This window comes from Streptomyces sp. NRRL B-24484, from assembly GCF_000717715.1.
In the GTDB taxonomy this organism is placed as follows: domain Bacteria; phylum Actinomycetota; class Actinomycetes; order Streptomycetales; family Streptomycetaceae; genus Kitasatospora.
On sequence record NZ_JOAI01000035.1, the window covers coordinates 1 to 56,548 of the forward strand.

Here is a 56,548-nt window from a genome sequence, read left to right on the forward strand (position 1 = left end):
CCGTCCGTCCGGTGGTGGCGGTGGCGGTGGCTACCGTGGCCGTGACGACCGTCCGTCGTACGGTGACCGTCCGCGTCGTGACGACCGTCCGTCGTACGGTGACCGTGAGCGTCGGGACGACCGTCCGCGTGGCGAGTTCCGGCGTGACGACCGCCCCTCCTCCGGTGACCGTGAGCGTCGGGACGACCGCCCCTCCTACGGTGACCGTCCGCGTGGCGAGTTCCGTCGGGACGACCGTCCGTCCTATGGCGACCGCCCGCGTCGGGACGACCGCCCGTCGTACGGCGACCGTCCGTCCGGTGGTGGCGGTGGCTACCGCGGCCGTGACGACCGCGACCGGGGTGGCCGCGGTGGCAGCCGGCCGTACGGTGACCGTGGGGACCGCGGCGGGCGTTTCGAGGGCCGCCGTGACGACCGTCGGGACTACGACGACCGCCGTGGCTCGCAGGAGCCCGTCCAGCGGCTGCCGATCCCGGAGGACGTCACCGGGTTCGAGATCGACGCCGATGTGCGCCAGGACCTGAAGAGCCTGCCGAAGACCCTGGCCGACGACGTGGCGCGCAACCTGGTGATGGTCGCCCGCCTGCTCGACGGCGAGCCGGAGGAGGCCTACAAGTACTCCCGCGTCGCGCTGCGGCTGGCCTCGCGCGTCGCGAGCGTCCGTGAGGCGGCCGGTTTCGCCTCCTACATGACGCAGCGTTACTCGGAGGCGCTGACCGAGTTCCGCGCCGCCCGCCGGATGACCGGCCGTGCCGACCTGTGGCCGGTGATGGCGGACTGCGAGCGCGGTCTGGGCCGCCCGGAGCGCGCGCTGGCGATGGCCGGCGAGCCCGAGGTGAAGCAGCTGGACAAGGCCGGCCAGGTCGAGATGCGCCTGGTCGCGGCGGGTGCCCGCAGCGACATGGAGCAGTTCGACGCCGCCGTGGTGACGCTGCAGAGCCCCGAGCTCGCGTCCAGCTCCGTCCAGCCGTGGACCGCCCGTCTGCGGTACGCCTACGCGGAGGCGCTGATCGCCGCCGGGCGCGGCGAGGAGGCCCGCGACTGGTTCGCGAAGGCCGCCGAGGCCGACACCGACGGCTCCACCAACGCCTCGGAGCGGCTGGCCGAGATCGACGGCCTGGAGTTCGTCGACGCGCTGGACGATGAGGCTGCGGAGGAGGAGGCCGAGCAGGCCGAGGCCCCCGCCCGCAGGATCGCGCACGACGAGATCGGCGACGACCGCGTCATCTACGAGGACGAGGAAGACGTCGAGGAGTACTACGACGAGGACGACCTCGAGATCGACGAGGCCGACGAGGACGGGGCGTCCGAGGCGAAGGACGGCGGCGAGGACGCGCACCGGCGCGACTGATCCGGCGTCCCCCGGGACCGGAGTGACGGAGGGCCCCACCGCAGCCGCGGTGGGGCCCTCCGTCGTTGTGTGCCGTGTGCGGTGTTCCGTGTGCCGTGCGGCCGGTGTCAGCCGAGGGCGAGCGAGCGCAGGACCAGTCCGGTCGCCGGCTTGGGGCCGAAGGAGGTCGACTTGCGGGGCATGGTGACGCCCTGCTCGGCCAGCCGCCGGACGACCCGCTCCTCGACCGGGTGGAGCAGGACGGCCGTGCCGCCGCTGCGGGCGGCCTCCTGCTCGGCGGCGCGGGCGGTGTGCAGGTAGCCGATGTGGTCGGGCGCGTCCGGGACCTGCCAGGTGTGGTCCAGCAGCGTCTCGTGCAGGACGGTGGCGTCCAGCCGCCGCCACTCCTCGGGCCGGTCGGTGCGGACGGTGGCGGCGATCCGCTCCTCGTCCGGCTCGCCGACCAGTCGGTACACGCCGTCGCCACCGGTCAGCAGGAAGGCGTTGCCGCCCTGCTCCTTGGCCTCGGCGAGGGCCTGCAGGGCCGCGTCCAGCGGTCCGGGCACCTCCTTGACCTGCCAGTGCGGGGCGAGCGCGGCGACCGCGGCGGCGACCGGCAGGCGGTAGAGGACCCGGTGGATGGCCCGCACGTTGAGCGGGTAGCGGGCGGTGTCGACGAGCAGCACCAGGCCGCGGTCCCAGGGGCTGCGCGGCAGGTGGCGGTGCTCGCGCTGGAGCCGCAGGTACATCTCCCAGCGGTGGTGGCCGTCGGCGATCAGGGCCCGGCAGGTGGCGAGGTCGCGGGTGACCTCGGCGAAGTCGGCGGGGTCGGTGACCGCCCAGAGGCGGTGGTCGGTGCCGTCGCTGGTCGTGGTGGCGAGCAGCGGTTCGCGGCGGGCCGCGCGCTCGATCACGCCGGCGGCGCCGCCGCTGCCGCGGTAGGTGAGCAGCAGCGGTTCGAGGTTGGCGCGGGTGGTGCGCATCAGGCCGACCCGGTCGGCCACCGGCCGCGGCATGACGTCCTCGTGCGGCAGGACGACACCGGCCTCGCGGCCGCTGACGGCGAGGGCGCCGATCAGGCCGCGCTGCAGGGTGTCGCCGCCGGGCTCGTGGGTGCGCTGCTCGTAGACGTAGAGCGCGGGCACCGGGTCGGCGGCGAGGACGCCCTGCTGCTGCCACTCGGCGAGGAGCCGGGCGGCGTGCCGGTAGCGGGTGTCGCGGTCCGGGCGGTCCCCGGCGTCCTCCGGCTCGGGCCGGGGGAGGATCAGCCGGACCACGTTGTGCGGGTCGGCGGTCTCCAGGTCCTGCCGGCGGCCGGGGTCGACCACGTCGTACGGCGGCGACGTGACCGCGGCGAGCGTACCGACCCGGTCGGGGACGTACCGCAGGCCGCGGAAGGGGGACAGGGACAGCCCTGCGGTCGCGACGTGCCCGGGGTCGCCGGGGCCGCCCGCCGGAGCCGCAGCTCCGCTGTCCGCACTGGGTGCACTCATCGAATCTCCTCGCGTGGAAACCCCTGCCTCCGATCGGGAGGGCCGGTGTTCACGTACAGGATCGCAGCAGGGGCGGCGGCGTCCCTCCGTATCGGTATCAGTGCACGCAGGGCGGGGCACCCCGGGGACGTGATCACGGGTGCGGATCGGGGCATGTTCACCGGGCGGGGAGTGTTGCCAGATCGGTGGAGAGGCCAGGGCGCCCGGTGACGGGGCCGGGCAGGGACCGGGAGCGAGGGACGGCATGAGCGGAGGCCAGGAGCGGGTGGGCGGCACCGAGGGGACGGGCGCGCCCGGGGGTGACGTGTACGACTGGTTCCGGCGCGGGGTGCAGCTGTTGGACCAGCGGCATCCGGCGGCGGCCGTGCAGCTGCTGGCGCGGGCGGCGGAGGCGGAGCCCGACTCCCGGTCGATCCGGGAGGCGCTGGCCCGCGCCCAGTTCGACACCGGCTCGTACGCGGCGGCGTTGGAGAGCTTCCGGGCCGTTGCACTGGCCGATCCGTCCGACGACTACGCTCAGTTCGGGTGGGGCGTGTCGGCGGCCCGGCTGGGCGACTTCGAGTCGTCCGCCGAGCACCTGGCGCTGGCGGTGGCCATGCGGCCGGAGAACGCCCACTACCGGGCTGCACTGAGGCAGACCAGGGCGACGCTCGCCGCACGGGCCGGGGCCTTCGGGCCGCTGCTGCCCGGGGCACCGGGCCGGCTGGCGCCGCCCGAGGAGTCCGACGGCGGGCAGTGAGGTGCGGCAACGGCGCCGCGTCCCCGAGCGACGCCGCCCGACGTCCGGCACGCGACGACGGACGACGACGCATGCCGCACGAAGACAGATGGCGCATGACGCGTGACGCGTGACGCGTGACGTGTGACGTACGACGAGGGAACGAGGACGAGCAGACGATGACGGACACCGCGAGCAGCCGGACCACTGCGGAGACGGACACCGGGGAGGCGGCGACCGCCGCGGCGGGCCGGGGGCGGACGGCCCCGGGCGGGTCCGACCGGCCGCTCGTCGAGGCGTACGACACCGCGCTGCTGGACCTGGACGGGGTCGTCTACGCGGGGCCGCACGCGATCGAGCACGCCGTGGAGTCGCTGGCGGCCGCCCGGGACGCCGGGATGCGGCTGGCCTACGTCACCAACAACGCCTCCCGGCCGCCGCGGGTGGTCGCCGAGCACCTGACCGAGCTCGGGGTGCCGGCCGAGGCCGGGGACGTGATCAACTCGGCGCAGGCGGCGGCCCGGTTGGTGGCGGCGAAGGTGCCGGCCGGCTCGAAGGTACTGGTGTGCGGTGGCGCCGGCCTGGTCGAGGCGCTGGCCGAGCACGGCCTGGTCGCCGTCCGGTCGATGGACGAGCAGCCGGTCGCGGTGGTGCAGGGCTTCGACCCGTCGCTGGGCTGGAAGGACCTCGCGGAGGCTTCGTACGCGGTCGCCGCGGGGCTGCCCTGGATCGCCTCCAACACGGACCTCACGGTGCCGACCGGGCGCGGCATCGCGCCGGGGAACGGGATGCTGGTCGCGGCCGTGCGGGCGGCGACCGGCGAGGAGCCCGAGGTGGCGGGCAAGCCGCTGCCGCCGATGCACCGCGAGACGGTGATCCGCACCGGAGCGAAGCGGCCGCTGGTGGTCGGCGACCGCCTGGACACCGACATCGAGGGCGCGTTCAACGGCGGGGTCGACAGCCTGCTGGTGTTCACCGGCATCGCCACGCCCGCCCAACTGCTCGCCGCACCGGCCGAGCACCGGCCGACGTACCTGGCCGCCGATCTGCGCGGCCTGCTGGCGCCCCAGCCGGAGGTCTCCGCGGTCGACGGCGGGTACGCGTGCGGCGGTTGGACGGCGCGGGCGGTGGACGGTGCGTTGGTGCTCGGGGGTTCCGGCGACCGTTGGGACGGTCTGCGGGCCGTGTGTGCGGCGGCCTGGACGGCGCTGGACGCGGACGGCGGTCCCGTGGACGGGCGCAAGGCGCTGGCCGAACTCGGTTTCTGAGACCTGGCCGCCGGGGTGCTCCGCCGTGCGGCCGGAGCGGCGGTCGGATCGCGGTCAGAGCAGGGTGCGCAGCCGCAGGAGGTCGCGGAAGCCGGCCTCCAGCCGGACCCGGCCGGCGGCCCAGGCGGACGCGAAGTTGAGTCGGCCGCCGACGAGGGCCACCAGGTCGTCGCCGCTCATCGTGAGCCGGATGTCGGCCTTGGTGGCGGGCCTGCCGGGGGCCTCGGTCACGTCCGTGATCCGCCCGTCGCGCAGGCGGCCGGTGAAGGTCAGGCCGAGGTCGGTGAGGTGGCAGGTCAGTGAGCGGTCCATGGCGGCGGCCTTGCGGACGTCGCCCTCGGAGCCGGCCAGGTTGCGGCTGAGCTGTTCCAGTGCCGCGCGGCACTCCTCGATGCTGGCCATCGCCGTCCCGCTCCCGTCGACCGCGGTCGGAGGGCCGGGCGGCCGTCCGATCGCCCCCACGCTAACCCAGCGGGGGAACCCGGCCGGTCGTGCGGTGCAGCGGCGCAGGGGCGGTACGGGGTAGCGTCGGAGCGGACCCGGGCAAGCGGAGGAGGCGTTCGGATGCTGCGTGATGCGGTGCGGGGCGTGGTGGTGGTCGCGGCGGGGATCGCGGAGGAGGCGGGCCGCCGAGTGGTGGGGGCGGCGTCCGACCTGCTGGAGCGCAGCGGGGTCGACGTCGCCGCGGTGGAGAAGAGGGTCACAGAGCAGCTGCCGCCCTCGGTGCGGTCGCTGCAGATATTGGCGACCGAGGCGGTGACGGTCGGCCGGGCCGGTGTCGACCTCGCGGTCGGGGTGGCCCGCGGTGAGGTGGAGCGGGCCTTCGAGCGGGTCGGCGACCAGATGGTGAAGGTCGGCGTCGTGCTGAGCTACCTGGAGGGCAGGCTCCGGGCGGTGGACGAGGACGAGGACGCGGTGTCGGCGCCGCGGGCGGCCGCGAAGCCCGCGAACCGGGCGGACGGCCTGTTCGACGCCGGGTGGGACGACGAGGAGCCCGAGCCGGTGGTGGCCGAGCCGGCCCGCACCGAGCCCGCCCGTCCGGAGCCTGCTGCGGAGTCCGCGGCCGGGGCGGAGGCCGGGACCACGGCCGGGACCGGGGCCGCCCCGGACACGGCGAAGCCCGCCGCCGCGCCGTCCGCCGCCGCGAAGAAGTCGCCCGCGAAGCGTGCACCGGTGAAGCGGACCGCCGCGCAGCCGGCCGCAGCCGACGACGCCGCGGCGAAGGAGGCCGCCGCGAAGAAGACCGCGGACGCGAAGAGCACGGCGAAGAAGACGACGGCCGAGAAGAGCACGGCGAAGAAGACGACCACCAAGCGGACGACCACCCGCAAGGCGACCGCGAAGCGCACCGCGGCCCAGCCCGCCGCGGTGAAGAAGGCGGCGGTGAAGAAGACCGTCGTCAAGAAGACCGTGACCCGCCGCGCGGCCCCGGAGAAGGGGGACGGCGGTGCCTGAGTCCGCCCGCACCGGTCACCCGCCGGTGGACGACGCACTGGACCGGCTGGCGGCGCTGGACGGGGCGGAGACCGAGGCGCACCCCGCGGTGTACGAAGATGTTCACCAGCGGCTGACCGACATCCTGGCCGCGCTCGACGACGAATGACCGCCCGCCCCGGCCGTGCCGGCCGGAGGGGCGCGTAGGAGATGGAACAGCAGTGGCAGTGGCACGACGCCGACTCGACGCGGAGCTGGTGCGCCGCAAGCTGGCCCGGTCGCGGGAGCACGCGAGCGAACTGATCGCAGCCGGCCGGGTGACGGTCGGCGGTGCGACCGCGACCAAGCCGGCGACCCAGGTGGAGACCTCGGCCGCGGTCGTGGTGGCGAAGGACGACAGCGACCCGGACTACGTGTCCCGCGGCGGCCACAAGCTGGCGGGGGCGTTCGCCGCGTTCGTGCCGCAGGGCCTGGTGGTCGAGGGGCGGCGGGCACTGGACGCCGGTGCGTCGACCGGCGGCTTCACCGACGTGCTGCTGCGGGCCGGGGCGGCGCACGTGCTGGCGGTCGACGTGGGCTACGGACAGCTGGCCTGGTCGCTGCAGAGCGACGAGCGGGTCACCGTGATGGACCGCACCAACGTGCGGGAGCTGACCGTGGAGGGGATCGGCGGGACACCGGTCGACCTGGTGGTGGGCGACCTCTCGTTCATCTCGCTCGGCCTGGTGCTGCCGGCGCTGGCGGCCTGCAGCGCGCCGGATGCAGACCTGGTGCTGATGGTCAAGCCACAGTTCGAGATCGGCAAGGAACGGCTCGGCAGCGGCGGTGTGGTGCGCAGCCCGGAACTCAGGGCCGAGACGATCCGTCAGGTAGCTGGAGAGGCTCGGCAGCTCGGCCTGGGAGTGCGGGCGGTCACAGCCAGCCCGTTGCCGGGGCCGTCCGGCAACGTCGAGTACTTCCTGTGGCTGCGGCGTGACGCGCCGCAGCTGGACCCGGCCGAGGCGGACCGGGCCGTCGCGGAGGGCCCCCGATAGGGTGCTCGACGGACGTCCTGCCCCCGCCGCAGCGCGGTGGAGGCCGTGCGGGTCGACGACGATCCGGCAGACGTTAGGGAGAGGGCAGCGGGCATGAGCGATGAACGTACGGTCTTCCTGATCGCGCACACCGGCCGCGAGGCGGCGCTGCGCAGTGTGGAAGGGCTGGTGCACGGCCTGCTGAAGGCGGGGATCAGAATCCGGCTGCTGGCGTCCGAGGCGGTCGGCCTCGACCTGCCGGAGGGTGTCGAGCGGGTGCCCGGCGGGCACGGGGCGGCGGACGGCTGCGAGCTGATCCTCGTCGCGGGCGGCGACGGCACCCTGCTGCGGGGGGCGGAGCTGGCCCGCGAGTCGGGGCTGCCGATGCTCGGGATCAACCTGGGGCGGGTGGGCTTCCTCGCGGAGGCCGAGCGGGACGACCTGGCGGTGGTGGTCGAGCGGGTGGTCGACGCCGACTACGAGGTCGAGGAGCGGATGACGATCGACGTCCTGGTGCGCACCAACGGTGACGTCATCCACGAGGACTGGGCGCTGAACGAGGCGTCGATCGAGAAGGCGGCCCGGGAGCGGATGCTGGAGGTGGTCACCGAGGTCGACGGCCGGCCGGTGTCCAACTTCGGCTGCGACGGGGTGGTCTGTGCGACGCCGACCGGCTCGACGGCCTACGCGTTCTCGGGCGGCGGCCCGGTGGTGTGGCCGGAGGTGGAGGCGCTGCTGATGGTGCCGATCAGTGCGCACGCGCTGTTCGCGCGGCCGCTGGTGACCTCGCCCGAGTCGGTGCTGGCGGTCGAGGTGCAGCAGAAGACCCCGCACGGGGTGCTCTGGCTGGACGGCCGCCGTTCGGTCGAACTCCCCGCCGGTGCACGGGTGGAGGTGCGCCGGGGCAAGACTCCGGTGCGGCTCGCCAGGCTGCACCGGGCGCCGTTCACCGACCGGCTGGTGGCCAAGTTCGCGCTGCCGGTGACGGGTTGGCGCGGCCGGGCGGGCAACCACCACTGACCGACCTTCGGCCGCCGGGCCGATCCCCCTCCGCCGACCGGTCGGTGACGGCCGGTCGGCCGGAGGTGGCAGTGACGGGTGGTCAGACCGCGAGCGGCTGGGGATCTCCGGCCGCCGACGGCCGGTTGCTGCCGCGGGCGGCCCGGGCGGCGGCCTCGGCGAGCCGTTCCACGGCGGCCGGTACGGCCGCTGGAGGCACGGTGAGGGGGATGCGCAGGTAGTCCTCGAAGGCGCCGTCCACACCGAAGCGGGCGCCCGCGGCGAGCCGGACGCCGATCCGCTCGCCCGCCCGGGCGAGTGCCGTCCCGGAGGTGCCGGCGGTGCCGAGCCAGAGGGCGAGGCCGCCCGGCGGCAGGGTGAACTCCCAGTGGGGGAGCCGCAGTCGCAGTTCCGCGGCGAAGGCGTCGGCGCTCGCCCGCAGCCGCTGCAGCTGGTGCGCGCGGACCTCGTCGAGCTGTTCGGCGATCATCTCGGCGGCGATCAGCTGGTCGAGGACGGGCGTGCCGACGTCGCCGAACACCCGGTCCGAAGCCAACTGCCGTACCAGGGCGGGTGCGGCGCGCAGCCAGCCGATCCGCAGACCGCCCCAGAGCAGCTTGCTGGCCGAGCCGACGGTGATCACCTGGGCGGTGCGGTCGAGGGCCGCGGTGGGCCGGGGCAGGGCGCCGTCGTCGGTGCCCCAGCCGAGCTCGGCGGTGGTCTCGTCGACGAGCAGCACCGTGCCGGACGTGCGGGCCGCGGCCAGCAGGGCGCGGCGCTGCTCCTCCGGGACGAGCGCGCCGGTCGGGTTGTGGAAGTCCGGGACGACGTACGCCACCTTGGGCGCGGAGTCGCGCAGGGCGCGGCGCCAGGCGGCGAGGTCCCACTGGGGTGCCGGGCCGGTCGGCCGGGCGAGCGGGACGGGAACGAGACGGGCGCCGGCCCGGCGCAGCAGCTGCAGGCTGTGGGCGTAGCTGGGCGCCTCGACGGCGACCCGGTCGCCGCGGCCGAGCAGCGCCCGCCGGGCGAGCTGCAGTGCGCCCATCGCGCCGGTGGTGACGAGGATCTGGTCGGGGGAGGTCGGCAGGCCGCGGGCGGTGAAGCGGCGGGCGATCGCCTCGCGGAGCACGGGGACGCCGGTCGGGTAGTGGCCGTGCCCGGCGGCGTACGCGGGCAGCTGTTCCAGGGCGCGGGCGGCGGCCCGGCCGAGGTGGGGCTGCGGGGCGGGCAGGGCGGCGACGCCCAGGTCGATCACGGTGTCGCGCTGGTCCGGGGGGACGGGCTGCAGGGCGTCGGCGGGCGGCCGGGTGCCCTCGGGGAGGACCGTCCAGCTGCCGGCGCCGCGGCGGCTTCGCAGGTAGCCGTCGGTGCGCAGGGCCTCGTAGGCGGTGGCGACGGTGGTACGGCTGAGGGCCAGTTCGGCGGCGAGTTCGCGTTCGGCGGGCAGCCGGGTGCCGACCGGGAGGCGGCCGTCGGCGAGGAGCGTCCGGACCTGTCCGGCGAGCGTGCGGTACGCGGAGCGGCGGCCGTCGCCGTCGGGTGCGCGGGCCGTCCGCAATAGCCGGGCGAAGGCGGGCGGGGTGATGGTGGTGTGCCACTCGGACATCGGATTTTCCAGTCCACCTGATTCGAATTGGACCTGGATGGCGGTCGTGCGGACCGCCCATGATGGCGCCAGTCCGCGCATCACCGCAAGGGAGACCCCATGGCCGCCGCGCCCACCGCCGGGACCGTTCCACCGACCGCCGAGCCCACCACCGGGGCCGCCGTGACCGCCATCGTGACCGCCGCCGACGCGGCTGCCGACGCCGCCGAGAAGACCGCCGACGCCCCTCGCCCGCCGTCCCGGCTGGGCCGCCGGGTGCCCCAGCTCGCCGCCGGGCTGGTGCTGTACGGCGTGAGCATGGGCCTGATGCTGCGCGCCTCGCTGGGCGGCAACCCCTGGGACGTCCTCCACCAGGGCCTGGCCCGGCACTTCGGGCTGAGCGTGGGCACCTGGGTGACGCTGGTCGGCGCCTGCGTCCTGCTGCTGTGGGTGCCGCTGCGGCAGCGGCCCGGGGTCGGCACGATCGGCAACGTGCTGGTGCTGGGCGCGGCCATGGACGCCACCCTGCGGCTGGTCGAGGGACCGCACGCGCTGCCCTCCCGGATCGCGCTGCTGGTCGCCGGCATCGTCCTGAACGGTCTCGCCACCGGCCTCTACATCGGTGCCCGGCTCGGCCCCGGCCCGCGGGACGGCCTGATGACCGGCCTGCACCGGCGCACCGGCCGCTCGCTGCGGCTGATCCGCACCGGCATCGAGCTGACCGTGCTCACCGCCGGCATCCTGCTCGGCGGCACCTTCGGCGTCGGGACGATCGCCTACGCGCTGGCGATCGGGCCGCTCGCCCAGTTCTTCCTGCGCTGGTGCACCGTGCCCGGAGGGTCCGCGGCCTGAACGGGTCCCCGACCGGTGGCGGCCCGGTCGGGGACGGCCGGGGCGGGGCGTCCGGGGGATCGCGGGAACCGGCCCGGAAGGGATGAACTTGGCGCTGCGGGGGACGGGCTCGTCGCGCATCGACGGTGGTACCTCGTAAGGTCGTCTCCGTGTTGGACGAGATGCGGATACGGGATCTTGGCGTCATCGACGACGCCGTGGTCGAACTGGCACCGGGATTCACGGCCGTGACGGGCGAGACCGGCGCGGGCAAGACCATGGTGGTGACCAGCCTCGGCCTGCTGCTCGGCGGCCGGGCCGACCTGGCGCTGGTGCGCAACGGCTCGGACCGTGCGGTGGTCGAGGGCCGGCTCAGCCTGCCCGAGGGATCCCCGGTGGTGGCCCGCGCCCTGGAGGCCGGGGCCGAGCTGGACGACGGCGAACTGCTCATCAGCCGTACGGTCTCGGCGGAGGGCCGCTCGCGCGCCCACGTCGGCGGCCGCGCCGTCCCGGTGGGCCTGCTGGCCGAGCTCGGCGAGGACCTCGTCGCGGTGCACGGCCAGACCGACCAGCAGCGGCTGCTGCGCCCCTCCCGGCAGCGCGGCGCGCTCGACCGGTACGCCGGCGAGGCCGTGGCCGGGCCGCTGGCCCGCTACCGCGAGGTGTACCGGCGGCTGCGCGAGGTGTCGGCCACGCTGGAGGAGCTGACCACCCGGGCGCGGGAGCGCGCCCAGGAGGCCGACCTGCTGCGCTTCGGCCTGGAGGAGGTCGCCGCGGCCGAGCCGGTCGCCGGCGAGGACGTGGAGCTCGGCGCCGAGGCCGAGCGGCTCGGCCACGCGGATGCGCTCTCCTCCGCCGCGACGCTGGCGCACGCCGCGATGGCCGGCGACCCGGCCGACCCGGACGCCGTCGACGCGGGCACCCTGGTCGCCCAGGCCCGCCGCGCGCTGGACGCCGTCCGCCACCACGACGAGCGGCTCGCCGCCCTCGCCGACCGGCTGAACGAGGTCGGCTACCTGCTGGCCGACGTCGCCGGCGACCTCGCCGGGTACGCCGACGACCTGGACGCCGACCCGGTGCGGCTGGCCGCGGTGGAGGACCGCCGGGCCGTCCTCGGGCAGCTGCTGCGCAAGTACGCCGGTGCCGAGGGCACCCTCGCCGAGGTGCTGGAGTGGGCCGAGGCCGGTTCGCTGCGGCTCGCCGAACTCGACGGCGACGACGAGCGGATCGACGAGCTCGGCGCCCAGGAGACCGAGCTGCGGGCCGAGTTGGCGGAGCTCGCGGCCGAGGTGTCGGCCGCCCGGTACGCCGCCGCCGACCGGTTCGCGGCCGCCGTCTCCGCCGAACTCGCCGAACTCGCCATGCCGCACGCCCGGGTGAGCTTCGCCATCAGCCAGGTCGACGACGCGTCCGGCCTGGAGGTCGGCGAGCGCACCGTCGCGTACGGCTCGCACGGCGTGGACGAGGTCGAGGTGCTGCTCGCCCCGCACCCGGGTGCCCAGCCGCGGCCGATCGCCAAGGGTGCCTCCGGCGGTGAGCTGTCCCGGGTGATGCTCGCCGTCGAGGTGGTCTTCGCCGGCGCCGACCCGGTGCCGACGTACCTGTTCGACGAGGTCGACGCGGGTGTCGGCGGCAAGGCGGCGGTGGAGATCGGCCGCCGGCTGGCGAAGCTCGCCGAGTCGGCGCAGGTCGTCGTGGTGACGCACCTGCCGCAGGTCGCCGCGTTCGCCGACCGGCACCTGGTGGTGGAGAAGACCAACGACGGCACCGTCACCCGAAGCGGCGTCAAGGCGCTGACCGACGAGGAGCGGGTCCGCGAGCTCTCCCGGATGCTCGCCGGTCTGGAGGACTCCGAACTCGGCCGCGCGCACGCCGAGGAGCTGCTCGCCGCGGCCCGCGCGCCGCGCAGCCGCTGACGGCCGGCCCGTCGCGGGGCCGTTCATCCGCCCGGGGGAGCGGCCCCGACGCGCCCGCGCACGGCGCCGACTGTCCAAGACCCGGCCCGACCTGGCATGGTGGCGGCTGGACAATGGCTTTCCAGTCCCGAGGACCGTCCGCGGGAACCCGCCTTCCCCGCCCACCGGCGGGCGCAGGGCAGTCGTCGGCCGACCCGGGCCGGGGCAGGGGGTCCGGCGACGGTGCTCGTCACCTGAACGAGTCGGAGCGAGACGACGTGGACCATTCCGCCGCCAAGGGCGCCGCAGCGGCCCATGAAGAGCCCGGCCAGCTGCGGGCGGTGCTCGTCCTGTCGGCGGGCACGGGGGGCATCGGCGCCCATGTGCGTTCGCTCGCCCAGGGGTTGGTCGCACACGGTGTGACCGTGACGGTCTGTGCGCCGGAGAGCGCGGACACCCGGTTCGGCTTCTCCCGCACCGGCGCGCGGTTCCACCCGGTGGACATCACCCCGACCGCGGGCGCGCGCAGCGACGCCGCCGCGATCGGCGAGCTGCGCCGTGCGTTCACCGGCGCGGACGTCGTCCACGCGCACGGTCTGCGGGCCGGCCTGCTCGCCGACCTCGCGCTGCGGACCGCCGGCCGCTTCCCCGGTCTGCGCCCGGAGACCCCGCTGGTGGTCACCTCGCACCACGCGATGCTGGCCACCGGTCTCGACCGCCGGCTGCAGCGGCTGATGGAGCGGCGGGTGGCGCGCGCCGCCGACCTGGTGCTCGGCGCCTCCTCCGACCTGGTCGCCCGGGCCCGCGAGCTCGGCGCGACCGACGCCCGGCTCGGCCCGATCGCGGCACCGCCGCTGCCGCCCGCGACGCTGGACCGGGAGGCCGCCCGGGCCGCGCTGTTCGACGGCAAGGACGAGCCCGCCCGGCCGCTGCTGCTCGCGATCGGCCGGCTGGTGCCGCAGAAGTCCTTCGGCCTGCTGCTGGACGCGGTCGGCCGGCTCGGCGACCTGGACCCGCTGGTGGTGGTCGCCGGCGACGGCCCGGACGGCCAGCCGCTGCGCGAGCGGGTCGCCGCCGAGGGCCTGCCGGTGCGGATGCTCGGTCACCGCACCGACGTGCCCGACCTGCTGGCCGCCGCCGACGCGGTCGTCCTTTCCAGCCGCTGGGAGGCCCGCTCGCTGGTCGTCCAGGAGGCGATGCGGGCCGGGGTGCCGGTGGTCTCCACCGCGGTCGGCGGGGTGCCCGAGCTGGTGGGCGACGCGGCCGTGCTGGTCCCGTACGGCGACGCCGCCGCGCTGGCCGGGGCCGTCCGGACGCTGATCGGCGACCCGCAGCGGTGCGCCGACCTCGCCGAGGCCGGCCGTCAGCAGCAGCTCACCTGGCCGGACGAGTCCGACACGGTCGCCCAGGTGCTCTCCACCTACGACGAACTGGTGCAGCGCGGCTGACGGCCGCCCGGCCGTCAGCCGGCGTCGCGCTCGGCGGCGCTGCGCTCGACGCAGAACTCGTTGCCCTCGGGGTCGGCGAGGGTGACCCAGCCGGTGCCGTCCGGCCGGCGGTGGTCGGCGACCAGGGCGGCGCCGAGGCCGACCAGCCGCTCGACCTCCTCGTCCCGGGTGCGGTCCTGCGGCTGCAGGTCGAGGTGGACGCGGTTCTTCACGCTCTTGCGGTCCGGCACTGTGACGAACAGCAGCGTGCCGGCCTTGCTCTCGACCAGGGCCTCGGGGTCCCCGGGGTGGTCGTCCTCGTGCAGGGAGGCGTCCAGGGCCGCGGCCCAGAAGCTGCCCAGCCCGTAGGCGTCGGCGCAGTCGATGGTGATGTGTCGTACGAGAGAAGCCATGGGCGCCAGTCTGCGGCGCCGGTCACGGCCCGTCCACCCGTTTGTCGACAGCGCGTCAGGCGGCGCCTCAGTGCTGCTGACCGGCGCCGTAGGCGCCGCCGCAGGCGGTGAGCCGCAGGGCGGTGTCGATCAGCGGCACGTGGCTGAACGCCTGCGGGAAGTTGCCGACCTGGCGCTTGGCCCGCGGGTCCCACTCCTCGGCGAGCAGGCCGACGTCGTTGCGCAGCGCCAGCAGCCGGTCGAAGAGCTCGCGGGCCTCGGAGACCCGGCCGATCATGGCCAGGTCGTCGGCGAGCCAGAACGAGCAGGCCAGGAACGCGCCCTCGTGGCCGGACAGCCCGTCGACGTTGTCGCCGTGCGCGTCGTGGGTGGGGTAGCGCAGGACGAAGCCGTCCTCGGTGGACAGTTCGCGCTGGATCGCCTCGATGGTGCCGATCACCCGCTTGTCGTCCGGCGGCAGGAAGCCGACCTGGGGGATGAGCAGCAGCGAGGCGTCGAGCTCCCGCCCGCCGTAGTACTGGGTGAAGGTGTTGCGCTGCTCGTCGTAGCCCTTCTCGCAGACGTCCGCGTGGATCTCCTCGCGCAGCGCCTTCCAGCGCTCCAGCGGGCCCTCGGTGCCGGTGTCCTCCAGCAGGCGGATCGTCCGGTCGACGGCGACCCAGGCCATCACCTTGGAGTGCACGAAGTGCCGGCGCGGCCCGCGGACCTCCCAGATGCCCTCGTCGGGCTCGCGCCAGTGCTTCTCCAGGTAGCTGATCAGCTTCAGCTGCAGCTGGTGCGCGTGGTCGTTGCGGACGAGCCCGGTCATGTGGGCGAGGTGCAGCGCCTCGACGACCTCGCCGTAGACGTCGAGCTGCAGCTGGCCCGCGGCGCCGTTGCCGACCCGGACGGGCAGCGAGGACTCGTAGCCGGGCAGCCAGTCCAGGGTGGACTCGGTGAGCTCGCGCTCGCCGGCGATGCCGTACATGATCTGCAGGTTCTCCGGGTCGCCGGCGACGGCCCGCAGCAGCCACTCGCGCCAGGCGCGGGCCTCCTCGCGGTAGCCGGTGCGCATCAGCGAGGAGAGCGTGATGGCCGCGTCGCGCAGCCAGGTGTAGCGGTAGTCCCAGTTGCGCTCGCCGCCGACGTCCTCCGGCAGCGAGGTGGTGGGCGCGGCGACGATGCCGCCGGTGGGGGCGTAGGTGAGCGCCTTGAGGGTGATCAGGGAGCGGACCACGGCCTCCCGGTACGGGCCCTGGTGGGTGCAGTGGCCGACCCACTCCGCCCAGAACCGCTCGGTGGCCTCCAGCGCGGCCTCCGCGTCGGCCGGAGCGGGCGCCGGCAGGTGGGAGGCCTGCCAGGTGAGGGCGAAGGCGATCCGCTCGCCCGCGCCGACGGTGAAGTCGGCGTACGTGGTCAGGTCGCGGCCGTACGTCTCGGCCTCGCCGTCGAGCCAGACCGAGTCCGGGCCGGCCACGGCCACCGTGCGGTGCCCGCCGTCCGGCTGCTCCACCCGGTGCACCCAGGGCACGACCTTGCCGTAGCTGAAGCGCATCCGGACGGCGGAGCGCATCCGGACCCGGCCGGTGACGCCCTCGACGATCCGGATCATCTGGGGCACGTCGGGGGTGCCGAGCAGGTGGCGGGGCGGCATGAAGTCGATCACCCGGACGGTGCCGCCCTTGGTGTCCCACTCCTGCTCCAGAACGAGCGAGTCGCCGCGGTAGGTGCGGCGGTCCGCGGGCACGGCCGGGGCGGAGGCGGTGGGCGGCGGGATGCGCAGGTCACCGGTGTCGGCGGTGGAGTGGTCCGCGTGGAAGGTGTGGTCGCGGTGCTCCTCGGGCGACGGCGCGGCGGCCACCGCCTCGGCGGGGCCGATCCGCCAGAAGCCGTGCTCGTCGGTGCCCAGCAGACCGGCGAAGACGGCCGGCGAGTCGAAGCGGGGCAGGCACAGCCAGTCCACCGCCCCGTCCCTGCTGACCAGGGCGGCGGTCTGCATGTCCCCGATGAGTGCGTAGTCCTCGATACGGCCGGCCACGTGGGTCTCCCAGTTCGCGATGTGGCTGCGCCGACGGCGGGCACGGGCGGGCCGGGGCCGCCCGCCGGTGGGCCAGGGGCACTCGCGAGGTCCGTTGGGGTGGCGGGAGGGCTCGTGGGTGCCCGGCGGGGCCGGTGGGGCCCCTGGCTCTGACCGGGCGCGGGGCGGGACGGGGGGCTTCCGGATCGCGCACCGGGGACCGAACGGAGTCGGCCGACCCCCTCGCCCTCCGCGTGCTCTGGTGTCGGCGATGCGTCCGAGAAGAATACGTCGGCCGTACGCCCCGGGGCACGCGCAGGGACGGTCCTGCGCCGGACTCGCACCGGATTGACCAGCCCGGCTGGTCCCCTCGGGTGATCGCCGGTGATCCGTCCGAGTCATCCGGAGCTGATCCTTCCACCGCGGCCGGCGTCCCCGCGGGAGGCCCTCGGACGGCCCGCGGAGGGCCCGCCGGGGGCACGCCGCCCCGGGCCGGACCGCGTCCCGTCCGGTGCGCTGATACCCTGGTATCCCGTGGACTGGTGGGCAGCACACAGCTGAGGACCACCCCCGATCCGCCGATTCGACGACCCCGCCGGTGCTCCGGCGTGCAGATGCGTCGACGCGCGGACGAGCGGAGGTCCGGCCACCGGGAGTCACCCTCGACACCGCGACCCACGGGAGCCCCCTCTTGGCACAGCCCCATTCCGGTAAGTCGGCCGCCGGCCGCGCCGTGACGACCAAGCACCTCTTCGTCACCGGGGGTGTCGCCTCCTCGCTCGGCAAGGGCCTCACCGCCTCCAGCCTGGGCGCGCTGCTCAAGGCGCGCGGCCTGCGCGTGACGATGCAGAAGCTCGACCCGTACCTCAACGTCGACCCGGGCACGATGAACCCGTTCCAGCACGGAGAGGTCTTCGTCACCGACGACGGCGCCGAGACCGACCTCGACATCGGCCACTACGAGCGGTTCCTCGACACCAACCTGCACGGCTCGGCGAACGTCACCACCGGCCAGGTGTACTCGACCGTCATCGCCAAGGAGCGCCGCGGCGAGTACCTGGGCGACACCGTCCAGGTCATCCCGCACATCACCAACGAGATCAAGTCCCGGATCCGCCGGATGGCGACCGAGGACGTCGACGTCGTCATCACCGAGGTCGGCGGCACCGTCGGCGACATCGAGTCGCTGCCGTTCCTGGAGGCCGTCCGCCAGGTCCGCCACGAGGTCGGCCGGGACAACGTCTTCTTCGTGCACGTCTCGCTGCTGCCGTACATCGGCCCCTCGGGCGAGCTGAAGACCAAGCCCACCCAGCACTCCGTCGCCGCGCTGCGCAACATCGGCATCCAGCCCGACGCGATCGTGCTGCGCGCCGACCGCGAGGTCCCGCAGGCCATCAAGCGCAAGATCTCGCTGATGTGCGACGTGGACGAGGAGGCCGTGGTCGCGGCCATCGACGCCAAGTCGATCTACGACATCCCGAAGGTGCTGCACGGCGAGGGCCTCGACGCCTACGTGGTGCGCCGCCTCGACCTGCCGTTCCGCGACGTCGACTGGACCACCTGGGACGACCTGCTGCGCCGCGTCCACGAGCCGCAGCACATCGTCAAGGTCGCGCTGGTCGGCAAGTACATCGACCTGCCCGACGCGTACCTGTCGGTGACCGAGGCGCTGCGCGCCGGCGGCTTCGCCAACAACGCCCGCGTCGAGATCAAGTGGGTCACCTCGGACGACTGCCTGACGCCCGAGGGCGCGCAGGAGCAGCTCGGCGACGTGGACGCGATCTGCATCCCCGGCGGCTTCGGCGACCGCGGCGTGGACGGCAAGGTCGCCGCGATCACCTACGGTCGCGAGAACGGCATCCCGCTGCTGGGCCTGTGCCTGGGCCTGCAGTGCGTCGTGATCGAGGCCGCCCGGAACCTGGCCGGCCTGCCCGAGGCGAACTCCACCGAGTTCGACGCGGCCGCCAAGTACCCGGTCATCTCGACCATGGCCGAGCAGCTCGCCATCGTCGACGGCAAGGGCGACCTGGGCGGCACCATGCGCCTGGGCCTCTACCCGGCGAAGCTCGCCGAGGGCTCGATCGTCCGCGAGGTCTACGGCGGCGAGCAGTACGTCGAGGAGCGCCACCGTCACCGCTACGAGGTCAACAACGCCTTCCGCGCCGACCTGGAGAAGACCGGCCTGCAGTTCTCCGGCCTCTCGCCCAAGGGCGACCTGGTCGAGTACGTCGAGTACCCGCGCGAGGTCCACCCCTACCTGGTCGCCACCCAGGCGCACCCGGAGCTGAAGTCCCGCCCGACCCGCCCGCACCCGCTGTTCGCGGGCCTGGTCGCCGCGGCCATCAAGATCAAGACCGGGGCCCAGTAGGCCCGGGACGCCGCTGCGTCCTCCCGGTGACCGGACGGCGGTCGTGCGGATTCCCCCGCACGGCCGCCGTCCGGCTGTTCGCGGACGGTTGTGGCCGCAGGCTGAGGGTGCGTCGGGTTAGATTGTGTCGTACTGACGAAAAGGGGAGTTCGATGGACTTTCAGCAGCAGATCCGGGACGCCGCCGAGCAGTGGCCCGTCCGCGCGGGCGAGACGCCGTTCAAGGGCCGGGTCACCGGGGTGCGCACCGAGGAGGTGCAGATGCCCGACGGCTCCTGGGCGCGCCGCGACTACCAGACCCACCCGGGCTCGGTGTCGGTGCTCGCCCTGGACGACCGGCAGCGGGTGCTGATCCTGCGGCAGTACCGCCACCCCGTCCGGCAGCGCCTGTGGGAGCTGCCCGCCGGCCTGCTGGACGTGCCCGGCGAGAACCCGCTGCACGCCGCCCAGCGGGAGCTCTACGAGGAGGCCCATTGCAAGGCCGGCGAGTGGCGGGTGCTGGTCGACTTCTACACCTCGCCCGGTGGCACCGACGAGGCACTGCGGCTCTTCCTCGCCACCGACCTGTCCGAGGCCGAGGGGGACCGGTACGCCGCCCACGGCGAGGAGCTGGAGATCGAGACCGCCCGCGTCCCGCTGGAGGAACTGATCGGGCTCGTTTTCGCGGGCCGGCTGCACAACCCCACGCTGATCACCGGCACCCTGGCCCTGCACGCCGCCCTCACCGGCGAGGGGCTGGACGCCCTGCGCCCCGCGGACTCGCCCTGGCCGGCCCGCCCCTTCCGCCAGGACTGAGAGGCAGCGCTTCCGGCGGACCTCAGGGGCGCGGGGAACCGCGCGGTCCGGGGTTGGTGCTGGTGACACTTCGGGCCGGCCCCTGTTCCGTGCGGCGGCCCGCATCCGCATTGCGCAGTTCCCCGCGCCCCTTCCCCTTCCACTGGTGGGCGGGACCTGCCCCGGCTGAGAGGCGGCGCCTAGGGGCACCTCAGGGGCGCGGGGAACCGCGCGGTCCGGGGTTGGTGCGGCCGGATTCGAGGTGGCCCCTGATCCGTGAGGTCGGCCGCGTCCGAGTTGCGCGGTTCCCCGCGCCCCTGGGTGGTCGGCCGCCTGCGCGTGTGCGCAGTTGGCTGCGGTTTCGGTCGGGGTTTGACCCGCGGGGGTGATGGCGCGGGCGGGGCGGGCGGTTGGCCTCGGCGGGGGCGGTCGTTCGAACTACGCTTCGCGGCAGGGCCCGCAGCGGGCCGCTGCGGGCGACCGACGGGAGTGGGCACGGGTGGCGAGGAAGACGGCGACCATCGACGAGCGGTCCGCCGGCCCCGGGGCGGCCGCCCCCGCGGACGGCCTGCCGCCCGGGCCCGCCGCGTTCGCCGGCCGCCGCACCGAACTCGCCGCCCTGAACGCCGCCGCCCGGGCCGGGGGCCGGGGCGCCGGCAGGGCCCGGCTGGTCGTGCTGGCCGGACGGCCCGGCTCGGGGCGGACGGCGCTCGCCCTGCGCTGGGCCCGTTCGGTGGCCTCCCAGTACCCGGGCGGCGTGCTGTACGCCCGGCTCTCCGCGCCCGACGGCAGCCGGGTGCCGCCCGGCCGGACGGCCCGGCGGCTGCTGGAGCACCTGGGCGCCGTCCCGGCCGGGCTGCTGCCGCCGGAGGGCCCGGACGGCGACGACCCGGCCTGCGCCGCACTGCGCGAGGTGCTCGCCGACCGCGAGGCGCTGCTGCTGCTCGACGACGCCAAGGACGCCGACCAGCTGAGGCCGCTGCTCGGCGCGGGCCCGGGGGTGCTGCTGCTCGCCACCACCGGCGGCCCGTTGACCGGCATCGGGGACGTCGACCCGGTGATCATCGGGGGGCTCGACCAGGCCGCCGCCGTGGGCCTGCTCGGGGACCTCGTCGGCGGCACGAGGGTCAGCTGCGACCCGGTCGGCGCCGCCGACCTCGCCGACGCGTGCGCCTGCCGTCCGGCCGCCCTGCGGCTCACCGCCGTCCGGCTGCGCGCGGACGCCCGCGCGGCCGTCACCGACGCGGCCGCCGACCTCACCGCCGCCACCGGCCGGACGGCGGTCGCCGAACCGCCGCCCGCCGGAGCCGCGGAGGGCGGCGCGGCGAAGGACGCCCGGAACGGGCCGGGCAAGGGCGGTCGCCGTGCCGACCGGTCGGAGGGGGAGGGCGGCGAGGGGCGGCGGGCCCGCGACCTGCTGCCCGCCGACGGGCCCGTCCCCGTACCCGGGGGCGATCCGCTCGGCCGTGCCTTCGAACTGCTCTACCGCACGCTCACCCCCGCGCGGGCCCGGATGCTGCGGATGCTCACCCTGGCGCCCGCCCAGCTCGCCGACCTGCGCACCGCCTCCGCCCTGGTCGGCTGCCCGGCGCCGGAGGCCGCCGGACTGCTCGCCGACCTCGCCGAGCGCGAGCTGCTGACCGTCGAGCCGCCGGCCGCCGACGGCACCGCGCGCTACCGCGTGCCCGGCTGGATGCACCCGCGGCTGGTCGAGCTCCGCGCCGAGGCCGACCGTCCCGCCGAGATCGAGCTCGCCCGCGCCCGTCTGCTGGAGCGCCTGGTCCGGCTGGTCGACTCCGCGCAGGCGCTGCTCGCCCCGGCGGCCGGTCCGGCCCCGGACCCGCTGCCCGGCCCGCTGCGGCTGCGCACCGCGGACCAGGCCGCCCGCTGGCTGGACGAGGAGCGCGACCAGCTGCTCACCGCCGTCGGCGACGCGATCGGGCAGGGCGACCTGGACGGTTCGGCGGGCCGGCTGGTCTCCGCGCTGCTGCGGGCGCTGCCGCGCACCCCGGCCACCGTCCCGGCCGACCTGCACCGGCTGCACGAGCTGGTGCTGGAGGTCGCCGAACGGGCCGGTGCACCCCGCCGGGCCGCCGCCGCACTGCTGAACCTCGGGGACCTGCAGGCGGCAGCCGGCCGCTGGGGGCGGGCCGCCGAACGGTACCGGGCGGCCCTGGACCGGGCCCGGGCGGCGGGCGACGAGGCGGGGTGCGCCCGCGCACTGGAGAGCGCGGGCGGGTGCTACAGGGCGCTCGGCGACCCCGTGCGCGCCGGAGATTCGTACGGTCGCGCGCTGGCCCTGCGGCAGGAGTCCGGCGATGCCGCGGCCGAGGCCAGGCTGCTCGCCCGGGTCGCCGAGGCGCACACCGCGCAGCGCCGGTTCGAGGAGGCGCTGCGGGAGTACCGGGCGGCGTTCGGGATCTTCCGGCGGCTCGGCGACGAGCACGGCACGGCCCTGGTGGCACAGGCCCTGGACCGCCTCCAGCAGCAGCTGACCGGCGAGTGGATTCACCCCATTGCGGAGTAGTGTCTGATATGCGGCAGTCATGGGCTTTTGTTCATGAGAGTGAGGTGCAAGCCTACGAACCTGCCAATGAGTCCAGCTAATTTATTCAGTTTGGAAGGCTGACGGATCCGCTGGGCTTCATTACACTCGACACCAGTCGCGCAGCGATCCGTGCCCCGGCGTTCTCCGGAGGCCTTCCCCGTGCGCGCCGCCCGCCGGTCTTCCCCCGGCCGGGACCCCCCAGGCAAGAGGGACGTGTTTAGCCGTGAAGGTCGGCATCCCCCGCGAGGTCAAGAACCACGAGTACCGCGTGGCCATCACGCCCGCCGGCGTGCATGAGCTCGTCCGCAACGGACACGAGGTCTTCATCGAGGACAACGCCGGTCTCGGCTCCTCGATCCCCAACGAGGAGTACGTGGGCGCCGGCGCCACCATCCTCCCCACGGCAGACGAGGTGTGGGAGACCGCGGACCTCCTGCTGAAGGTCAAGGAGCCCATCGCGGAGGAGTACCACCGCCTCCGCAAGGGCCAGACCCTCTTCACCTACCTGCACCTGGCGGCCGACCGCGCCGGCACCGAGGCGCTGGTCGCCTCCGGCACCACCGCGATCGCCTACGAGACGGTGCAGCTGGCCAACGGCGCCCTCCCGCTGCTCGCCCCGATGTCCGAGGTCGCGGGCCGGCTGGCCCCGCAGGTCGGCTCGTACCACCTGATGCGTCCGGCCGGCGGCCGCGGCGTGCTCCCCGGCGGCGTGCCCGGCACCCACCCGGCGAAGTGCGTGGTCATCGGCGGCGGCGTCTCCGGCTGGCACGCGGCCACCATCGCCATCGGCATGGGCTACGACGTCACCCTGCTCGACCGCGACATCAACAAGCTGCGCGAGGCCGACAAGGTCTTCGGCACCAAGGTCAAGGCCATCGCCTCCAACTCCTTCGAGCTGGAGAAGGCCGTCCTGGAGGCCGACCTCGTCATCGGCGCCGTGCTGATCCCGGGCGCCAAGGCCCCGAAGCTCGTCACCAACGAGCTGGTCTCCCGCATGAAGCCGGGCTCCGTGCTCGTCGACATCGCCATCGACCAGGGCGGCTGCTTCGAGGACTCCCGCGCCACCACGCACGCCGAGCCGACCTTCCAGGTCCACAACTCGGTCTTCTACTGCGTGGCCAACATGCCGGGCGCCGTGCCGAACACCTCCACCTACGCGCTGACCAACGCGACGCTGCCCTACATCGTCGAGCTGGCCAACCGTGGCTGGAAGGACGCGCTGCGCCGCGACGCCGCGCTGGCCAAGGGCCTGAACGTGCACGAGGGCCAGATCACCTACAAGGCCGTCGCCGACGCCTTCGACCTGGAGTCCGTCTCCCTGGACACCGTGCTCGCCTGACGCGCAGCCACCTCCGACGCCCCCGACCCCCTCCCCCGGGCCGGGGGCTTCGGCGCGCCCGCACGCCCACGGGTCGGTGACCGGTCGGTGGACGGGTGATGTCAATTCATGTGCAACGTGTCACCCGCGCTGCGGACCCGGTCACCGCGGGTTACGCCGCCGCGGGGTGCGGCGACCCCGGAATCGTGAGGGTTCCCGGCCCGCGCAAGCCTTGACAGCGGGCGGTCGGGGAGCCGACACATCGTGCCCACTACCGTGGATTGTGTTGCTGCGAACGCCTGGAACGGCCTAGAGTCGCAAACCGTCGGCAAGCTGCCACGCTGACGTATCGACATAGAGTCCTGGAAGCCCAAGGAGGTAAGACGACTTGTGAATGAGTCGACATTTGCTCCCGGGGGTGGTCAGCCAGGACTGGCGGAGCTCGCCGCCGGACAGCCGCACGACGAGTACGCGCGGCCGGCGACGGTGGGTACGGCGGAGATCGGCTCGGTCGCGGTCCGCACCTTCGAGGCGCGCCAGAGCGGCGCCGCCGCCGGCGCCGACTACGACGCCGAGCTCGGCGCGTACGGCCTCTCCTACGCCGACCTGGGCTACGGCCCCTACGACGACCCGGACGCCGAGTACGAGCCGGACCCGGAGTACGCCGCCACCCTGGCCCCCGACGCCGCCCGGCAGCGCCGCGAGCGGGTCGGCCCCACCGGCCGTCCGCTGCCGTACTTCCCGATCCCCGCGCCGGTGGCCGAGCACGGCCCCGCGCAGATCATCGCCATGTGCAACCAGAAGGGCGGCGTCGGCAAGACCACGTCGACCATCAACCTGGGTGCGGCGCTGGCCGAGTACGGCCGCCGGGTGCTGCTCGTCGACTTCGACCCGCAGGGCGCCCTCTCCGTCGGCCTCGGCGTGAACCCGATGGAACTCGACGTCACCGTCTACAACCTGCTCATGGAGCGGGGCCTGACGGCCGATGAGGTCCTGCTGAAGACCGCCGTCCCCGGCATGGACCTGCTGCCGTCGAACATCGACCTGTCGGCCGCCGAGGTGCAGCTGGTCAGCGAGGTCGCCCGCGAGTCCGCACTCGCCCGGGCCCTCAAGCCGCTGCTGCCGGACTACGACTACGTCATCATCGACTGCCAGCCGTCGCTCGGCCTGCTCACCGTCAACGCCCTGACGGCGGCTCACAGCGTCATCGTCCCGCTGGAGTGCGAGTTCTTCGCGCTGCGCGGCGTCGCGCTGCTCACCGAGACCATCGAGAAGGTCTGCGAGCGGCTCAACCCGGAGCTGCGCCTCGACGGCATCCTGGCCACCATGTACGACTCCCGCACGGTGCACAGCCGCGAGGTGCTGGCCCGGGTGGTGGAGGCCTTCGGCGACCACGTCTTCCACACCGTCATCGGACGCACCGTCAGGTTCCCGGAGACGACCGTGGCCGGCGAGCCGATCACCACGTACGCGACCAACTCGGTCGGCGCCGCCGCCTACCGCCAGCTCGCCAGGGAGGTGCTCGACCGGTGCCGCCCCGCCGAGTGAGTCTCCCGGGAGCCGACGAGCTGTTCCGGACCACCGGGGGGATGGCCCTGTCACCCTCGCTGGGCCGGGCGGCCGAGGCCGCCAGACAGGAGACCGCCCGGCCCGCCGAGCAGCCCGCAGCGGCCGGCGACACCGCCGCCGACGGGGCCGCCACCGAGGCCGTCCAGCCGCAGCCGTCCGCCGAGGCGGCCCGCCGGCACGCCGAGGAGCAGCCCGAGGCCGCCCGCCGGCCCCGCCCGCGCGGCCGTGCCGCCCGCCGGCCCACCGGCCGCGAGCGGCACGACGAGAAGATCACGGTCTACGTCTCCGCCGAGGAGCTGATGGACCTGGAGCACGCCCGGCTGGTGCTGCGCGGCGAGCACGGCCTCGCCGTCGACCGCGGCCGCGTCGTCCGGGAGGCCATCTCCGTCGTCCTGGCGGACCTGGAGCAGCGGGGCGAGGCCAGCATCCTGGTGCGGCGGCTGCGCGGCCGCTGAGGCCCGCCGGAGGCCCCCTCCGCCGCGCCGGGGCAGCCGGCCGGGCCCGGGAACGGGCGTGTCGGGCGCCCCGCGGGGCGGCACCGCGACCGGCCGGGGTGAAGATGGTCCGGTCATGACGAGCGCGCCCGAGCCCCCCGAGCCCGCCGCCCCCGCCCCTCCGGCCGGTGCCGGACCGGGTGAGGCGCGCGGCGGCTTCCGGGTGCGGCTGGACAACTTCGAGGGCCCGTTCGACCTCCTGCTCAGCCTGATCGCCAAGCACCGGCTGGACGTCACCGAGGTGGCGCTCTCCAGGGTCACCGACGAGTTCGTCGCGCACATCCGGGCGATGGGCCCGGATTGGGACCTCGACGCGGCGACCGAGTTCCTGGTGGTCGCCGCGACCCTGCTCGACCTCAAGGCGGCCCGGCTGCTGCCCGCCGCCGAGATCGAGGACGAGGAGGACCTCGCCCTCCTGGAGGCCCGCGACCTGCTCTTCGCCCGGCTGCTGCAGTACCGCGCCTACAAGCAGGCGGCCGCGCTGTTCGCCGAGCGCTGGGCGGCCGAACTGCTGCAGCGCCCCCGCACGGTCGGCCTGGAGCCGCACCACGCGCTGCTGCTGCCCGAGGTGGTGATCACCGTCGGCCCGGAGGGCCTGGCCCGGCTCGCCGCCCGGGCGACGACGCCCAAGCCGAAGCCGGTGGTCTACGTCGACCACATCCACACCCCGCCGGTGAGCGTCCGCGAGCAGGCCGGGGTCGTCGTCGACCGGCTCACCGCGCTCGGCAGCGCCACCTTCGGCAGGCTGGTGGAGGACGCCGACGACACGCTGGTCGTGGTGGCCCGCTTCCTCGCACTGCTGGAGCTCTACCGGGAGAAGGTGCTCGACTTCGAGCAGCCGGACGCCCTGGGCGAGCTGCTGGTGCACTGGGTCGCCGACACCGGTCTGCGCGTCGAGGTGACCGACGAGTTCGACCGCCCGCCCGGCGAGGGCGCGGACGGTCGCGGCAAGGACGGAGAACCGCAGTGAACGCCGATCAGCCGCGCCCCTCCCGGCGCACCCTCGGCCTCCCCGGCCAGACCCGCCCCGACGAGTGGCTGGAACCGGCCTACGAGGCCCAGGACGGGGCCGTGGCCGGGGCCGGGGCCGCCCCGGCGGAGACCGCCCCTCCCGGGCCCGCAGCGGCGCCCGTACCGGCCCCGGCGGCCGCGCCGGCCGTGGAGCCCGCCGTGCGGCCCCTCGGGGACTCCTCCGCGGGGTCCTCCGCAGGGCGGGCGGAACGGGCCGTGGAGCGGCCGCACATCCCGGCCCCCGCGGCGGAGCCGGCCGCGGACACCTCCGAGCCCGAGCCGATGCCCGACCCGGCGCCGCTGCCCGCCCCCGAGCCGGAGCCCGAACCGGAACCGGAGCGGCCCGAGGAGTCCGGCGTCCGCGGGGTGCCGCTGCGGGCCGCGCTGGAGGCGATCCTCACGGTCGTCGACGAGCCCGCCACCGAGGCGCACCTCGCCGCCGTCCTGGGGCGCCCGCGCGCCGAGGTCGCCGCGGCGCTGCGCGAACTCGCCGCCGAGTACACCGCCCAGGGCCGCGGATTCGACCTGCGGCACGTCGCCGGGGGCTGGCGCTTCTACACCCGCGCGGACTGCGCGCCGGCCGTCGACCGCTTCGTCCTGGACGGCCAGCAGGCCCGCCTCACCCAGGCCGCGCTGGAGACGCTCGCGGTCGTCGCGTACCGGCAGCCGGTGTCGCGCAGCCGGGTCTCCGCCGTACGGGGTGTGAACTGTGACGGCGTGATGCGTACCCTGGTACAGCGAGGACTGGTGGAAGAGACCGGCTCCGAGCCCGAAACAGGTGCGATCCTGTATCGGACGACGAACTACTTCCTGGAACGGACGGGGCTGCGAGGCCTGGACGAGCTGCCCGAGCTCGCGCCCTTCCTGCCCGAGGTCGACGACGTGGAAGCGGAGTCCCTGGAGGGCACGATGATCGCGGAGGCGGTGGCCGCCGCCCGCGCGGCCGACGGCGAGAACGCCTGACCGTCCGCGTCCGATCGGTGAGGGGGCGGTGAGGTCGGCCGGCACGACACGCACTCCCACGACGGACACGACGTACGGACATTTGATGCGCAGCAGTGGCAACGGCAGGAACAACAGCGGCGGACAGGGCCGGGGAGGCCAGGGACGCGGCGGACAGGGCGGGGGCCGGAGCGGCGGCGGCTCGTCCTACGGCGGCGGGTCCTCGTACGGCGGTTCGCGCGGCGGTTCGTCGTACGGCTCCTCCTCCGGCGGCCGGGGCGGCTCGTCCCCCCGGGGCGACCGCCGCGACGACCGTCGTGACGACAGGCGGGACGACCGCCGTGACGACCGGCGGGACGACCGGCGCTACCCGGACCGCCCGCTGCGGCCCGAGGAGCGGCGCTACGACCGCCCCGAGTACGGCGGCGGCCCGAACGCCACCCCCAGCCGCAGCAGCTTCGCAGCGCGCCGCCCGGGCGCCGCGCCGAAGCCGCGCCGTGAGGGCCAGGGCGCCCCGGGCGACCCGCGCCGCCAGCCGCAGCGCTCCCGCGAGCTCCAGGCCAAGATCGAGGACGCGGTGCTCGCCCGGCACGACAAGCCGGCCGTGAAGACCCCCAAGACCTTCGGCGAGCCCGAGGGCGAGCGCCTGCAGAAGGTGCTCGCGCGGGCCGGCATGGGCAGCCGCCGGGCCTGCGAGGAGCTCATCGAGCAGGGCCGGGTCGAGGTCAACGGCAAGCGGGTCACCGAGCAGGGCAAGCGGGTCGACCCGGCCAGCGACGAGATCAAGGTCGACGGCCTGACCGTCGCCACCCAGTCCTACCTGTTCTTCGCGCTGAACAAGCCGGCCGGCGTCGTCTCCACCATGGAGGACCCGGACGGCCGCCAGTGCCTCGGCGACTACGTCACCAACCGCGAGACCCGGCTCTTCCACGTCGGCCGCCTCGACACCGAGACCGAGGGCATCATCCTGCTCACCAACCACGGCGAGCTGGCCCACCGCCTCACCCACCCGAAGTACGGCGTCACCAAGACCTACCTGGCCGCCATCCAGGGCCCGATCCCGCGCGACCTCGGCAAGCAGCTCGCCAAGGGCGTCGAGCTGGAGGACGGCTGGGCCCGTGCGGACTCCTTCAAGGTGATCTCCAACGTCGGCAAGAACTACCTCGTCGAGGTGACCCTGCACGAGGGCCGCAAGCACATCGTCCGCCGGATGCTCTCCGAGGTCGGCTTCCCGGTGGAGAAGCTGGTGCGCACCCACTTCGGCCCGATCGCCCTCGGCGACCAGAAGTCGGGCTGGCTGCGCCGCCTCACGAACCCCGAGGTCGGACAGCTGATGCACGAGGTCGGCCTGTAAGGACGGGCCGTGGCCGAACCTTCGAATCGAAGGCCTCCCCGCCGTTCGGCGGGGAGGCCTTCCGGCTCTTCGGCGGGGACCCCGTGTGAACCTCGACGCACCGCCTTGTCATGATGTGGATCTGTGGCGCAGGATGGCCACCGGACAGCGGCTCGACGAGTGGCGGAACTGCGCCACTGGGCCACTGGCCGCATGGGGGAAGGAGCGGCGTGCTCGACGCATTCGGAGCGCTCGGCCTCGGACGGCCGGACGGACAGGTGTACGCGGCCCTGGTGGTCTCGCCGCAGTCCACCGCCGAGGAGCTGGCCGGGCAGTGCGACCTGACACTGCAGCAGAGCCAGGACGCCCTCGACCGGTTGGCCGACCAGGGCATGGCCACCCGGGCCCCGGTCGACCGGGAACGCTACCTCGCGGTCGCGCCCGACGTCGCCATCGGCACCCTGATCGGCCACCGCGAGGCGGAGCTGCGCAGCGCCCGCGCCGAGATGCACCGGCTGATGGACGCCTTCCGCGAGGCGTCCCGCTACACCGACCCGGCGCACTCCGTCGAGGTGCTCACCGGCGGCGAGGCGATCGCCCAGCGGCTGGAGCACCTGGTCGACAGCACCCAGTACCAGGTGCGCGGCTTCGACTGCCCGCCGTACATCCAGGACCCGGTCGCCCAGATGCCCCGCCAGCGGGCCAAGCTCAAGGCGGGCGTGCGCTTCCGCACCGTGTACGACAAGGACGCGGTGGCCTGGCCGGGCCGGCTGGAGAAGGAGATCCTCATCGGCGTCGAGGACGGTGAGGAGGCCCGCGTCCGCCCCGTGCTGCCGATGAAGATGATGATGTCGGACGACAAGATGGCGATCATCCCGATCACCGTCGGCGACAGCGTCCTCGACGCCGCCTACGTCATCCACCCCTCGGCGCTGCTGCAGGCCCTGGACGCGCTGTTCGAGGCCGAGTGGGAGCGGGCCGTGCCGCTGCAGGCGGCGATCGGCGACGGCGAGGCCGACACCGGCCCCGAGGCCGACCACCGCAAGCTGCTCGGCCTGCTCGCCGCCGGCCTGACCGACGAGTCGATCGCCCGCTCCCTCGGCTGGAGCGCCCGCACCACCCAGCGGCGGCTGCAGAGCCTGATGCGCCAGCTCGGCGCCACCACCCGCTTCCAGGCGGGCATGGCGGCCCGCGAGCGCGGCTGGCTCTGACCGCCGCCGCCCGGACGGGCCCGGCTCAGCTCCAGGGGAGCAGCCGGGCCCAGCGGCCGTCCGCGCCGCGCTCGACCTTCTCCAAGCCGATCACCGCCGTCCGGTTCAGCCGGCCGTAGATGTGCGGGAAGAGCACGTCCGGCGTGGCGCCGTCCGGCGGCGGGCCGGAGGGTGCCTCCCACTTCACCATCGGCTCGATCAGCTTCTCCTCGATCAGCAGCGCCATCAGCGGATCCGGCGTGTCGGCGAAGAAGAGGTTGGCGACGGCCAGCACCGTCCGCTCGTCGGCCGAGCAGTGGATGAAGCCGTCGGTGAGCAGCGAGGCGGCCGCGTACGGCCGCCCCGGGTCGCGCAGCCAGTCGTCCAGCGGGGCGAGATGGTAGATCATGGGTCATTTCTACCGGAGTTGACGGGACAAATCCGGCTGGACCGGGCTCACAGTCCCGCCACCTTCGACGCCGCCGACACCTCGTACACGAGCGTGAGGGTGCGCCGGCCGCCGGGCGGCAGCGGAACGTCCCAGCGCACGACGCCCTCCGAGTCCAGCTCGTCCGGCGCGGGCGAGCAGGCCTCCTTGCGCAGCTTCACCTCCACCGAGGACACCTCGGAGACCGGGATCCGCTCGCGGACCGTCACCACCTGCTCGTCCCGCTCCTCCGGCGCGGAGAACCGCGACAGGTGCAGCCGCACCGTCCGGGTGACCACCGTCCGGCCGGTGATGCCCGTCGTGCCGCGGCCCTCCTCGGTCTCCCGGACCACCCGGTGGCCGTCCGAACTGCCGAAGGCCAGCTCCGCCGTGGCACCCGGGGCGGTGAACCGCAGCTCGCCGCGGCCGGTGAACCCGCTGCCCTGCACCAGGTCGACCGGCCCGGCGAGCAGCGCGTGGCCCGCGTCGTTGCGGAACCGCACCACCCGGGTGACCAGCGGCGACAGCTCCGGCACCGCCGCGAACTCGCTGCTCGCCGCGGTGTCGAACACGGTCAGCGGGATCCGGTGCGCCCGGCCGTCGGCCGGCACCGAGGCCGGCGACGCCGCCCGCAGCACCCGCACCTCGCCGCCGTCGTCCACGCCCGGCAGTCCGTCCGGGGACGGGCCGGTCGTGCCGATCTCCTCCTCGCGCAGCTCCACCTCGACCGTCCGGCGTTCCTCCGCGGTGCGCTCGCGCAGGCTCAGCACGTCCTCGGTCAGCCGCGGCGGCTCGGAGGCCAGCGCCGACCGGGCCGTGGAGAACGTCAGCCGCGCCCCGGACCAGTCCTCGCCCGTCCGCTGCCAGACCACCGCCTCGGTCTCCAGCACCAGCCGCCCACCCGCCAGGGCGGCCCGGTAGGCCGGCCGCCACAGCGCGCACGGCGTCAGGTGGCCCACCCTCAGCTCGGCCCGGCCCGCGGCCTCCGCCTCCACCGTCACCTCGACGTGGGCGAACAGCTCGGCCGGCTCCTGCTCGGCCGCGTCCAGCGCCCGGCGGGCCGCCGCCAGGTCCTCGGCCAGCTCCTCCAGCCGTGCCCCGGACACCCGCAGCTTCTCGCCGTACGCGTCCCGCTCGCCGTCGATCCGGTCCAGCTCGCGGCCCCAGCGGCTGCGCTCCAGCTCGCCGCGGCCCGCGCCCTCGCCGATCTCCCGCAGCAGGTCCGAGGCGAGCTGGGCGAGCAGCGCCAGCCGCGCCTCCAGCCGCTCCCGGACCCGGGACTCGGCCTGCTGCTCCTGCTCCAGGGCGTGCACCCGGTGCCGCAGCTCCGAGTCCTCGCCGGTGGGCGGCAGCGGGGCGCGCGGCACCCAGCTGCGCACCACCCGGGCGTCCAGCACCCGGACGCCCCCGCTGCCGGGCGCCTCCGCGCGCAGGGTGCGGTCCACGGCGAGCGCGGAGACCGGGCCGAGCCGCAGCCGGCTGACTCCGGCGGGCAGGTCGACCACGGCGGTGCGCTCGACGTGCGCGCGGTCCTCCAGACAGGTCACCGCCGTCACCGGCAGCGGGTGGTCCGCCGCCGGCGCCTGCGGCAGCGGCCCGTCGGGGAGCGGGGCGATGGGTGTGTCGGTCATGGTCAGCTCCTCCGGTTGCCGCCGACGACGGCCTTGCCGGCCGGGATGCGGATCTCGTAGCCGCCGTCGAGTTCGGCGGTGCCGTCGGCGGGCAGCTCCACCCGCCAGCGCCTGGTGCTCGGCGGGTAGGCGTCGGACGGGCGGTCGGGCGCGCTCCAGGTGCCGCGCTCCTCGATCCGCACGTCCTGGTCGGCGGAGACCGGCACCCGCTCGCGGACCTCCACGGTGACGGGGTGCGGCAGCCGGTTCGCCAGCTCCACGTGGATCCGGTGGTCCAGCACCGTCGTGTTGTTGAGCATGCCCGCGGTGGACTCCCGCATCTCGGTGCGGCGGGCCACCCGCACCGCCTCCGCCTGGCCGAGGCCGACCCGGCGGGCGCCGCCCGCGGCCAGCGTCGGCAGCGCCGCGGTCAGCAGGAAGTCGCCGTCCACCGTCACCTCCACCGGACCGGCCAGCAGCGCCGAGGCCGTGGCGTTGGTCAGCACCAGCGTCCCGTACACCGCCTCCTCGACGGCCGGCACGCAGACGTACTCGGTGCGCAGCGACACCGGCACCTCCCCAACGGTGACGGTGTGCCAGGTGCCGTCCGAGGGCACGTCGGCCCGCGCCGCCGCGTCGTACCGCTGGTCGAACGAGCCCGCCGACACCCGCGGCCGCACCGCGTGCGCCGGCAGCGCCAGCCCCGCCACCGACTCGGCGAGGTTCCGCGACTCCGTCGCCGCAGGGTCGTGCACCGCCCCGGGGAACAGCAGGCCGCGGCGGTGCGCCGGCCGGTCGGGGCCGTCCAGCACCAGGCCTGCGTAGTCCAGCTGCGCCTGCGAAGGACCGGGCGGCACCGGCGGCGCCACCGGCTCCGGCGCCACGTCGAAGGCGGCGGCCGGCGCGGAGCGTGCCCCGCCCCCGGCCCTCGCGCGCATCCCGCGGGCGGACGCCACCGGCGCCGGCGGAGGCATCGCGCCCGGTGGCATCGCCCCGGGCGACTGCGGCGCCGTGCCGTACGCCTGGACGGCCGGAGCCGGCATCGGGAAGCCCTGCGGCGCGGCAGCCGGTGAGGGCGGCGGGGGCGGCGGAGGAGCCGCGAACGGCAGTGCGGTCTCCGCGCCGGTGAGACCACCGGCCAGCGTCACGTCCGGGGCGGCAGCGGGCCGCGCCGACCGGCCCGGCCGGCCACCACCCGCCGGACGGCCCCGCGACACCCGCGGCTGCGGCGGCCGGCCCGCCGCGTCGTACCCGGTGAACAGGTCACCCAGGCCCGCCGGGGGCTCCCGCCAGCCCGACGCGGCCGGTGCGGCCTGCCGCCGGCCGATCCGCAGCGAACGCAGCTGCGGCAGGTCCGTCCGGCGCTGCAGGTCCGCCGTCGACAGGCCGATCCGCACGCCCGACCAGTCCTCGCCGGTGCGCTGCGCGAGCTGGGCGCGCAGCAGCAGCGTCCCGCTGCCCTCGCCCTGGCGGTAGGTCAGCCGGTACGTCGGCACCCAGACCGCACCCGGCACCCCGTACTCCACCTCCAGCTCGACCTCGGCACCCTCCGCCGCACCCTCCAGGGTCACCACGGCCGAGCTGCCCAGTGTCACCGGACCGACCGCCACCGCGGACGACGCCCGGGCCAACGCGTCCTCGGCGAGGACCAGTTCGTGCTCGGCCAGCCGCAGCTCCTCGGCGAGGCCGGCGGCCCGGCCGTGCAGGTCGGCCAGCCGCTCGTCCACGAAGTCCGCCAACTGCAGCCACGCGTCGGCGGGCGTGCGGCGGTGCGGCTCGTCCGCCTGCAGCGGCGGCGGGACGGCCCGTACCGCGGAGATCTCCGCGATCCGCGCCTCCTGCCGTGCGGCGCGCTGCCGCAGGGCCTCCGCGGCGTCCCGCGCCCGCTCCACCCGGCGGCGCAGCTCCGGGAGGTCCGAGCGGCTGCGGACCTCAGCCTCCGGCTCCAGACGGGCCGCCGTGACCCGCGCCCCGCCGGAGAGCACCGAGGCGCGCAGCGAACCCGCGTCCGCCACGCGCGGCAGGCCGGTCAGCCGGACCCTGCCGTCCGCGGGCACCGTGCCGCGGGCCCGCCTGCGGCACAGCGCCCCGCTCGCGTACACCACCACCGAGTCGAGTACCGACTCCCACCGATCCGCCGTCGCCGTCTGTGCTGCCACCCCGCCCTGCCCTTCGTCCGTCCCCGGTCCGGGCCGCCAGTCTGCCCGGGCAGGCGGCCGTCCGCCGCGGATTTCCGCTGCGCGTCGGCTGAGGGGACGACCCCGCCGCCCACCGCGGTTGCGGACGGAGACCCACCCGGGCGAACGGGGGACCCGCGCAGTCCGGGCACGGCCCACTTCGCGGGTGCGGGGCAAGGCGAACAAGGGGCGCGTGGGGCACCTCCCGGCCGAAGACCGGGGGAGGACCGCGCGCGGCGGGAGAGTGCGTGACACCTTCCGTCCCGCGCAGTTCCCCGCGCCCCCGGGTGCATGCCACCTGTCCTCCCGCGGCCCTGGAATCGCCCTTCCCGTAGGGGCCGCCGCTGTGCGGCGGGTTCGGTGGGTGGACGGCTTCGACGGGTGGGGTGGGGTTGCGGGAGGATGAGCGGAGCAGAAGTCCGCCCGTACCAGGAGACCAACCCCGTCATGCGCACAGCCGCCGTCATCGGCACCGGACTGATCGGCACCTCCGCCGCCCTCGCGCTCACCGGCCGCGGGGTCGCCGTCTACCTGGAGGACGCCGACCCGGACGCCGCCCGGACCGCCGCCGCGCTCGGGGCGGGTACGACCGAGCTGCCCGACGGCCCGGTCGACCTGGCGATCGTCGCGGTGCCGCCAGCGCTGGTCGGCAAGGTGCTGGCGGACTGCCAGCGCCGCGGCCTGGCCCGCTGCTACACCGACGTGGCGAGCGTGAAGGCCGGCCCGCGGGCCGAGGTGGCGGCGCTCGGCTGCGACACCGTCCACTACATCGGCGGCCATCCGATGGCGGGCCGCGAGCGGTCCGGTCCGCTGGCCGCCCGCGCCGACCTCTTCGAGGGCCGGCCGTGGGTGCTCACCCCGACCGGGGACACCGACACGGACACCCTGAACGCCGCGCTGGAACTGGTCGCGCTCTGCGGGGCCATGCCGATCGTGATGGACGCGACCGCCCACGACCGGGCCGTCGCCCTGGTCTCGCACGCCCCCCAGCTGGTCTCCTCGATCGTGGCGGCCCGGCTGGAGCACGCCGACGAGACCGCCGTCCGGCTGTCCGGGCAGGGCGTCCGCGACGTGACCCGGATCGCCGCGTCCAACCCGGCGCTCTGGGTGGACATCCTCTCCGCGAACGCCGGGGTGGTCGCCGACATCCTGCAGGAGGTGGCCGTGGACCTCGGCGAGGCGGTGACGGCGCTGCGCGCCCTGCAGGCCGCCGACGAGGGCGAGCGGCGCGCCGGTGCGGCCGGCATCGAGGCGGTGATGCGGCGCGGCAACACCGGCCACGCCCGGATCCCCGGCAAGCACGGTGCCCCGCCGACCCGGTACGAGTCGGTCACCGTCGTCCTGGGCGACCAGCCCGGCGAGCTCGGCCGGCTCTTCGGCGAGGTCGGTGCGCTCGGCGTCAACATCGAGGACGTCACCATCGAGCACTCCGACGGCCAGCAGGTCGGCCACGTGCACCTGGACGTCGCCCCGTCGGCCGTCCGACTGCTCACCGGCGGTCTGCGCGACCGCGGCTGGAGCGTCCGCGACTGAGCTCCCCGCCGCTCCGGGAACCGCCCGTCGTCCCGGCCGCGTCGGTGCACCGGACGGGCTTGGGGGGAGGGCTGATGTACGGACACGAGCCGGTGGACGGACCGGTGGACGCGGCGGCGGACGCACTGGTGTGGCGTCCGGGTCCGCCGGACGGCGACCGCACCGCGGCCCTGGTCGGCGCCGTGGACGCCGGTGCCGTGCTGCTCCTGCTGCTGCTCTGGCCGGTGCTGCGGTGGTGGGGCTGCGCGATCGGCGCGGCGCTGCTCGCCGGGCAGCTGGCCGGCCTGCGGGTGCTGCGGACCCGGCGGCGACGGCTGGTGGTGGAGTGCGAGCTGCGCCCGGCGCAGGGCACCGCCCGGTTCGTGCTGCACGGCGGGGCCGAGCAGATCGTCCCGTTGGCGGCGGTCCGGCGGATCGGCCTCACGCACTGGGGCGAGCGCGGTGCGCGCGGCACCCGGTCGACGGCCGACTTCGTGCTGGAACCCGCGTCGGCACCCGTGCCCGGCACCGCCGGCGGGCTGCGGACGGCGCGCACCGTCGTGCCGGAGGACGACCTGGACCGGCTGCGGGCCTTCGCCGCCCGGCACGGGGTGCGGTACGACGAGGAGGAGCGGCTGCCGGCCGACTGACCGGCGGGCCGCCGAGGGGGCCGCGCACGGCACCGGGGACCGACCGGACGGGATGCCTCCGCCGGTCCATTAACCTTGTAGATAGTCATCCCGGCCCGAGCGCGCCGGACCGAGAGAGAGGTTCGCCCCGTGGACACTGCCGACCGAGCGCACGCCCCGGTCGTCGTCGCCATCGACGGACCCTCCGGATCGGGCAAGTCGACCGTCTCGCGGGCGGTCGCCGCCCGCCTCGGCCTCAGCTTCCTGGACACCGGCGCCATGTACCGCGCGATGACCTGGTGGATGCTCGCCAACGACGTCGACGTGGACGACGCCGAGGCCGTCGCGATCGCCTGCGGCAAGCCCGTGATCGTCTCCGGTACGGACGCGGCCGGCCCGACCATCACGGTCGACGGCCATGACGTCTCCGGCCCGATCCGCGGCCCCGAGGTGACCGCCAAGGTCTCCGCGGTCTCCGCCGTCCCGGCCGTCCGGGCCCGGCTGGTGGAGCTGCAGCGCGGCTGCGCCGAGGTCGCGCCGCGCGGCATAGTCGCCGAGGGCCGCGACATGGGCACCGTGGTCTTCCCGGAGGCCACCGCCAAGGTCTTCCTCACCGCCTCGGGCGCCGCCCGTGCCGCACGCCGTGCGGCCGAGCTCCGTGCCAAGGGCGTGGACGAGGCCACCATCGCCTCGATGGCCGCCGACCTGGACCGCCGGGACGCCGCCGACTCCTCCCGGGAGACGGCGCCGCTGGCCCAGGCACCGGACGCCGTCCTGGTGGACACCAGCGAGCTCACCCTCGACCAGGTGATCGACACGGTCGCCGCCCTGGTCGAGGAGCGGGCCCAGCAGCCGTCCGCCGTCTGACCATCCTCGGGCCGTCCGGCCCGTCCTCCGACTACGGGACACGTAGTTTCGCGCTGCCCGACCGGGCAGGTACGCACGGCACGCCCCTGGGAAGGGCCGTGCCGGGAAACGGAAACCACACACATGAGCAACGACACCGCCGCGCACCACGGTGAGCTCGGCGACGCCGAGTACGCCGAGTTCATGGCGCTGGCCGCCGAAGAGGGCTTCGACACCGACGAGGTGGACGCCGACCTCGACGCCGCCTCGCACGGCCCGCTGCCGGTGCTGGCCGTCGTCGGCCGCCCGAACGTGGGCAAGTCGACCCTGGTCAACCGCATCATCGGCCGCCGCGAGGCGGTCGTCGAGGACCGCCCCGGCGTCACCCGCGACCGCGTCACCTACGAGGCGACCTGGAACGGCCGCCGCTTCAAGCTCGTCGACACCGGCGGCTGGGAGATCGACGTCCTCGGTATCGACGCCGCCGTCGCCGCCCAGGCCGAGTACGGCATCGAGTCCGCCGACGCGGTGCTCTTCGTCGTCGACGCCACCGTCGGCGCGACCGACACCGACGAGGCGCTGGTCAAGCTGATCCGCCGGGCCGGCAAGCCGGTCGTGCTGTGCGCCAACAAGGTCGACGGCCCGTCCACCGAGGCCGAGGCCGCCTACCTGTGGTCGCTCGGCCTCGGCGAACCGTACCCCGTCTCCGCGCTGCACGGCCGTGGCTCCGGCGACCTGCTGGACGCCGTCATGGCCGCGCTGCCCGACGCCCCGCCGCAGCTCTTCGGCAACGGCCCCCTCGGCGGCCCCCGCCGGGTCGCGCTGATCGGCCGCCCGAACGTCGGCAAGTCCAGCCTGCTCAACAAGGTCGCCGGCGAGGAGCGGGTGGTCGTCAACGAGCTGGCCGGCACCACCCGCGACCCGGTCGACGAGATGATCGAGCTCGGCGGCAAGACCTGGAAGTTCGTCGACACCGCCGGCATCCGCCGCCGTGTCCACCTGACCGCGGGCGCCGACTTCTACGCCTCGCTGCGCACCTCCTCGGCGCTGGAGAAGGCCGAGGTCGCGGTCGTCCTGATCGACGCCAGCGAGACCCTCGCCGAGCAGGACACCCGGATCATCTCGATGGCCGTCGAGGCCGGCCGCGCCGTCGTGATCGCCTACAACAAGTGGGACCAGCTCGACGAGGAGCGCCGCTATTACCTGGAGCGCGAGATCGAGCGGGATCTCGTCCAGGTGCAGTGGGCGCCGCGGGTCAACGTCTCGGCGAAGACCGGCCGCCACATGGAGAAGCTCGTCCCGGCGATCGAGACCGCGCTGGAGGGCTGGGAGACCCGCATCCCGACGGCCCGTCTGAACGCCTTCCTGGGCGAGCTGGTGGCGGCCCACCCGCACCCGATCCGCGGCGGCAAGCAGCCCCGCATCCTGTTCGGCACCCAGGCCGGCACCCGCCCGCCGCGGTTCGTGCTGTTCGCCTCCGGCTTCCTGGAGGCGGGCTACCGCCGCTTCGTCGAGCGCCGGCTGCGCGAGGAGTTCGGCTTCGAGGGCACGCCGATCTCGATCTCGGTGCGGGTGCGCGAGAAGCGCCGCAAGAAGTAACGAGGAGAACGACGGCCGGGGCCGGGCAGCGATCGCGCTGCCCGGCCCCGGCCGTCGTCCGTCCCCGGCCGCTCAGAGCGACTGCTCGCCGGAACGGCCCGGCGGCAGCGACAGCAGCGACCGGTGCCGCCCGCCGCCGCCCGCCGTGGTCGGCTGCTGCCCCAGGTACCCGGCGGCGACCCAGCCCTGCCCGGTGCCGCCGACCGCGTGCCCCGCGGTGTGCCCGGTGGCACCGTGCCCGGCCGAGGCGTGGCCCGCCGGGGTCGGCCCGGCCTGGTGGCCCACGGTGACGGCCTGGGTCGCCAGCCGGCCCTGCTGGTGCTCGGTGCCGTGCGCCCGGCCGCCGTGCCCGCTGCCCGCCGACCGGCTCTCCGAGAGGAACTGCGGAGTGCCGTGCGCCTGGCCCGCGTAGGTCTCGAACACCTGGTGCTGCGGGTAGGACCCGCCGAAGCCGCCGAACCCGCCCGACCCGCCGAAGCCCTTGAACCGGAGCTGCTCCTCGTCCGTCCGGTCGCCCGGCAGGGCCCGGAAGAGTCTCCGGTACTCGGAGTACAGCGCGTCGTAGATCGGGGTCGGTGAAACGGGCAGGTCCGCGTCGTACGAGGGGCGCATGCCCGGGATGGTGCGGCCGGCGGACGGGCGGGTGGTCGGGGCGACGTCGTAGCTGTACACGTGAGGGCCAACGAGCGAGGACGCCCGGGGATGCGGGGGTTCCGCGGCCCGGCCTATGCCATTCGGCCAGTGGCCGTCAGGCTTCCGTCAGGCCTCCGCCGGGGACCTGGCGGGGACCCGTCGGGCGCCGGTCGGGCGCCGGTCGAGGGCCCGCGCGCCGCCCGCCGGGGACCGGTCAGGTCCCGGCCAGCGGCAGCATCCCGGCCACCAGGACGCCCTGCCCGGACGCCCGGTCCAGGGCCATCCGCAGCAGGTCCTCGCGGGGCTGGCGGCCGATCGTCCCGACCGGCACCGCGTACATGATCACCTCGGAGCGGCGGGCGACGGCGGCCCGCCAGGCCTCGGTGACCTGCAGCGGCTGGTGGGCCTGCCACCAGGCGGCGCTGCCGCCGGTCGCCGAGGGCTGCAGGATCGCGTGCAGCTGGCCCATCGCCATCAGCACCGACCAGCCGGTCAGCGGCCGGGCGGGTGCCCGGTCCACCGACTGGACCACCTGGAACCCGTGGTCGGTGAGCAGCGAGAGGAACTCGTCCTCGCCCGAGCCGCTGCCGGGGCGGGCGATCGGCCCGGTGGGCTCCACCACGAGGGCCGCGTACGGGGTGTCCCCGCAGAGGACCAGGCCGCAGGTGACGCCGAGCACGGCCGGCTGGGCGCCGGGATCGGCCGGTGACTGCGGGGCCCGCGGCTGCGGGGCCCGGGCGGGGGCGGGCCAGGCGCCGTCCGGCAGCCCGGGGGCGGCATGCGCGCCGTAGGGGGCGTGCGCCGGTGCGGAGGCGGGCGCGTCGACCCCGCCCTGCGCCTGCGAGATCGACCGGACGGCGCCGAGCAGCTGCTCCTCGTCCACCGGGACCACCTGGGAGGGCACGCACCGGGCGTGGGCGAAGGCCAGCACGGCGGTCTCGTCGCCGATGAACAGGACCGTGCTGGTGGGCTCGCGCAGCGAGTCGCCGGGAGCCCGGCACGAGGTGCAGTCGTAGGCGTCCGGGGCGTGGGCGCCGGCGAGCAGGCGGTCGGCCTCGTCGTCGCCGATCTCGGTTCGTACTTCGTCGCTGACTTCGAGCATGCGCGGCAAGGGGGGACTCCTCCGGTCTCAGTGGTGGCACGGGCGCGCCTGGCCGCCACTTCCAACGGACGGTTGTGGCCGGGGTCACGGGTGCGTCCGGCTCCGACGGGATTTGCCGCGGATCTGACTGCGATGGGTGGACAGGTGGTCGCAATCTGTCGACGCTGTGCCTGAGGTCACAGACCGGAAACGGTGAGCAGCCTCACGATCGGGCGGGGATCGACCATGGGAAATAATCGCAAATCGGGCAAATCGCCGTCATTTGCTAGATCGATACTCGCGGTAACGCCGCGCTGAGCTGGGACGACCCGAAACTGTTTGGTGCCCGGCCGGACGGCTCGTAGGTTTTTGCCCAGTGCACCGAGCACTTCCCGGGTTCACCCGAGCACCGCCCACCGGCCCCGGCCGGGGGAGCGAGTGCCGCCGGAGCGGCTGACCACCGCACGGACGCGACGGGTGGCCGGGGCGGCGCGGCACGTTCGAACACGTGCAACGGCCGTCTTGCGGACGCGGCGAGCGAACCGAGAGCCATGCGGCTCTGGTTCCGCCTGCCCGCCCGGGGCTTTCGAGAGGAATCCCATGCTCTTCCGTAACGAGACTGCCGCTGCCACCACCACCGCCACCAAGCGCAACCGCGTCCGGCTGGCGATCGCGGGCGGCGCCGCTGTGGCCGTCCTGCCGGTGGCGGGCCTCGTCACGGCCACCTCCGCCTCCGCCGCCTCCGTCTCCACCTGGGACGCCGTCGCCCAGTGCGAGAGCACCGGCAACTGGCACATCAACACCGGCAACGGCTTCTACGGCGGCCTGCAGTTCACCAACAGCACCTGGGCCGCCTTCGGTGGCACCTCGTTCGCCCCGCGCGCCGACCTGGCCACCAAGGACCAGCAGATCTCCGTCGCCGAGAAGGTCCTCGCCTCGCAGGGCCCGGGCGCCTGGCCCGTCTGCTCCGTCAAGGCCGGCCTGACCAAGGGCGGCGCCGCCCCGCAGGTCGACACCGCCGCCGCTGCCGCCCCGAAGGCCGCCGCCCCGGCGCCCAAGGCCGCCGCCCCGGCCGCCCCGAAGGCCGACGACCAGAAGGCCAGCCGCAGCGAGGCCCGCGCCCAGCTGAACACCACCCCCAAGCAGGACGCCCCGAAGCCGGCCGCCCCGAAGCCGGCCGCCCCGGCGAAGCAGGCCACCAACGGCGGCAACTACACCGTCAAGGGCGGCGACACCCTGAGCAAGATCGCCAACGCCAAGGGCGTCGACTGGAAGTCCCTGTACAAGAACAACGCCGGTGTCATCGGCGGCAACCCGAACCTGATCTTCCCGGGCCAGGTCCTGTCCGTCTGACACCCCGAGCGGCGGTGACCACCGCGTCGCCGCCCTCCTCCGGGGGTGCCCCTGCCGCGCCCCCGCCCCCTGCCGCCGCCCGCCGGTGGCCGCCCGTACCCCCCGGACGGACGGCCGCCGGCGGGCGGCTCACTGCTGTGGCCGTCCGCGTCCGCGTCCGCGTCCGTGCCTGTGCCTGTGCCTGTGCCTGTGCCTGTGCCTGTGCCTGTGCCTGTGCATTTGCTCGTGCTCGTGCTCGTGCCCGTGCCCGTGCTCAGTCGAGGACGAGTTCGCCCTTCGCCACCTGCGTGCCCAGCCGGACGGCGAGCTTCAGACCGGCGTCCGGGTACAGGCGCAGCAGCGCCTCCTCGGCGTCCGACGCGTCCTCGGCCTTGCCCACCTCCCGCTCGAAGGCCTTGAGGTAGTCCCGGGTGAAGGTGATCGCGCTCGCGTCCGGGGTGGCCGCGGCCATCCGGTGCCCCGCCACCACCATCATCGGATCGAGCGCCTCCATCGCGTCCAACAGGTCGATCCAGGCCTCCCGTTGGCCGGGATCGGGGGTGTCCGCCGTCCAGGCGTGCAGTCCCTGGTAGAGCGCGACCCCGCCGAGCAGCACCCGGCTGCGGTGCTCCCACAGGAAGTGCCGGTCGGGCAGCTTCGGTTCGAAGCCGCGCACCTCGAAGCGGTACCCCTCGAACTCGATCACGTCGCCGTCCAGCGGCCGCAGCCGCGGCGGCCGGGTCGGCAGCTCGCTCCCGAGGTGCGCCCAGGTCGACAGCTTCGTCGGGTACGTCTGCGCGATGTGCTCGATCACCAGCGGATGCGCCAGGAAGGTCGCCTCCGGGAAGGCGTTCTGCACCTCTTCGGTGCCGAAGTAGAAGTCCGGGTCGCCGTGGCTGACCAGCACCGTGGTGAGCGGGCGTTCCATCGCCCGGATCAGCTGCGCCAGCTTCCGCCCGTCCGAACGGGTGAACCCGGTGTCCACCAGCATCGTCCCGTGCGGGCCGGCGATCACCACGGCCGTCTTGTGCATGGACGACTCGGGAAGGTCGACGACGGCGAAGTCCAGCCTGCTCATGCCGGCTCCTTCGGGGGCGCGGAGCGGCGCAGGCGGTGCGCCGCGGCGGGGCGGGGCGGGGTCGGCTCCCCGACCAGCGTGGGGCGCCGGCCGGTGCACCGCATGTCGGTCCCTGCCTGCGTCCGCCGTGCGAAGCGCCGCACGCACGGCCGGCGGTGCCACCGATCGTGCCCGTACCGCCCGTCCGCATGTGTGTCGAAGTCCCGCGCCGGGCGGGTCCGGGCAGCTGCGAGGATGGCGGTATGACCGGCGAACCCCTTCCGTTCCCGCGGGAGCCCGCCGAGCCGGCCCCCGGTGCCGTCCACCTCCCCGACTGGCTGGACGCCGCCGAGCAGCGCGCGCTCGTCGAGGCCTGCCGCGCGTGGTCCCGGCCGCCGGCCGGGATGCGGACCGTCCGGATGCCCACCGGCGGCCAGATGTCCGTGCGCACCGTCTGCCTGGGCTGGCACTGGTACCCGTACGGCTACGCGCGGACGGTCGTCGACGGCGACGGCGCCCCGGTCAAGTCCTTCCCGCCCGAGCTCGGCGCGCTCGCCCGCGGTGCCCTCGCCGCCGCCTACGGGCCGGGCGGCCTTGCCCGCGTGCCCGGCGCCGCCGGGTACGAGCCCGACATCGCCGTCGTCAACCACTACCCGCACGGCGCGAAGATGGGGCTGCACAAGGACAAGGAGGAGCGGATCGACGCTCCCGTGGTCTCCCTCTCGCTCGGCGACACCTGCGTCTTCCGGCTCGGCAACGCCGAGACCCGCACCCGCCCCTGGACCGACCTGGAGCTGCGCAGCGGCGACCTCTTCGTCTTCGGCGGCCCGGCCCGGTTCGCGTACCACGGCGTGGTGAGGACGCTGCCCGGCACCGCCGACCCGGCGCTCGGCCTGGTCGGGCGCCTGAACATCACCGTCCGGCAGTCCGGACTCGTCTGAGGCCGCCGCTGCCGGGCCGTTCCGGGCCCTTGCGCCGAATCCGGTGGCCGGTTCCGGCGGTCGGTTCCGGCGGTCGTTCCGGGCCGGAACCGACCGCGGATTCCGATCCGGACGGCGGGAATTCCCCGATCCGGAGGAGACTTCTCGGTAGACGTAGAACGCCGGGCGGCGCCGCACCGGAGATCCCGGGCAGGCGCCCGGCGGCCTGGAGAGGACACAGGACATGGGCACGCCCGTCGACCAGCTCGTCGACCTGCTCGATCTGGAACAGATCGAACTCAACATCTTCCGGGGACGCAGCCCGGAGGAGGCCCTGCAGCGGACCTTCGGCGGCCAGGTCGCCGGCCAGGCCCTGGTGGCCGCCGGCCGCACGGTCGACGGGGACCGGCCGGTCCACTCGCTGCACGCGTACTTCCTGCGTCCCGGCGTCCCCGGCGTGCCGATCGTCTACCAGGTCGACCGGATCCGCGACGGACGGTCCTTCACCACCCGCCGCGTGCTCGGCATCCAGCAGGGCCGGTCGATCTTCGCGCTGACCGCCGACTTCCACCGCCCCGAGCAGGGCGGCATCGAGCACCAGGACGCCATGCCGCAGGTCCCGGGCCCCGAGGAACTGCCCAGCGCCCTGGACGAGGTCGGCTCCAAGCTCGGCGAGATGCCGCCGTTCATCAGCCGTCGCCAGCCCTTCGACATCCGCTACGTCGACCGGCTCCGCTGGAACAAGGAGGACCTGGCCGGCGTGCAGCCGCGCAGCGGCGTCTGGCTGCGGACCAACGGCGAACTGCCCGACGACCCGCTGATCCACGTCTGCGCGCTCACCTACGCCAGCGACATGACGCTGCTCGACGCGGTCCGCGTCCCCGTCGAACCCCTGTGGGGCGAGCGGAACTTCGACATGGCCTCGCTCGACCACGCGATGTGGTTCCACCGGCCGTTCCGCGCCGACGACTGGCTGCTCTACCAGCAGGAGTCGCCGATCGCGCACGGCGCCCGGGGGCTCGCCCGCGGCGAGATCTACGACCGCAGCGGACGGCTCGTCGTCTCCGTCGTCCAGGAGGGACTCTTCCGGCCCCTCACCGCGCGCTGATTCGGCGGGCCGAGCGCGGGCATCCGGTGAGGTGTCAGCCCGTCCGCTCCGGCCGCCGCCCACTCACCCGCCCGCCCCGTCCCGTCCCCGTCAGCCCCGCTCGTCCGTTCGTCCCGCCCGTTCCGCTCGTCCCGTGACCGTTCGTCGGATGACCGCCCGGGCACCGCTCAGGAAGGACCGCCGATGACCGCCGCAGAGACCGCCGCGGAATCCTGGCAGCGCTGGACCGAGGCCCGCGCCGCCGCCGTCAGCGCCTTGCACGGGCCGCTCGCACTGACGGGTACGCACTGGCTCGGCCCGGACCCCGAGCAGATCCCCGGCCTGCCGGGGGAGTGGTGGGCCGCCGACGGGGCCGTCCGGTTCGACGCCAAGGCCGAGTACGGCATCCGGCTCGAATCGGCGGACCCGGCCGGCGCCCTGGACGGGGAAGTGTCGATGCGGCCCGACACCGACCCGGCCCCCGAGCGCGCCACCCTGGGCGCCCTGCGCCTCGTCCCCATCGAGCGCGAGGGCGAGCTCGCCCTGCGGGTCTTCGACCCGAACGCCCCGGCCCGCGCCGCCTTCGCGGGCATCGACACCTTCCCGTACGCGCCGGACTGGGCCGTGCCCGCCCACTTCACCCCGTTCGAGAGCGGCGAGCGGGCGCTCACCGTCCCCAACGCGGACGGCAGGGAACGGCCGCTCGCCGTCACCGGGCAGATCGCCTTCACCCTGTGCGGCGAGGAGTACGCCCTGACCGTCAGCCGCTCCGGCGGCCGGCTCAGCGGTGTCATCGCGGACGCCACCAGCGGCCACGAGACCTACCGGTTCCGGTTCGTCACCCTGCCCGCGCCGGACGTCGACGGCCGCACCGTGCTCGACCTCAACCGGGCCCACCTGCCACCGTGCGCCTTCGCCGACCACTTCATCTGCCCCTTCCCGCCGCCCGGCAACCGGCTGCCGGTCGCCGTCGAGGCGGGGGAGCGGCACGTGGTCACCGGCTGACCGGGGCTACCCCGCACGGGTTGCCGGGGTGCCGTCCGGGGTGCTGGGTGCCGTTCGGGGGGCTCACCAGCGCATCCGGACGTCCTCGGCCCAGCCGAACAGGTCGTGGACGGCGATCCGGCTGCCGTCCTCCGCCCGGACACCGCCCCGGTAGTGGCCGAAGCACTGGTCGGTGCGGTTGGCCAGCAGGCCCGCCTCGGTGCGGGTGCGGCGGTCGTGGAACGGGGTGAAGACCAGGTCCACCCGGTCGGAGTCCGGGGTGCGGACCGTCCACGGTGCGAGCGGGTCGGCGAGGTCGTACGACCAGGAGAGCTCCTCGCCGATCCGGGTGAGCCGGCCGTCCACGCAGAGTGCGTTCTCGGTGGTGCCGGTGCCGACCGTCCAGCGGCCGCCGAACTGCAGGCCCAGGGTCCGGCCGTCGGTCCGGCCGGAGGCGGCGCCCCAGTTCCAGTGCACCTTCCGCGGCCAGCGCCCCCGGCCGTGGTCCAGCACCGCCCAGGCGTCGTCCGCCTCCCCGAACGCGAGCGTCTCGTCGCCGATCCGCAGCGTGCCGCGGGCCGGGCGGGCGGTGTGCTTGGAGGTGTACTGGAAGCGCCGCTCGTCCCAGGGGACGACCACGCTCAGCGTCTCGTGGCCGTCCGGCAGCGCCGCGAACACGTCGACCTCCACCGGCCGGCCGTCCGGCGCCACGCAGCGGGCCCGCAGGCGGGTGCCGCCCGGTTCACCGAGGATCTCCACCCGGACCCGCCCACCGGTCGGCCGCTCCGGACCGACGACGACGTCCGTGCCGCTTTCGCCTAGTCCCTGGCTCCCCTTCGACCCTGCGATCGCTTCGGGGAGGGCGACGCCGCGGCCGAACGGCGCCAGGGAGGTGCGCTCCGTCTCCCAGGGGCGGGTGCTGCCGGCGGGGCCGTCCCAGCGCAGTACGTGGACGCTGTTCAGCGCCAGGAAGTCCAGGTCACTGACGGTCAGCGCCACCAGGTGCGTCGGCGCGGCCACGCACCAGTACTCCCAGCGCTTGGTACGGCCCCAGCCGTGCAGGTTCGCCCGGTGCAACGGGCGGCGCGACCAGCCGACGGCCGCCGGATCGAGCCGCCCGTCCGGCCGGCAGAGGTCGACGGGGGCGGTCAGTTCGCGATCGGAGGACGCCACGGCGGCCACCGTAACGGCAACCCCGGCGGGAAGGGAGGAAACGTCGTGGTCGAACATGGTTGACCATGTCGACCGATCAGCCGCAGGCCCCCGAAGCAGCCCCGCCCACCCCCGCTCGCACCACGGCCCCCGGGGCGGGCGCAGCGGCCCCGGGACGGCTGGGACGGATCGTCCGTGGCGCCCTCGCCGACATCGGGCCGCTGCGCGACATCCCCGACTACCGGCGGGTCTGGTTCGGCCAGACCGTGTCCTCGGTCGGCCAGCAGATGACCGCCGTGGCCGTCGCCGTCCAGGTCTGGGACCTCACCCGGTCCAGCTTCGCCACCGGCCTGGTCGGCCTCTTCTCGCTCGTCCCGCTGGTCACCTTCGGCCTCTGGGGCGGTGCCGTCGCCGACACCGTCGACCGCCGCCGCCTCGGCCTGATCGGCTCGGCCGGCCTCGCCGCCGTCTCCGTGCTGCTCGCCGGCCAGGCCCTGCTCGGCCTGCATGCCGTCGCCCTGCTGTACGCGGCGGTGGCCCTCCAGGCAGGGTTCTTCGCGCTCTCCTCGCCGGCGAGGTCGTCGATGATCCCGCGCCTGGTGCCCCGAGAGCAGTTGCCCGCCGCCAATGCCCTCAACACGGTGAGCATGAACCTCGGCATGACCGTCGGGCCGATGCTCGGCGGACTGCTCATCGGTGCGTTCGGGGCCCAGTCGGCGTACCTCTTCGACGCGGTCGCGTTCAGTGCGACGCTCTACGCGATGTGGCGGCTGCCGGCGATGAAGCCGCAGACCTCCGGTGCCGACGGCAGCGGACGGAAGGGGCGGGCGTCCGTCCTCGACGGGCTGCGCTTCCTCGCCACCCGGCCGAACCTGCGCACCAGTTTCCTCGCCGACCTCGCCGCCATGATCTTCGGCCTCCCGAGGGCGCTCTTCCCGGCCATCGCGGTCGGCTTCTACGGGGGCGGCGCCGGGACGGTCGGCCTGCTCGTCGCTGCGCCGGCCGTGGGCGCACTGGCGGGGGCGTTGTTCTCGGGGTGGATCGGGCGGGTGCACCGGCACGGCGCGGCCGTCCTCGCCGCCGTGGCCGCCTGGGGACTCGCCATCGCCGCCTTCGGGGTGGTCCGCGAGCTGTGGCTCGGGCTGGCGCTGCTGGCGGCGGCCGGCTGCGCCGACACCATCAGCATGATCTTCCGCAACACGATCATGCAGGTCGCGGCGCCGGACGACATGCGGGGCCGCCTCCAGGGCATCTTCATCGTGGTGGTCGCCGGCGGGCCCCGACTCGGCGACTTCGAATCCGGCACCGTCGCCGCCCTCACCTCCTCCGTCACGATCTCCGTCGTCACGGGCGGGCTGGCCTGTGTTGCCGCTGTCCTTCTCCTGGCCGCCCGCCGCCCCGCCTTCCTCCGCTACGACTCCCGCAACCCCACCCCCTGAGCCCCGCGGCGCCCCGCGCGCCGCGCCCGCCTGACCAGCCACGACACCACCCGGCCCCGCCACCCGAAACCTGGCAGCGAGCACCCCTCCACGTGCTGTATTGTTTTCCACGTCGCCGGGAGACCGGGGGCAAGGTCAAGAAGCCGAAGATCACCGACCAAGGTCGGAGAACTGAGGCGGTCGGACCACGGGACGTGGCGCAGCTTGGTAGCGCACTTGACTGGGGGTCAAGGGGTCGCAGGTTCAAATCCTGTCGTCCCGACAGTGGTCAGAGGGCCGGAGACATGAGTCTCCGGCCCTTTCGACATCCACGACTGACATCAGCGCCTTGCTCAGCGCTTCACGAGCACCCCCGCAGCGGCCGGACCGTCGTCGTCCCCGCGGTCCTCCGACCCGTCGTCGTCAACCACGCCGAGCGCGTCGTCCATTCGGTCCGCGGCCTCCCGCAGGGTCGACTGCATGACGTGCGCGTAGGTGTCCAGGGTCATGGTGATCGTGCTGTGCCCGAGCGTCTCCATGATGGTCCGCACGCCGACCCCTTCGGCGAGCATCAGCGAGGCACAGGTGTGTCGCAGGTCGTGCACTCTGATCCGCCGGATGCTGGCCGAGGTGCAGAGCGCGGCGAGGCTGCGGTTCAGGTTTCGCGGGTCGAGTGCCGTGCCGGTCAGCGTGGTGAACACAAGGCCGTCAGGCTGGATGTCGAGGGGCTGCCACTCCAGGCCCGCCTCCGCGCGCTCCTGGAGCTGGTCCTCCCGCCGCCGGCGCAGCTGCGCGACGCAGGACGCCGGCAGCGCGATGGTCCGCAGGGAACGTGCGGTCTTCGGGGTGCCGAACACCAGGGTGCCCTTCACTCGTTGGAGATTGCGGCGCACCCTGAGCTGCCGGGCGTTGAGGTCGATGTCCGCCCAGGTCAACGCGAGTACCTCGCCCCGACGGAGGCCCGTCGAGACGAGCAGCAGCCAGAGCGGGTAGAGCCGGTGATCTCGCGCGGCCCGCAGGAGGAGGCGGACCTCGGCGGCGTTGAGCGGCTGGACTTCCTTGTGTGGCACCGAGGGGCGTTCGACCAGCCGTGCCACGTTTCGGGCCAGCAGTTCCTCGCGTACGGCGTTTTGCAGCGATGACCGGAGCACGGCGTGGGCGTACTGGACCGTGCGCGCCGACGGTTGCCGCTTGCAGCACTTTCCCGCCGCGCAGCATTCACGCTTGTCAACGGCTCGATTGTGGTCGACCCGGCGCAGGCAGCAGAGGCAGCCATTGCGGAAGTCGGAAAGGAAACGGCGCACGTCGGCCGGCGTCAGCCTGTTGAGCGGCTTCCGACCGAGTGCGGGAACGATGTAGACCCGTGTGATGGGCTCGTAGCTCGACATGGTCGACGGCTTGTACCGCTCGGGTGCAACCGTCCCGAGCCAGTAGTCCAGGTACTTATCGAGCGGCATGCTGGACGTGATCGCCGGAATGCCCTGACGGGTCATCTCCTGCATCTCCGTCAGCTTGTTCGCGACCTCGGCCCGGGTCTTGCCATAGACCCACTTTCGGGCGCGGGTGCCGTCCGGCTTGTACACGTATGCAGCGGCGGCGTACCGCCCGTCCTTGCGTCGGGTGATAGTGCCTTCGCCGTTGGCGCGCCTGGCCACTAGTAGTTCTCCTCAACTCGCTTGCGCATGTAGGCGGTCACATCGGCCGTGTCGAAGCGCCGCAAGCGACCGATGGTGAAGCTCGGAAGTTCCCTGGAGCGCAGAAGGTCGTAGACCTTGCTGCGGCTGAGTCGGAGGGCAGCCATGACCTCTTTCACGGTCATGGCCTCGGGTACGGCGGACGTCATGGAGCGGTCCTCCTGAAGCGGTCGCCCGGGCGGTATTCCTCTGAGGTCCGCTACTGCCGCTACTGCCGCTACCGTGCAGGTCATGGGCATGATCGAAGTAGCGGATTGGGTAGCGGTAGCGGATTGGTGCCGCTCCCGCCGGGGCGGCGGGAGCGGCAGGGGGTGGTCAGCGCGGGGAGGCGCCAGCCCTGGTGGTCTCGGGGGTGGGTAGCGGATTGGAATCCGCTACCCCCGGCGTATCCGCTACCGGAAACAGGGCTCTGACCTGCGCGGTAGCGGCGGTAGCGGCAGTAGCGGATTCCTGGGAAGGAGGCGGGCAGTACCGGAGCCAGGCGTCGGCGAGGTCGCTGGCGTAGTAGCCCTTGGCGCTGCTCTTGGAGCCGGTCTTGATGTTGCGGGGCTTGATGGGGTCGTTGTCGGCGGTGACGTAGTCGCCGAGCATGCGGGCGAGGGCGCGGGCGGTGATGGGCTTGCCGTCGAGGTCGGCCCAGGGGGCGTCGTCCAGCTCGGCGAGCTTGCCCAGCAGGTCGGCGCTGAGCATGCGGTCGGCGCCGTTGAAGATGTCCCGCAGGTCGGTGAGCAGGCGGATGCCGACGCTGCCTTTGTCGTTGGCCCTGGCGGCGGTGACGAGCTGGACGCAGGCGGCGCGGGCGCGCTCGGGCCAGTGCCCGCCCGCGGCTTCTGCGATGGCGAGCAGGGGTTCCCACACGTCGGCGGGGCGGTCGTTGATGCCGTCGGGGAATTCGGGGGTGGCGTCCTGGAGCTGCTCGCGGAGGGTGTCGGCCCAGGCGGCGAGGCGCTTTCGCAGGGCGTGGCCCTCGGGCGCGTTGGTGCTCTCGCGGAACGGTTCGACCTTCTCGTTGGGGGCGCGGCGGCGCATCCGGATGATGATGGAGCGGCTCATGATGGTGTCCGGGAGGTCGCCGAGACCGCCCATGGCGAGGGCGGCGTAGACGGGGAAGCGCTGGACGGTCTGGGTGCCGCCGTCGCCGACGCAACGCAGGACGACGCCGGAGCGGCGGTGGCCGGAGTTGATGAGTCCGCGCAGGTCCTCGTTGCCGGCGGCCTTGGGGCCGAAGGTGGTGTCGACCTCGTCGAACAGCACGGTCGGGCGGGCCTCTGGGTCCGAGACGGATCGGAACAGCGCGGCCGGGCTCACGTCGGTGGTGAGGATCGGCCGCGGGGTGAGGGTCTCGATGATCTCCAGGGCGCGGGTCTTGCCGGACCCGGGCTCCGGAGACAGGAAAGCGATCCGGGGCGTGGACGGGAAGCAGTCGAGGAGGTGGGTGTGGGCGTCCCACAGCACCACGGCGACGTAGGCGGCCTCGCTGGGGAAGACGTTGAAGCGTCGGTGGTGGGCCTCGACCGCGTCGAGGAGGGCGGCGCCGTCCTCGACCTCGGCCGCGCCGGGGCCGGGATTGCTCTTAAGGGGAGGGCGGGCGGGGGTGGTGGTCATGCGGCCTCTCCTCGCGGATTGTTGGCGATGGACCAGTTCAGGGCGTTGGTGATGGTCGCGGTGACGTCCCGGGCGGGAAGGCCGCACGCCTCGCCCGCTCCCTTAAGAGCGTCTTCGACCTCGGCCCGAGTGAGGCGGCCGTCGGCGACGAACCGGCCCAGTGCCCGGGCGGCCCGGGTGAGGGTCCAGTTCCTGGCGCCCTCGCCGGCGGCGGCCACGTTCGCGGTCTCGTTGAGCAGGGCAGCCGCCACGTACCCGTGGCCGCTTCCGCGGCCGGCCGACGGATTGACGGGCCGCCAGAGCGGGCGGGGCGGGGGCGGGGTGAGCAGGGCGGCGAGCCAGGTGGGCAGCGGGGCGGGCTCGGCGTCGTGTTCGACGGTGTAGGGCCGGCCCTCGACCAGGGAGCCGGGAGCGACGACGTAGCCGCCGGCGGCGCGGGTGTCGACCTTCCAGCCGAGGCCGTTGCCCTGCTCGCCCCGGGTGTTGCGCAGAACCAGGCCGGGCGGGGCGGTGAAGTACAGGTGGGTACCGCCGGAGCAGGTCCGGACGGTGCGGGTGTCGGCCGGGTAGGGCTGGTGGTGCTGCTCGCACAGCGCGGCGAGCACGTCGGCGCCGTCGGTGACGCCGAGTTCGGCCCACCGCGGGGGTGGGGTGTCGCCGGGGTGCTTGGGGACGTCGAGGTCGACCACCACCAGCCGCGCGGGGCCGGTGGCGAGGCCGACGTTGTACGGGCCGTGCTCCCACGCCCGCCGGATGGCGTCGGGGTCGACGGTGGCACGCTGTTCCCAGCTGGCGTGGCCGGCGGTGCAGGGGCCGGTGCGGGGGCAGCGGGTGGCGTGGTGGAGAGCGGGGCGCTTGTCGTCGGGGCGGAGGGGGAAGACGGGCCAGCCGCGTTGGGCGGATGCGAGCGCTGCGGCGAGCAGGTCGGGTCGTGCGGTCACCTGTGGTCCTTCCAGACGCCGCCGGCAACCCCCGTGCAGGGAGTGGCCGGCGGCTGGTGGTGTCAGAGGTCGAAGAGGGTGTCCGGCTCGACGGCCGGTGCGGTCGTGCGCTGGTGGCGGCGGGCGAGGGTGCGGGCGCCGTCGTGGCAGGTCGGGCACCAGGCGGCGAGGGCGTGCTTGGGCAGCGCGGCGGCCCTGTGCGCGGGCAGCAAAAGGTGCGCGGGGTCGACGGGGGCGACGATGAGGCGGACGGTCCCGCCGCCGTGGTGTTGCTGGTAGCCGCCGTGTTCGCGCGGGCAGCGTCCGCCATCTTTGGCATGGTTCTTTCCGCAGGCGCCGCGGCACTGGCAGCAGCCGGAGGCCGCGGCGAGCACCGCGAGCCACAGGCCGCTGGTCTCGCCGAGGGGCGGTGTGCGGTTGGTCATGTCATGCACCACCCGGAGTCGCAGAGACCGTCGTCGGTGTCGAGGTCGAAGAGGGTGTCGACGCCGTCGGGGATGGCTTCGCGCAGGGGCCGGCCGAAGCGGGTGAGGTAGACGTGGTCCTTGCCAAGCCGCTCGCGGCGGCGGTTAAGGAGGTCTTCGAGCTGGCCGGCCTTCTCGAACTGCTCGGGTTCGGAGCGGCGCATCTCGTGCCAGCTCTCGGGGGTACGGAAGGGACAGAACCAGCAGGAGGACTTCGGCGGCACGGGCAGACCGGCGGAGCGGATGATGCGCCGGCAGTCGCTGCGGCGCAGGCCGAGGGTCAGCAGCGGGTAGTCGATGCGCTCGTGCGGCTCGCAGCGACGGTTGTTGGCCCGGTCGATCTCGTCCACGCTGATGCCAACCCCGACGGTGGCCGGCATCGCGGAAGTAGCCCCACGTCGCTTGAGTTCCCGCCCGATCAGCTTGATCTTGTAGTGGAGGGTGCAGGACCGTCGGCCCGGGGCCCCGTTCGCCATCCGCACCGGGATGCCGAGGGAACGGGAGTCCTCGCGGGTCAACTCCCCGTAGAGGGTGCGGGTCTCCTTCGTACGGACCATCACCCGGTGCAGGCTGGTCAGCTCGATGCCGTGCGCGGCGGCGAACGGCCGGGCGAAGCGGTCGAGGTAGGTGAGGGTGGCGGGGTTTTCGGAGTCGTCGCCGACGTTCGCGAACAGGAACGTGCGATAGTCCAGTGCCCCCTGGGCGGCGAGGACCAGGGCGGCCATGGACTGCACGCCACCGCCGAACGAGAACGCGGTGAGCTGCTCGGCGGTGGTGGTCATCGGGCGCCGCCGTTCAGCTCGTTGACCAGGTGCGCGTGGTCGTTCGCCCATCCGGTCAGGGCCTTGACCGCCTGCTTGGCCTGCCTGGTCATCTCCAGGCCCGGCGTGGCGACGGTCGGGGCGTGCAGGATGTGCGCGGGCACCGGGATGAGCAGGGTGGCGGTGACCAGGAGGGCGGTGCGGCCGGCGGGCTCGGGCTCGGTGAGCGCGGTGAAGCCGTGGTCGGTCGCCCAGGGGTCGGCCTGCCAGTCGGCGACCATGCGCGCGGGCCAGGTGGCGAGGGTGCGGTGCCGCAGGGGCACGCTGACGCGCAGAGCGACGTCGTGGCCGTCCTCGCCGGCGGAGACGACGGTGAGGGAGTGGAGGTCAGGGCGGATACGGACGTAGCCGGGCGCCATGACCGGGCTGGTGGCGATCTGCCACGTGGAGAACGCGAACTCGGCGGCGGTGAGCGGGGCGCCGTCGTCGTGGAGGAGGCCGGCGTTGCGGTCGAGGTAGGCGCCGTACCGGGAGTGGCCGTCGGAGGCGCGATCGCGGTCGTAGGTGTCGTCGGCGATGGCGAGCGTGCGGATGGTGAATTCGGGCATGCTGGTGTCCTGGTTCGTCTCGTACGGACTGGGTTGGGCCCCGCAGCAGCCGTCCCATCTGCCAGGATTCGGCGGCTGCTGCGGGGCTTTCGTGCTGCTTGGACCGAGACCGGTCCTAGAACGGGGGCTCGTCGCCGGAGCGCGGCCCGCCCACGCCGGCCGGGGCCGGCCCGGCGCTGGCCCACGGGTCACTGGCCGGGCCGGGGCCGGCATTGGTGCGCTGGGTCTTGGTGACCTTGGCAATGGCGAACTTGATGCTCGGGCCGATGTCGTCGAGGTCGAGGCCGAGCATGGAGCGGTTCTCGCCCTCGGGGGTCTGCCAGTTGTGCTGAACGAGCCGGCCGACGGCGACCACGCGCATGCCCTTGGTCAGGGAGTCAGCGGCGTGCTCGGCGATCTCCCGCCAGGCGGTGGCCCGCAGGAACAGCGCGGTGCCGTCGCGCCACTGGCCGGTGGTCTTGTCGTAGGTGCGCGGGGTGGAGGCGATGGTGAAGCGGGCCATCGCCACGCCGGCGGGAGTGAAGCGCAGTTCGGGGTCGTCGGTCAGGTTGCCGACGACGGTGATCGAGGTCTCTCCCACGGACAAGGCATGCCTCCAAGGGCAGTTGAAGGGGGCGGTGGTGTCGGTGGTTCTGGTTAGAGTCCGGTCATGGCGACGCATGACCTTGAACTGGTGCCCGGACTGATCACGACCCGCAAGGCGTTGGCCGCCGTGTATGGCGGCGGCACGGCCAAGGGGATCGAGGTCTCTGACAAGACCGGGATGGTGTTTGTGTTCTCCGACCCGGCGGCCAAGAAGAAGTTCGGCTACGCCTTCGACGGGCAGGTCGAGGACGACGAGAAGGGTGTTCTGTACCTGTACACGGGGCAGGGCGACGACGATCAGACCCTCACGGACCGCAACAAGTCGCTGTGGCAGCACGCCCAGGACGGCCGGATAGTCCACCTGTTCGTGGCCGCCGGCACGGTCGGCAAGAAGCCGGACGGCACCCGCAGCGACGCCAAGAAGCAGCGATATGTCGGGCAGATGATCGTGGACCCGGACGAGAACTTCGTGTGGCTACGCGCCAAGAACACCAAGGACGTGGAGCGGGAGGTCATCGTCTTCCGCCTCCGGCCCGACGCGGTAGCGCCGCACGCGCCCGTGTTCACGCCGTCCGACGCGATGCTCGTCCCGTCGGAGACCAAGGTCGTCGTGATGGACGTCGAGCCGGCGGAGGATAACGCGACACCGCCGGCGGGGCCGTCGTCCACGCAGGTGGAGATGGAGAACCATGCGACCGACGAGACCGTCGCGAACATCCCCGGCGGTCAGCGGACCGTCAAGCGCCGCGAAGGGCAGCTCACCACGGCCTACAAGTCGTTCCTCCAGGCCGAGGGGCACACGGTGAAGTCGTTTCTGATGACCGTGGCCGGCGTTGTCGGCCCGCTGAAGGCGGACATGTACGACGTGACGGACAACGTGCTCTATGAGGCCAAGGGCAGCGTCCGTCGCAGTGACGTTCGGATGGCGATTGGCCAGCTCCTCGACTACGAGCGTCACGTGCAGGCACCGCCGGGGCTGCGGCTTGCTGTGCTGTTGCCGGGCGACCCGGGCGCGGACCTTCGGGACCTGTTGGCCAAGCTGAAGATCGCTCTGGTATTCCGCACGAAGGACGGCTTCGAGGGCTTCCCGCTCGCCAGCTGAGGGGAGTGGTGCGGGGCGGGTCAGTGCACGTCGGGGTCCTGGGCGAACTCGCAGGCGTTGTCGCAGTTGTAGTAGCCGCAGCCGCCGCACTCGGGGCAGCGGTCGTGGTCGATGGTCACGATGGTGCCGGTCTCGTCGTCCCAGATCTCGTGCTCGCAGCCGGTGCCGCTGCCGTGGCAGCCCTCGCACAGCTCGGTGTGCGAGGGCTGCGGGTTGGTGGCGTCTTCGGTGGCCCAGCATGCCTCGTCGGCGAGGTCGAGGGCGATCTCCGCTGCCTTCTCCTCCTCGCGGCTCGGCCATTCCGGCTCGTAGTCGAAGTCGTGCTCGGACGGGTCGTAGTCCTCGTACATGGAGCGGCCCTTTCAGCGATTGCGGT

At 74.4% G+C, this 56,548-nt stretch carries 52 protein-coding genes and 1 tRNA gene (1 of these 53 cut by a window edge); 31 read left to right on the forward strand and 22 right to left on the reverse strand.

All coding sequences use genetic code 11. The features are described from left to right. Positions 1–463: 463 nt before the first annotated feature. Positions 464–1,351 carry a tetratricopeptide repeat protein gene (locus tag IE98_RS0127230; RefSeq protein ID WP_078661346.1) on the forward strand — a complete coding sequence of 296 codons (888 nt, stop codon included), beginning with the start codon at positions 464–466 and terminating at the stop codon, positions 1,349–1,351. 107 nt (positions 1,352–1,458) lie between these two features. On the opposite strand, the gene IE98_RS0127235 is transcribed toward IE98_RS0127230, so the two are convergent. Next, positions 1,459–2,823: a DUF1015 family protein gene (locus tag IE98_RS0127235; protein ID WP_078661347.1), complete on the reverse strand. Its 1,365-nt coding sequence runs from the start codon at positions 2,821–2,823 to the stop codon at positions 1,459–1,461. Between the two features lie 244 nt (positions 2,824–3,067). Here IE98_RS0127235 and IE98_RS0127240 point away from each other — a divergent pair, with 244 nt between their 5' ends. After that, entirely contained in the window at positions 3,068–3,562 is a 495-nt protein-coding gene (locus IE98_RS0127240) for a tetratricopeptide repeat protein (RefSeq protein WP_043175251.1), read from the forward strand. Between the two features lie 158 nt (positions 3,563–3,720). Then, the gene (locus tag IE98_RS0127245; RefSeq protein ID WP_078661348.1) at positions 3,721–4,809 is read left to right on the forward strand and encodes an HAD-IIA family hydrolase; all 1,089 of its coding nucleotides are present in this window, start codon (positions 3,721–3,723) and stop codon (positions 4,807–4,809) included. 54 nt (positions 4,810–4,863) lie between these two features. Here the strand turns inward: IE98_RS0127245 and IE98_RS0127250 are convergent, their stop codons facing one another. After that, positions 4,864–5,211, reverse strand: a complete 348-nt coding sequence (locus IE98_RS0127250) for an SCP2 sterol-binding domain-containing protein (RefSeq protein ID WP_030273383.1) — start codon at positions 5,209–5,211, stop codon at positions 4,864–4,866. Positions 5,212–5,373: 162 nt separating this feature from the next. On the opposite strand from IE98_RS0127250, the gene IE98_RS48350 reads away from it, so the two are divergent. The 4 genes from IE98_RS48350 (at position 5,374) to IE98_RS0127270 (ending at position 8,276) form a co-directional block, all read left to right on the forward strand. After that, positions 5,374–6,264 carry a hypothetical protein gene (locus IE98_RS48350; RefSeq protein WP_106976720.1) on the forward strand — a complete coding sequence of 297 codons (891 nt, stop codon included), beginning with the start codon at positions 5,374–5,376 and terminating at the stop codon, positions 6,262–6,264. Next, positions 6,257–6,412, forward strand: coding sequence for a hypothetical protein (locus IE98_RS50170; RefSeq protein WP_199922974.1), 156 nt, complete (start codon positions 6,257–6,259; stop codon positions 6,410–6,412). The genes IE98_RS48350 and IE98_RS50170 overlap by 8 nt, the downstream gene beginning before the upstream one ends. Positions 6,413–6,470: 58 nt before the next feature. Then, positions 6,471–7,277, forward strand: coding sequence for a TlyA family RNA methyltransferase (locus IE98_RS0127265; protein WP_030273386.1), 807 nt, complete (start codon positions 6,471–6,473; stop codon positions 7,275–7,277). Between the two features lie 93 nt (positions 7,278–7,370). Further along, positions 7,371–8,276, forward strand: a complete 906-nt coding sequence (locus IE98_RS0127270; RefSeq protein WP_030273388.1) for an NAD kinase — start codon at positions 7,371–7,373, stop codon at positions 8,274–8,276. 82 nt (positions 8,277–8,358) lie between these two features. On the opposite strand, the gene IE98_RS0127275 is transcribed toward IE98_RS0127270, so the two are convergent. Further along, entirely contained in the window at positions 8,359–9,861 is a 1,503-nt protein-coding gene (locus IE98_RS0127275; protein WP_052391032.1) for a PLP-dependent aminotransferase family protein, read from the reverse strand. Between the two features lie 99 nt (positions 9,862–9,960). On the opposite strand from IE98_RS0127275, the gene IE98_RS0127280 reads away from it, so the two are divergent. From IE98_RS0127280 to IE98_RS0127290, 3 genes are all read left to right on the forward strand, one after another. Then, complete coding sequence (locus tag IE98_RS0127280; protein ID WP_234443689.1) at positions 9,961–10,692, forward strand: YczE/YyaS/YitT family protein; 732 nt, start codon at positions 9,961–9,963, stop codon at positions 10,690–10,692. Between the two features lie 161 nt (positions 10,693–10,853). Next, positions 10,854–12,587: a DNA repair protein RecN gene (recN, locus tag IE98_RS0127285; RefSeq protein WP_030273393.1), complete on the forward strand. Its 1,734-nt coding sequence runs from the start codon at positions 10,854–10,856 to the stop codon at positions 12,585–12,587. Between the two features lie 257 nt (positions 12,588–12,844). Further along, the gene (locus IE98_RS0127290; protein WP_030273396.1) at positions 12,845–14,014 is read left to right on the forward strand and encodes a glycosyltransferase family 4 protein; all 1,170 of its coding nucleotides are present in this window, start codon (positions 12,845–12,847) and stop codon (positions 14,012–14,014) included. A 14-nt stretch (positions 14,015–14,028) separates the two neighbouring features. On the opposite strand, the gene IE98_RS49425 is transcribed toward IE98_RS0127290, so the two are convergent. Then, a complete protein-coding gene (locus tag IE98_RS49425; protein ID WP_030273398.1) occupies positions 14,029–14,406 on the reverse strand; it encodes a VOC family protein in 378 nt (125 codons plus the stop codon). Positions 14,407–14,473: 67 nt separating this feature from the next. Continuing rightward, positions 14,474–16,423 carry a glycoside hydrolase family 15 protein gene (locus tag IE98_RS0127300; protein ID WP_030273400.1) on the reverse strand — a complete coding sequence of 650 codons (1,950 nt, stop codon included), beginning with the start codon at positions 16,421–16,423 and terminating at the stop codon, positions 14,474–14,476. A 670-nt stretch (positions 16,424–17,093) separates the two neighbouring features. On the opposite strand from IE98_RS0127300, the gene IE98_RS0127305 reads away from it, so the two are divergent. The 10 genes from IE98_RS0127305 to IE98_RS0127350 all read left to right on the forward strand — a co-directional run bounded on the left by IE98_RS0127305 (position 17,094) and on the right by IE98_RS0127350 (position 29,969). Beyond that, a complete protein-coding gene (locus IE98_RS0127305) occupies positions 17,094–18,770 on the forward strand; it encodes a CTP synthase (RefSeq protein ID WP_324605801.1) in 1,677 nt (558 codons plus the stop codon). Between the two features lie 152 nt (positions 18,771–18,922). Continuing rightward, positions 18,923–19,564: an NUDIX domain-containing protein gene (locus IE98_RS0127310; protein WP_030273404.1), complete on the forward strand. Its 642-nt coding sequence runs from the start codon at positions 18,923–18,925 to the stop codon at positions 19,562–19,564. A 478-nt stretch (positions 19,565–20,042) separates the two neighbouring features. Beyond that, entirely contained in the window at positions 20,043–22,070 is a 2,028-nt protein-coding gene (locus tag IE98_RS0127315) for a tetratricopeptide repeat protein (protein ID WP_052391033.1), read from the forward strand. A gap of 244 nt (positions 22,071–22,314) precedes the next feature. Continuing rightward, entirely contained in the window at positions 22,315–23,430 is a 1,116-nt protein-coding gene (ald, locus tag IE98_RS0127320; RefSeq protein WP_030273408.1) for an alanine dehydrogenase, read from the forward strand. A 465-nt stretch (positions 23,431–23,895) separates the two neighbouring features. Then, positions 23,896–24,957 carry a ParA family protein gene (locus tag IE98_RS0127325; protein WP_030273410.1) on the forward strand — a complete coding sequence of 354 codons (1,062 nt, stop codon included), beginning with the start codon at positions 23,896–23,898 and terminating at the stop codon, positions 24,955–24,957. 41 nt (positions 24,958–24,998) lie between these two features. After that, positions 24,999–25,433 carry a hypothetical protein gene (locus IE98_RS0127330; RefSeq protein WP_234443690.1) on the forward strand — a complete coding sequence of 145 codons (435 nt, stop codon included), beginning with the start codon at positions 24,999–25,001 and terminating at the stop codon, positions 25,431–25,433. Between the two features lie 115 nt (positions 25,434–25,548). Next, the gene (locus tag IE98_RS0127335) at positions 25,549–26,442 is read left to right on the forward strand and encodes a segregation and condensation protein A (protein WP_052391034.1); all 894 of its coding nucleotides are present in this window, start codon (positions 25,549–25,551) and stop codon (positions 26,440–26,442) included. 323 nt (positions 26,443–26,765) lie between these two features. Beyond that, entirely contained in the window at positions 26,766–27,446 is a 681-nt protein-coding gene (scpB, locus tag IE98_RS0127340; protein WP_052391045.1) for an SMC-Scp complex subunit ScpB, read from the forward strand. Between the two features lie 85 nt (positions 27,447–27,531). After that, positions 27,532–28,779 (forward strand): pseudouridine synthase, encoded by a 1,248-nt coding sequence (locus tag IE98_RS0127345; protein ID WP_030273415.1) that lies wholly within the window; start codon positions 27,532–27,534, stop codon positions 28,777–28,779. 209 nt (positions 28,780–28,988) lie between these two features. Then, the gene (locus tag IE98_RS0127350; RefSeq protein ID WP_043175270.1) at positions 28,989–29,969 is read left to right on the forward strand and encodes a helix-turn-helix domain-containing protein; all 981 of its coding nucleotides are present in this window, start codon (positions 28,989–28,991) and stop codon (positions 29,967–29,969) included. 25 nt (positions 29,970–29,994) lie between these two features. Here IE98_RS0127350 and IE98_RS0127355 read toward each other — a convergent pair whose 3' ends face one another. From IE98_RS0127355 to IE98_RS0127365, 3 genes are read right to left on the reverse strand one after another with little or no spacing between them, the layout of a single operon-like run. Then, positions 29,995–30,357, reverse strand: coding sequence for a DUF952 domain-containing protein (locus tag IE98_RS0127355; RefSeq protein ID WP_030273418.1), 363 nt, complete (start codon positions 30,355–30,357; stop codon positions 29,995–29,997). 47 nt (positions 30,358–30,404) lie between these two features. Then, complete coding sequence (locus IE98_RS0127360; protein ID WP_078661350.1) at positions 30,405–32,006, reverse strand: mucoidy inhibitor MuiA family protein; 1,602 nt, start codon at positions 32,004–32,006, stop codon at positions 30,405–30,407. A 2-nt stretch (positions 32,007–32,008) separates the two neighbouring features. Continuing rightward, positions 32,009–34,144, reverse strand: coding sequence for a DUF4139 domain-containing protein (locus IE98_RS0127365; protein ID WP_234443691.1), 2,136 nt, complete (start codon positions 34,142–34,144; stop codon positions 32,009–32,011). A 465-nt stretch (positions 34,145–34,609) separates the two neighbouring features. Between IE98_RS0127365 and IE98_RS0127370 the strand changes: the two genes are divergently transcribed. The 4 genes from IE98_RS0127370 to der all read left to right on the forward strand — a co-directional run bounded on the left by IE98_RS0127370 (position 34,610) and on the right by der (position 38,748). Next, a complete protein-coding gene (locus tag IE98_RS0127370) occupies positions 34,610–35,695 on the forward strand; it encodes a prephenate dehydrogenase (protein ID WP_030273427.1) in 1,086 nt (361 codons plus the stop codon). 74 nt (positions 35,696–35,769) lie between these two features. After that, positions 35,770–36,324, forward strand: a complete 555-nt coding sequence (locus IE98_RS0127375; protein WP_030273428.1) for a hypothetical protein — start codon at positions 35,770–35,772, stop codon at positions 36,322–36,324. 129 nt (positions 36,325–36,453) lie between these two features. Further along, positions 36,454–37,170: a (d)CMP kinase gene (gene cmk, locus IE98_RS0127380; protein ID WP_030273430.1), complete on the forward strand. Its 717-nt coding sequence runs from the start codon at positions 36,454–36,456 to the stop codon at positions 37,168–37,170. Between the two features lie 123 nt (positions 37,171–37,293). Next, on the forward strand, positions 37,294–38,748 hold the full coding sequence (gene der / locus IE98_RS0127385) for a ribosome biogenesis GTPase Der (RefSeq protein ID WP_030273431.1): 1,455 nt from the start codon (positions 37,294–37,296) through the stop codon (positions 38,746–38,748). A gap of 72 nt (positions 38,749–38,820) precedes the next feature. On the opposite strand, the gene IE98_RS45130 is transcribed toward der, so the two are convergent. Next, on the reverse strand, positions 38,821–39,420 hold the full coding sequence (locus tag IE98_RS45130; protein WP_052391035.1) for a hypothetical protein: 600 nt from the start codon (positions 39,418–39,420) through the stop codon (positions 38,821–38,823). A gap of 175 nt (positions 39,421–39,595) precedes the next feature. Beyond that, the gene (locus IE98_RS0127395) at positions 39,596–40,483 is read right to left on the reverse strand and encodes a hypothetical protein (protein WP_234443692.1); all 888 of its coding nucleotides are present in this window, start codon (positions 40,481–40,483) and stop codon (positions 39,596–39,598) included. A gap of 579 nt (positions 40,484–41,062) precedes the next feature. Here IE98_RS0127395 and IE98_RS0127400 point away from each other — a divergent pair. Then, positions 41,063–41,815, forward strand: coding sequence for a transglycosylase family protein (locus IE98_RS0127400; RefSeq protein ID WP_078661351.1), 753 nt, complete (start codon positions 41,063–41,065; stop codon positions 41,813–41,815). Positions 41,816–42,068: 253 nt separating this feature from the next. Here IE98_RS0127400 and IE98_RS0127405 read toward each other — a convergent pair whose 3' ends face one another. Then, positions 42,069–42,872, reverse strand: coding sequence for an MBL fold metallo-hydrolase (locus IE98_RS0127405; protein ID WP_030273439.1), 804 nt, complete (start codon positions 42,870–42,872; stop codon positions 42,069–42,071). 242 nt (positions 42,873–43,114) lie between these two features. Between IE98_RS0127405 and IE98_RS0127410 the strand changes: the two genes are divergently transcribed. The 3 genes from IE98_RS0127410 to IE98_RS0127420 all read left to right on the forward strand — a co-directional run bounded on the left by IE98_RS0127410 (position 43,115) and on the right by IE98_RS0127420 (position 45,863). Continuing rightward, entirely contained in the window at positions 43,115–43,792 is a 678-nt protein-coding gene (locus tag IE98_RS0127410; protein ID WP_030273440.1) for an alpha-ketoglutarate-dependent dioxygenase AlkB family protein, read from the forward strand. A gap of 223 nt (positions 43,793–44,015) precedes the next feature. Further along, positions 44,016–44,879, forward strand: a complete 864-nt coding sequence (locus IE98_RS0127415; RefSeq protein WP_030273441.1) for an acyl-CoA thioesterase — start codon at positions 44,016–44,018, stop codon at positions 44,877–44,879. A gap of 183 nt (positions 44,880–45,062) precedes the next feature. Continuing rightward, the gene (locus IE98_RS0127420) at positions 45,063–45,863 is read left to right on the forward strand and encodes a DUF1684 domain-containing protein (protein WP_030273443.1); all 801 of its coding nucleotides are present in this window, start codon (positions 45,063–45,065) and stop codon (positions 45,861–45,863) included. Positions 45,864–45,926: 63 nt separating this feature from the next. Here the strand turns inward: IE98_RS0127420 and IE98_RS0127425 are convergent, their stop codons facing one another. Further along, the gene (locus IE98_RS0127425) at positions 45,927–47,015 is read right to left on the reverse strand and encodes a DUF2804 domain-containing protein (protein ID WP_030273445.1); all 1,089 of its coding nucleotides are present in this window, start codon (positions 47,013–47,015) and stop codon (positions 45,927–45,929) included. A 65-nt stretch (positions 47,016–47,080) separates the two neighbouring features. Here IE98_RS0127425 and IE98_RS0127430 point away from each other — a divergent pair, with 65 nt between their 5' ends. Then, positions 47,081–48,433 carry an MFS transporter gene (locus IE98_RS0127430; protein WP_030273446.1) on the forward strand — a complete coding sequence of 451 codons (1,353 nt, stop codon included), beginning with the start codon at positions 47,081–47,083 and terminating at the stop codon, positions 48,431–48,433. Between the two features lie 188 nt (positions 48,434–48,621). After that, positions 48,622–48,695: transfer RNA gene (locus IE98_RS0127435), tRNA-Pro, on the forward strand. 70 nt (positions 48,696–48,765) lie between these two features. Here IE98_RS0127435 and IE98_RS0127440 read toward each other — a convergent pair. The 8 genes from IE98_RS0127440 to ssb form a co-directional block, all read right to left on the reverse strand. After that, entirely contained in the window at positions 48,766–50,067 is a 1,302-nt protein-coding gene (locus IE98_RS0127440) for a tyrosine-type recombinase/integrase (RefSeq protein WP_030273448.1), read from the reverse strand. After that, positions 50,067–50,255 carry a helix-turn-helix domain-containing protein gene (locus IE98_RS0127445; protein WP_030273449.1) on the reverse strand — a complete coding sequence of 63 codons (189 nt, stop codon included), beginning with the start codon at positions 50,253–50,255 and terminating at the stop codon, positions 50,067–50,069. Before IE98_RS0127445 ends, IE98_RS0127440 begins: the two co-directional genes overlap by 1 nt. Positions 50,256–50,421: 166 nt before the next feature. Continuing rightward, positions 50,422–51,711, reverse strand: a complete 1,290-nt coding sequence (locus tag IE98_RS0127450) for a DUF3631 domain-containing protein (protein ID WP_030273451.1) — start codon at positions 51,709–51,711, stop codon at positions 50,422–50,424. Then, a complete protein-coding gene (locus tag IE98_RS0127455) occupies positions 51,708–52,652 on the reverse strand; it encodes a bifunctional DNA primase/polymerase (protein WP_030273453.1) in 945 nt (314 codons plus the stop codon). The genes IE98_RS0127450 and IE98_RS0127455 overlap by 4 nt, the downstream gene beginning before the upstream one ends. Positions 52,653–52,714: 62 nt before the next feature. Next, positions 52,715–53,077, reverse strand: coding sequence for a hypothetical protein (locus IE98_RS0127460; RefSeq protein ID WP_030273455.1), 363 nt, complete (start codon positions 53,075–53,077; stop codon positions 52,715–52,717). Next, positions 53,074–53,898: a phosphoadenosine phosphosulfate reductase gene (locus IE98_RS0127465; RefSeq protein WP_030273457.1), complete on the reverse strand. Its 825-nt coding sequence runs from the start codon at positions 53,896–53,898 to the stop codon at positions 53,074–53,076. The genes IE98_RS0127460 and IE98_RS0127465 overlap by 4 nt, the downstream gene beginning before the upstream one ends. After that, on the reverse strand, positions 53,895–54,485 hold the full coding sequence (locus IE98_RS0127470; protein ID WP_052391036.1) for a hypothetical protein: 591 nt from the start codon (positions 54,483–54,485) through the stop codon (positions 53,895–53,897). The genes IE98_RS0127465 and IE98_RS0127470 overlap by 4 nt, the downstream gene beginning before the upstream one ends. Positions 54,486–54,600: 115 nt before the next feature. Further along, entirely contained in the window at positions 54,601–55,071 is a 471-nt protein-coding gene (gene ssb / locus IE98_RS0127475) for a single-stranded DNA-binding protein (protein ID WP_030273460.1), read from the reverse strand. A 63-nt stretch (positions 55,072–55,134) separates the two neighbouring features. Between ssb and IE98_RS0127480 the strand changes: the two genes are divergently transcribed. Further along, complete coding sequence (locus tag IE98_RS0127480; RefSeq protein WP_030273462.1) at positions 55,135–56,172, forward strand: hypothetical protein; 1,038 nt, start codon at positions 55,135–55,137, stop codon at positions 56,170–56,172. Positions 56,173–56,192: 20 nt separating this feature from the next. On the opposite strand, the gene IE98_RS0127485 is transcribed toward IE98_RS0127480, so the two are convergent. Both IE98_RS0127485 and IE98_RS0127490 read right to left on the reverse strand, forming a co-directional pair. Further along, positions 56,193–56,522: a hypothetical protein gene (locus tag IE98_RS0127485; RefSeq protein WP_030273464.1), complete on the reverse strand. Its 330-nt coding sequence runs from the start codon at positions 56,520–56,522 to the stop codon at positions 56,193–56,195. 12 nt (positions 56,523–56,534) lie between these two features. Next, positions 56,535–56,548, reverse strand: partial view of a hypothetical protein gene (locus tag IE98_RS0127490; protein WP_030273466.1) — the 3' portion only. Its footprint extends 406 nt past the window's final position; the window shows 14 of its 420 coding nt (coding positions 407–420); its start codon lies off the right edge, out of view; its stop codon occupies positions 56,535–56,537.

Excerpts from the sequence above, each read along its gene's own strand:
- IE98_RS0127235 (WP_078661347.1), bottom strand. The coding sequence starts at position 2,823 with ATGAGTGCACCCAGTGCGGACAGCGGAGCTGCGGCTCCGGCGGGCGGC.
- IE98_RS0127240 (WP_043175251.1), top strand. The coding sequence starts at position 3,068 with ATGAGCGGAGGCCAGGAGCGGGTGGGCGGCACCGAGGGGACGGGCGCG.
- IE98_RS0127245 (WP_078661348.1), top strand. The coding sequence starts at position 3,721 with ATGACGGACACCGCGAGCAGCCGGACCACTGCGGAGACGGACACCGGG.
- IE98_RS0127250 (WP_030273383.1), bottom strand. The coding sequence starts at position 5,211 with ATGGCCAGCATCGAGGAGTGCCGCGCGGCACTGGAACAGCTCAGCCGC.
- IE98_RS48350 (WP_106976720.1), top strand. The coding sequence starts at position 5,374 with ATGCTGCGTGATGCGGTGCGGGGCGTGGTGGTGGTCGCGGCGGGGATC.
- IE98_RS0127270 (WP_030273388.1), top strand. The coding sequence starts at position 7,371 with ATGAGCGATGAACGTACGGTCTTCCTGATCGCGCACACCGGCCGCGAG.
- IE98_RS0127275 (WP_052391032.1), bottom strand. The coding sequence starts at position 9,861 with ATGTCCGAGTGGCACACCACCATCACCCCGCCCGCCTTCGCCCGGCTA.
- IE98_RS0127280 (WP_234443689.1), top strand. The coding sequence starts at position 9,961 with ATGGCCGCCGCGCCCACCGCCGGGACCGTTCCACCGACCGCCGAGCCC.
- recN (WP_030273393.1), top strand. The coding sequence starts at position 10,854 with ATGCGGATACGGGATCTTGGCGTCATCGACGACGCCGTGGTCGAACTG.
- IE98_RS49425 (WP_030273398.1), bottom strand. The coding sequence starts at position 14,406 with ATGGCTTCTCTCGTACGACACATCACCATCGACTGCGCCGACGCCTAC.
- IE98_RS0127310 (WP_030273404.1), top strand. The coding sequence starts at position 18,923 with ATGGACTTTCAGCAGCAGATCCGGGACGCCGCCGAGCAGTGGCCCGTC.
- IE98_RS0127330 (WP_234443690.1), top strand. The coding sequence starts at position 24,999 with ATGGCCCTGTCACCCTCGCTGGGCCGGGCGGCCGAGGCCGCCAGACAG.
- IE98_RS0127335 (WP_052391034.1), top strand. The coding sequence starts at position 25,549 with ATGACGAGCGCGCCCGAGCCCCCCGAGCCCGCCGCCCCCGCCCCTCCG.
- scpB (WP_052391045.1), top strand. The coding sequence starts at position 26,766 with ATGCCCGACCCGGCGCCGCTGCCCGCCCCCGAGCCGGAGCCCGAACCG.
- IE98_RS0127345 (WP_030273415.1), top strand. The coding sequence starts at position 27,532 with ATGCGCAGCAGTGGCAACGGCAGGAACAACAGCGGCGGACAGGGCCGG.
- IE98_RS0127355 (WP_030273418.1), bottom strand. The coding sequence starts at position 30,357 with ATGATCTACCATCTCGCCCCGCTGGACGACTGGCTGCGCGACCCGGGG.
- IE98_RS0127360 (WP_078661350.1), bottom strand. The coding sequence starts at position 32,006 with ATGACCGACACACCCATCGCCCCGCTCCCCGACGGGCCGCTGCCGCAG.
- IE98_RS0127370 (WP_030273427.1), top strand. The coding sequence starts at position 34,610 with ATGCGCACAGCCGCCGTCATCGGCACCGGACTGATCGGCACCTCCGCC.
- IE98_RS0127375 (WP_030273428.1), top strand. The coding sequence starts at position 35,770 with ATGTACGGACACGAGCCGGTGGACGGACCGGTGGACGCGGCGGCGGAC.
- der (WP_030273431.1), top strand. The coding sequence starts at position 37,294 with ATGAGCAACGACACCGCCGCGCACCACGGTGAGCTCGGCGACGCCGAG.
- IE98_RS0127395 (WP_234443692.1), bottom strand. The coding sequence starts at position 40,483 with ATGCTCGAAGTCAGCGACGAAGTACGAACCGAGATCGGCGACGACGAG.
- IE98_RS0127400 (WP_078661351.1), top strand. The coding sequence starts at position 41,063 with ATGCTCTTCCGTAACGAGACTGCCGCTGCCACCACCACCGCCACCAAG.
- IE98_RS0127405 (WP_030273439.1), bottom strand. The coding sequence starts at position 42,872 with ATGAGCAGGCTGGACTTCGCCGTCGTCGACCTTCCCGAGTCGTCCATG.
- IE98_RS0127410 (WP_030273440.1), top strand. The coding sequence starts at position 43,115 with ATGACCGGCGAACCCCTTCCGTTCCCGCGGGAGCCCGCCGAGCCGGCC.
- IE98_RS0127415 (WP_030273441.1), top strand. The coding sequence starts at position 44,016 with ATGGGCACGCCCGTCGACCAGCTCGTCGACCTGCTCGATCTGGAACAG.
- IE98_RS0127420 (WP_030273443.1), top strand. The coding sequence starts at position 45,063 with ATGACCGCCGCAGAGACCGCCGCGGAATCCTGGCAGCGCTGGACCGAG.
- IE98_RS0127430 (WP_030273446.1), top strand. The coding sequence starts at position 47,081 with ATGTCGACCGATCAGCCGCAGGCCCCCGAAGCAGCCCCGCCCACCCCC.
- IE98_RS0127445 (WP_030273449.1), bottom strand. The coding sequence starts at position 50,255 with ATGACGTCCGCCGTACCCGAGGCCATGACCGTGAAAGAGGTCATGGCT.
- IE98_RS0127450 (WP_030273451.1), bottom strand. The coding sequence starts at position 51,711 with ATGACCACCACCCCCGCCCGCCCTCCCCTTAAGAGCAATCCCGGCCCC.
- IE98_RS0127460 (WP_030273455.1), bottom strand. The coding sequence starts at position 53,077 with ATGACCAACCGCACACCGCCCCTCGGCGAGACCAGCGGCCTGTGGCTC.
- IE98_RS0127465 (WP_030273457.1), bottom strand. The coding sequence starts at position 53,898 with ATGACCACCACCGCCGAGCAGCTCACCGCGTTCTCGTTCGGCGGTGGC.
- IE98_RS0127470 (WP_052391036.1), bottom strand. The coding sequence starts at position 54,485 with ATGCCCGAATTCACCATCCGCACGCTCGCCATCGCCGACGACACCTAC.
- IE98_RS0127480 (WP_030273462.1), top strand. The coding sequence starts at position 55,135 with ATGGCGACGCATGACCTTGAACTGGTGCCCGGACTGATCACGACCCGC.
- IE98_RS0127485 (WP_030273464.1), bottom strand. The coding sequence starts at position 56,522 with ATGTACGAGGACTACGACCCGTCCGAGCACGACTTCGACTACGAGCCG.